Origin of the sequence: Fictibacillus sp. Mic-4, from assembly GCF_049843615.1 — a bacterium.
In the GTDB taxonomy this organism is placed as follows: Bacteria; Bacillota; Bacilli; order Bacillales; family Fictibacillaceae; genus Fictibacillus_A; species Fictibacillus_A gelatini.
In genome coordinates this window covers 1-55,886 of the sequence record NZ_JBBHZM010000024.1, presented here as the reverse complement: position 1 = coordinate 55,886, position 55,886 = coordinate 1, and the positions used below count along the sequence as shown (strand labels likewise).

Below are 55,886 nucleotides of genomic sequence, written 5' to 3'. Positions count from 1 at the left end.
AAAAGCGCTTGACCTTGTCCATACTACACAGATGCAAAATGAAATGAAAAAAGTAATGCTTGAGACTTTTAAAAGCCCTCTCATTAAAGCCCAAATTTCCGATATGGTGACAAAGGCCGCCCATGAAGAAATTGCCCAAACTGGTGAAAAAGAAAAAGGCGAAAAAAAACAGGGCGGTAAATAAGCTGCAACCCCTCTTATAAAGAAGAGGGGTTGCTTTGTTTTATTTTTTTAACTGGTCGATAATCTTTTCCGCGATTTCAGTGTAAATGGCGCCAATACGGTGTTCAGGCCCGTAAATGCTCGGCGCAAAATCATTCTCGTCAATTTCCGGTTGCCCAAGCGGCAGCTGTCCTAATAGAGGGGTGTTCAATTCTTCAGCCAGGCGATTGCCCCCGCCTTTGCCAAATACATATTCTTTTTCTTTTGTTAGTTGACTTTCGAAATAGGACATGTTTTCAATAACGCCAAGAATCTCATGGTCAGTCTTTAACGCCATCGATCCCGCCCTGGCAGCTACAAATGCTGCTGTTGCATGTGGCGTCGTGACAATGATTTCTTTGCATTTCGGGAGCATTTTATGCACATCAAGGGCAACGTCGCCTGTACCTGGCGGCAGGTCGAGCAGCATATAATCTAACTCTCCCCATTCTACTTCACTAAAGAAATTCATTAGCATTTTGCCGAGCATCGGCCCTCTCCATATAACAGGCGTATTTTCTTCCACAAAAAATGCCATTGAAATGACTTTGACACCAAATCGCTCAACTGGATATATCGTTTCACCGACAACACGTGGCCGTTCTGTAATGCCCATCATATCTGGTACGCTAAATCCATAAATATCCGCATCAATTAATCCGACTTTTTTTCCAAGCCGGGCAAGAGTAGTGGCCAAATTCACGGAAACTGTCGATTTCCCAACGCCGCCTTTCCCGCTGGCAATCGCAATAAATTCCGTTTTGCTATTTGGCGATAGTAATGGAGGAACGCTTACATTTGCTTGTCCCTGATTGGATTTCATTTCCTCAAAGCGCAGCCCGACGGATTCTACACCTGCATTTTTTAAAGTGGCAACAATTTCTTGTTGAAGTCTCATTTGTTCCGGGGTGCCTTCTTTGGCGACCATAATCTTAAGGCTTACATAGCCTTCTTTTACTTTAATTTCGCGAATTGCGCCTGTTTCTGTAAGGCTTTTATGTAAAAACGGGTCTTGAATGCCTGCTAATAATTCAATAACTTTTTCTTCAGTTAACAATGAAGCCACTCCTTCTTTATGAATTCATATATATTTAGTATAGCACAAAAAAACCTTGTCCCTAATGTTTCGGAACAGGTTCATTTGTATAGTATCGAAGGATGCCCTGGTATATACATGCGGCAACTTGCATTTGATAATGCTCCGTTTTCAAAAGCTCCCGTTCGGTTGGATTGGATAAAAAGCCAACTTCAACCAATGTTCCAGGTATTTTTGCTGTTCGAAGCAAGTAGATACCATCAATTGATTTTGCAAGCCGATCCGTATTTTCGAGGTTGCGTTTTATTTCATCCTGTATAAATTTTGACACTTCTTCCCCTTCTTTGCCTGTTGGATGGTAAAAGACTTGAGCTCCCCTCCATCGCGGGGAAGGAATAGCATTCAAATGAATACTTACAAATAAATCCCCATTGGACCCATTTATAATTTCTTTCCTCTTTCGGAGATCTTCCGTTTTTCTGGCACTAATTCGCTTCGTATCATCATCCGCCAGATCTCTATCTGTTTCGCGCGTCATAATGACAAGCGCTCCTGCTTCCTGCAAGTAATCGCGAAGCTTTAAGGCAATATTAAGCGAAATATCCTTTTCAATAACACCACCATCACCGACGGTGCCTCCATCCATTCCCCCATGGCCCGGGTCAATAATAATGATTTTTCCCGTTAATGGTAAATTCCATGATTTCCAGGAATGATTTTCGGAAAATTCGTAAGTTAAAATAAAGATAAGTGCCGCAACACCTAAAGCAAAGGCCGTAAGCTTTGCCCATTTCTTCATCCTCGTTCCTCCCATATTCCCATATAGTACGCGTTTGCCTATATGGTTATATATATGGGACAAGACAAAATTTATGAAGAAACAGGCAGTGTGTCTTATCAAATTTTAGTGAAGGCGCATTTTGTAACGTTTTTCTCCGTTTTGATATCCTTCCATCCACCAGCGGTCGACATAGCTCACGCAGCAGCGATGAAGAGACTCCATCATTAAATCGGTCCCCCAGCACCAGAACTGCCAATAGTCATATAATCCTTCCACAATTTCTTTCTGTGCGCTTTCGCTTCTTTTTTTTATGGAATGAAGCGGTTCACCATAATAAGCAAATCGGCTATATGCCGCTCCTAATAAATAAGCGTCAATGGCGATATCGATGCATGCATCTTCAATATCTTGCTGATACAAAAGGGAATACTGGAAAAAGGGCTGGAAAAGCTCCTGAAATTCCTTTTTTATTTTTGCAAGCGAAAGGTCTCGAAGCACCCTTCGTTCATATTCAACTTTTTTACATCGCTGTTTTTCTTTAAATGTCGTAATTACGATTGCCATGTTTTTTCCTCTTCCTCTTATATAATTTCTCTTTCTTATTTAAATGGTTTGCTAAAGAAGAGGCGGTCATCCTATATAAAAGATGGCAATTAAAAAAGCGAAAGCGGCTTAATTGCATTATAAAAAACCCCGGTTCGAAATAGAACCGGGGTTTTGCGTATAGAATAAAATTAACGTTTTGAGAATTGTGGAGCACGACGAGCGCCTTTAAGACCGTATTTCTTACGTTCTTTCATGCGAGCGTCACGAGTTAGGAATCCTGCAGCCTTTAGGGAACCGCGGAATTCTGGGTCTGCTTGCAATAGCGCACGGGAAATTCCATGACGGATTGCACCCGCTTGTCCTGTAAATCCACCGCCGTTTACGTTAACAAGAACATCGTATTTACCTTCTGTTTCCGTTTCGTTAAGCGGTTGTTTTACGATAAGTTTTAATGTATCTAATCCGAAATATTCGTCAATGTCACGTCCGTTAATCACGATACGTCCATCACCAGGAACTAAACGTACGCGAGCAACGGAGTGCTTACGACGTCCAGTACCATAATATTGTACTTGTGCCACGTGAATACCCTCCTTTTAAATTATCCGCGTAATTCGTAGTTTTCTGGTTGTTGTGCTTGATGTGGATGCTCAGCACCAGCATATACGTGAAGCTTTTTAAACATTTGACGTCCCAGGCTGTTCTTTGGAAGCATGCCTTTAACTGCTAATTCAAGCATTTGTACTGGACGAGTTGTACGCATTTCAAGCGCTGTTCTTGTACGAAGTCCACCCGGGTGGCCAGTGTGGCGGTAATAAATTTTGTCTGTTAATTTCTTACCTGTTAAATGAATTTTTTCAGCGTTAATGATGATCACATGGTCACCAGTATCAACGTGCGGTGTGAACGTTGGTTTATGTTTACCGCGAAGGATGGATGCAACTTCACTTGCAAGACGACCTAACGTCTTTCCTTCTGCGTCGATCACATACCATTTACGTTCTACATCTTGAGGCTTAGCCATAAATGTCGTACGCATGAAATTTCCCTCCTATATTTTCAGTCGCTATATCGCTCATTAATTTTATAATTCATCAGATTTCTGAATAATATCTTCCGGGGCAGGGCAGATACTTTTAGAAATACCAACTAATATAATAAAACAGTATAACAACGATGTCAAGCGTGTCATGAATAAAATTGCTAAATGGAGTTTTTTACTTTTCGTATGTTACTTTGTACAAATAAAGGCCGTGGGCGGGCGCCGTTTTTCCCGCTAAACTCCGGTTTTGCGCAAGCAGCATGGCTTTTACATCGTCTGCCGTTGCTTTCCCCTGGCCAACATCGAGCAACGTTCCGACAATTATTCGAACCATATTGTATAGAAAACCATTGCCGACAATGCGGAAAATCCATTCGTCTTTTTCTTCAAGCAGCTCTAATTCATAAATGGTCCGCACCCGGTCTTCCACTGTTGATTTTGCCGATGAAAAAGAAGTGAAGTCATGTGTTCCAAGAAAGGCCTTCATTGCTTCCTTTATCTTTTCGGCGCAAAGGAAGTGCGGGTAATGATAGGCATAATGCCGGCGGAATACATCCTTCTCCTTTGATCGTAAAAGACGATAACGGTATTCTTTCTTTATGGCGTCAAAACGGGCATGAAAACCTGGAGAAGCTTCGTTGACCTCTTTTACATAAATATCCTCAGGCAATTGGGCGTTCAATGCATTTTTCCAATTCTCCGGATCTAAAAGCAGGGGGCTGTCAAAATGAAATACTTGTCCAACCGCATGAACGCCTGCATCTGTTCTGCCTGAAGCAGCGATCCGAATGTCCTTTCCTTTATGAATCCTTTTTAAAATGGACTCAATTTCTCCTTGTACCGTTCGTCTGGCAGGCTGAACTTGATATCCGCTAAACCCGGAACCGTCATAAGAAATAGTCGCTTTAAAGCGTTTCATTCACAATCCCTCACGATCGTAACAGGAATAAAGCAATGGTCAATATAAGGAGAACAGCGATTAATATCGAATCCTCTATTCCCCACTTTAAAATACGGAGCTTTGTCCGTCCCTCTCCGCCTCTATAGCCACGGGCTTCCATCGCCAATGCCAACTCTTCCGCCCGTTTAAAGGAAGAGATGAACAATGGAACGAGGAGAGGAATAAAGGCTTTAATCCGCTCTTTAATCGGGCCGCTCGTAAACTCAACCCCGCGGGCCATTTGCGCCTTCATAATTTTTTCCGTTTCTTTTAATAATGTCGGAATAAAACGAAGAGCGATGGACATCATTAAAGCAAATTCATGGACAGGGAGCTTAATCCGCTTTAACGGGCCAAGCAATTGCTCAAGACCGTCCGTTATATCAATTGGTGTTGTCGTCAACGTCAATAAAGATGTGACAAGAACGAGAAAGATTAAACGAAAAGAAATAAAAGCCCCTTGAACTACACCTTGTTCATAAATTTTAAGCCAGCCAAATTGAAAGAGTAACGCTCCGCCTTTCGTCATGAAAATATGGAGGGCGAATGTAAATAAAACGATGATCAAAATTGGCCTCAAGCCTTTATATAAAAAGCGAAGCGGCACTTGTGAAACGACAATCGCAACTGCCGTAAACAATCCTAGCAATCCATATGTCACCCAATTATTTGCTAAAAAAACAATAAACACAAATAAAAACACACTGATTAGCTTTGAACGGGGGTCAAGCCGATGGAGAATTGATCGTCCGGGAACGTATTGGCCAATAATCACATTCTCTAGCATGAGGAGCCTCCCTTCTTCAACTGCTTACATAAAGCTGTTGCCACTTCATCAAGTGTAAAGGAAGAAAGGTCGATTGCCTCACCTGTTCGATTTTGCCATTTTAAAAGAAACTGAACGGTTTCAGGTACATCAAGGCCCACTGCCTGAAGCTTATTTCTTTCGGAAAAAATTTGCTTCGGACTGCCTTCCATATAAACCTTTCCTTTTTCCATTACGACGATTTTGTCGGCGTAAGTTGCCGCGTCTTCCATACTATGTGTAACAAGAACGGTCGTTAAGTTTTTCTTCTGATGGAGCTGGTAAAATAACTCCATAATCTCAACCCGTCCTTTAGGATCAAGCCCGGCTGTCGGTTCATCTAAAATTAACACTTCGGGGTCCATGGCAAGAACACCTGCTATCGCTACACGGCGCATTTGGCCGCCGCTTAGTTCAAATGGTGAACGGCTAAGTATACCAAGTGGCAAACCGACCAGTTCAAGCATTTCTTTTGCTTTCTCTTTCGCTTCCGCTTCCGAAGCACCAAAGTTTAAAGGGCCGAACATAATATCTTTTTCAACCGTCTCATCAAAGAGTTGATGTTCTGGATATTGAAAAACAATACCGACGCGCTTTCTTAAGCTTTTAAGCTGTTTGTTATTCTTACCGGCTGATATTATCTGGTCCCCAATAGCAATCGTGCCGCTCGTCGGTTTTAACAGACCGTTTAAATGTTGAATCAATGTTGATTTCCCTGATCCTGTATGCCCAATGACAGCCAGAAATGTACCGGAAGCAATTTGAAGATTGATATCCTCAAGGGCAACTCTCTCAAACGGTGTGCCAATCATATAACGATGTGTAAGTTGTTTTATGACAATGTCCATAATGCTTCCACCAGTTCTTCTTGTGTTAAGTACGCTTTCGGTAATGGAATACCTTTTTTCTGCAAAGACAAGCTCAGTTTTACGGAAAAAGGCAAGTCCAGCCCTGCTCCGATCAACATCTCACCATCCTGAAAAACCTCTTCCGGACCTCCTTGCATGATGGCTTTACCTTGTTTCATGACGATAACCCGGTCTGCCCGTATCGCTTCTTCTAAATCATGGGTAATTGAAATGACGGTAATTCCTTGTTGTTCATTTAGCGCTTTCACGGTTTCAGTGACTTCCTTGCGTCCCATTGGGTCAAGCATCGATGTGGCTTCATCAAGGATGATAATGGATGGCTTTTGCGCGAGTATACCCGCGATTGCGACCCGCTGTTTTTGTCCGCCTGATAAATGATGCGGCTCGGCATCTAAAAACTTCTCCATTTTCACTTTCCGAACCGCCTCATCAATCCGCGTTATCATTTCTTCACGCACAACGCCGAAATTTTCAAGACCAAAGGCGACATCGTCTCTGACGCTCGTCCCAACAAACTGGTTGTCCGGATTTTGAAAGACAATACCGACCCGTTTGCGTATTTCCCATAACTCGTCCGCTCTGGCCGTATCATATCCTTCAACGATAACCCTGCCTGCCGTTGGGATGAGCAGGCCATTGAGCAATTTTGCAAGTGTTGATTTTCCTGAACCGTTATGGCCTACAATCGCCAGCCACTCACCAGCGTAAACGGTCAGATTCACATCTTTCAAAATAGCCGGCTCATCTTCACGATACGCGAACGAAACGTCGTTAATGCTAATTAACTCCTTCACTGCTTGATCCCCCTCAGCTAGAACTCTATCTCATCTCTAAACAATCGCTTTACCTCTAATTATTTTACATAAATGAAAGAAATAAAAAAAGGGCAGACACCCGTCCCACCCTTTACGATTATTAAACTAACTCAATGATAACCATTGGAGCTCCGTCACCACGGCGAGGCCCAATTTTTGCGATACGCGTATAACCACCATTACGCTCTGCATAGCGAGGTGCAATATCGTTAAATAGCTTTTGCAAAGCCATTTCTTTCACTTCTTTTTTCTTTCCGGTTTCCTCGTTCTTTACGATTTCTACTTTCGCAGCTTCGTTACGAACAAAAGCAGCCGCTTGACGACGTGCATGAAGATCACCACGTTTTCCAAGCGTAATCATCTTCTCAACAAACTTACGTACTTCTTTCGCGCGAGCTTCAGTCGTTTCAATACGCTCGTTGATGATTAAGTCAGTCGCTAAGTCACGAAGCATTGCCATACGAACCGCAGACACACGACCTAATTTTTGGTATGCCATTATCCTTTTCCCTCCTTCTCACGCTTTTTAAAGCTACTTATGTCTCTATTCTTCAGAACGTAATGAAAGTCCAAGCTCAGCCAGCTTCTCTTGAACTTCTTCAAGAGACTTTTTACCAAGGTTGCGCACTTTCATCATATCTTCTTCCGATTTATTCGCAAGTTCTTGAACGGTATTAATGCCTGCTCTTTTTAAGCAGTTATAAGAGCGCACAGAAAGGTCAAGCTCTTCAATTGTCATTTCAAGAACTTTTTCTTTTTGGTCTTCTTCTTTTTCAACCATGATTTCTGCTTTTTGCGCTTGATCCGTTAACCCAACAAAAATATTTAAATGTTCGGTAATGATCTTCGCTCCAAGAGAAACTGCCTCTTCCGGACGGATGCTGCCATCTGTCCATACATCAAGTGTTAACTTGTCATAGTTTGTCACTTGTCCTACGCGGGTATTTTCAACCTGGTAGTTTACACGAGAGATAGGTGTATAAATCGAATCGATTGGAATTACGCCAATCGGCAAATCTTCACGTTTGTTACCTTCCGCTTGGACGTACCCGCGGCCGCGCTTAGCCGTCATTTTCATATTGAAATGAGCACCTTCTGCTAAAGTCGCAATGTGAAGATCCGGATTTAAAATTTCAACATCACTATCATGTGTAATATCCCCAGCCGTTACGACTCCTTCACCCTGTACATCTATTTCAAGAGTCTTTTCCTCATCAGAATAAATTTTCATTGCCAGTTTCTTTAAGTTTAAGATGATCGTTGTCACATCTTCAACGACACCTTCCACTGTTGAAAACTCATGCAATACGCCATTTATCTGAATCGTAGTAATAGCTGCACCAGGAAGTGAGGATAGTAGGATACGACGCAAGGAGTTGCCTAATGTAGTCCCATATCCACGCTCAAGTGGTTCAACAACAAACTTTCCATATGTGGCATCGTCGCTGATTTCAACCGTTTCAATTCTTGGCTTTTCGATTTCGATCATTCAACAAAACCCTCCTTCAAACGTCGAACCTCGGTTGGACATAAAGTCCAACCGAAATTCCTCAGTAGGCATTCCCGACCAACAACTTAATTAATGTTTGTCACCAAAACTTTTTTTATACATGTCCATTATAGACAACATTTAAAAAATATATACCAACGCTTTTAAAATTATACGCGGCGGCGTTTTGGCGGACGGCATCCATTATGAGGAACAGGAGTAACGTCACGAATGGCTGTTACTTCTAAGCCTACCGCTTGAAGGGCACGAATAGCAGCTTCACGTCCGGCACCAGGACCTTTAACGGAAACTTCTACAGTTTTCATTCCGTGTTCCATTGCTGTTTTACCAGCTGTTTCAGCAGCCATTTGAGCAGCAAATGGAGTGGATTTACGAGAACCTTTGAATCCTAAGTGGCCAGCAGTCGCCCAGGAAACAGCATTCCCATGAGTGTCAGTAATCGTAACGATCGTGTTGTTGAACGTAGAACGGATATGTGCTACGCCACTTTCAATATTCTTTTTGACACGACGTTTACGTGTATTGGTTTTACGTTGTTTTGCCATTTAGTATTTACCTCCTTTGCTTACTTTTTCTTGTTCGCTACTGTACGACGAGGTCCTTTACGAGTACGTGAATTGTTCTTCGTATTTTGACCACGAACTGGAAGACCGCGACGATGGCGGATTCCACGGTAACTGCCGATTTCAATCAATCGTTTAATGTTGAGGGATACTTCACGACGAAGATCACCTTCTACTTTATGGCTGTCAATTACTTCACGAATTTTGTTCAGTTCATCTTCCGTTAAATCACGAACGCGAGTATCTTCGGAAACACCAGCTTGAGCAAGAATTTGTTGTGCTTTCGCTTTACCGATTCCGTAAATGTAAGTTAATGAAATAACCACTCGTTTATCGCGCGGAATGTCGACTCCTGCAACACGTGCCATTATTTAAGCACCTCCTTAGGTTTAACCTTGTTTTTGCTTGTGTTTTGGATTTTCGCAGATAACCATTACAGTTCCTCTACGACGTATAACTTTACATTTTTCACAAATAGGTTTGACTGATGGTCTTACCTTCATTTCTACTACCTCCTTATGTCACGGAGTACGATTTTTATTTAAAACGATACGTTATACGACCACGTGATAAGTCATATGGAGACAATTCTACGGTTACTTTATCTCCTGGTAAAATGCGAATGTAGTGCATTCGGATTTTTCCAGAAACGTGAGCTAGAATCTTATGGCCATTTTCAAGCTCTACGCGAAACATGGCGTTAGGCAGTGGTTCAATAACCGTACCCTCTACCTCAATTACGTCTTCTTTAGCCATCGACTTGTTCTCCCTTCTTCAGAGCAATGACTTTCTCGTCGGAAAACTTCGCTACTGCATAACGTAGTTTGCCATTTGTTACACGGCCCGTTTCAAGAATACTTCTTGCAACCTCCGGAGAAATAAAATCAAGTAATTCTAAGTGGTTCAGGTTTTTGCGTTTGGCCCGATCGAATTTTCTTTTGTCACCGTCAGCAATAAGGACGTAACGATCATCAAGGATGTTAACAATTACGCTCAAACTTTCGGCATCTCTTCCTTTTTTAATTCGAACGATCTGACCAACTTTCGGTACCGAATCAGCCTCACTCACTGTTTCCTCACCCTTCACTTAGATCGTTGTTAAGATTTCGTAGCCTTCCTCACAAATTGCAATTGTATGTTCAAAGTGAGCACACCACTTGCCATCCGTTGTGACAACCGTCCAGTTATCGGATAATGTTCGAACGTAACGAGATCCACTATTGATCATTGGCTCAATGGCCAGTACCATTCCCTTCTTAAGGATGGGCCCCTTGCCGGGCGGTCCGTAGTGGGGAATTTGCGGATCTTCATGTAAGTCTTGACCAACACCATGCCCTACATACTCTCTGACCACAGAAAACCCATGGCTTTCCGCATAAGTTTGAATGGCATGGGAAATGTCAGTCAATCTTGCACCTGGTTTCGCTTTTTCTAAGCCTTTGTAAAGCGACTCTTCTGTTACATCAAGAAGTTTTTGAGCTTCTTCGCTAATTTCACCGACTCCGTACGTCCACGCCGAATCTCCATGATAGCCGTTGTATTTTGCCCCAATATCAATTGAGATAATATCGCCATGATTCAATACTCGGCTACCGGGAATCCCGTGTACAAGCTCTTCATTTACGGAAGTACAAATGCTTCCTTTAAACCCATTATAGTTTTTAAATGAAGGAATTGCACCGTGTTTACGGATAAAGTTTTCAGCGATTCGGTCAAGTTCCTTTGTTGTAACTCCAGGTTTAATATACTTTTTTAGTTCTTGATGAGTGAGGGCAACAATTCTACCCGCTTCCCGCATGATGTCAATTTCGCGCGGCGTTTTGCAGATAATCATTTTGCCAACGCTCCAATGTAGTCATTAATATCTGAGAAAACCTTATTAATTTCTTGATCACCATCAATGGTTTTTAAATAACCTTTTTCCATATAGTAATCAAGTAATGGTTTTGCTTGCTTCATGTTCACTTCTAACCGAGTACGAACGGTTTCTTCGTTATCATCTTTGCGCTGGATAAGGTCTCCACCGTCCTTATCACATATACCTTCAACCTTAGGCGGGTTAAAGATCACATGGTAGGTAGCTCCACAAACTTGACAAACCCTGCGGCCTGTTAATCTTTGCATAAGATGCTCGGTATCTACTGAAATGTTTAGCACATAATCAATCTGGCGACCCAGCTCGTGCAGAATTTCTTCAAGCGCTTCTGCTTGTGCGACTGTACGAGGGAAACCGTCAAGTAAGAATCCTTTTGCGCAATCATCTTTTGCCAGTCGTTCACGAACAATCCCAATCGTTACATCATCAGGTACCAGGTTGCCTGAATCCATATACGATTTGGCTTTTAGCCCAAGAGGGGTTCCCTCTTTAATGGCTGCTCGGAACATATCTCCTGTAGATATATGCGGGATTCCATACTGATCGACTATTTTTTCCGCCTGTGTTCCTTTACCGGCTCCAGGCAGACCCATTAATACAAGATTCATCTAATCCCTCCATACCTCACTACACTAGACTTGAGAGGGGAAGAAGGTTCTTCCCAAATCTCATTACTTGATGAAGCCTTTGTAATGCCGTTTAATCAACTGGCTTTCAATTTGCTTCATTGTGTCTAACGCTACACCGGTAACAATCAAAAGGCTTGTTCCGCCAATTCGTATCGATTGCGGTAAATTAAGCCCCGGAATGTCAATAAATAGCACCGGCAGGACAGCGACTGCCGCAAGGAAGATAGAACCTACAAACGTTAATCGGTATAAAATTCTCGTAATATATTTCTGGGTATTTGCACCCGGACGAATACCAGGAATGTACCCGCCTTGTTTTTTCAAGTTGTCAGCCATTTGTTCAGGATTCACTTGAATAAACGTATAGAAATAGGAGAACCCGATAATTAAAAGCGCATATATAATCATTCCGACTGGTTTGGTGTAGTCAAACGTATTAATAATCCATTGTGTTACATCATTTTGTTTAAAAAACCCGGCAATCGTTCTTGGCGTAACGATTAAGGAAATCGCAAAGATAACCGGTATAACTCCCGCCGCGTTCACTTTAATTGGCAAGTGTGTGGATTGGCCTCCAACTGGCTTGTGTCCGACGACTCGTTTTGCATACTGAATCGGAATTTTACGTGTACCTTGTTGTACATAGATAACACCGGTAATAATCAAAATTACAGCGATCAGCAATATGAGCAATTTTACAATAGCCATAAACATTTGCGTGTTTTCGCCGCTAAATTGCGTTTGAACCAATTGGGTAACCCCAGTAGGAATAGCTGCGGCAATCCCCGCGAAAATTATAATGGAAATTCCGTTTCCGATTCCCTTTTGAGTAATCTGCTCGCCTAACCACATAAGGAAGGAAGTACCCGCTGTTAAAACTAACGCGATAAATAAATACGTTGTAACGCTCGGGTCTTCAATTAAGCCAGGAAAAATATTATTAAATCCTATCGACATCCCAATGGCCTGGATAAAACCGAGAACAATCGTTCCGTACCGGGTGACCTGGGCAAGCTTTTTCCGTCCAACTTCCCCTTGTTTGCTCCACTCCGTAAATTTCGGAACAACATCCATTTGCAAAAGTTGAACAATAATGGATGCAGTGATGTACGGCATAATCCCCATCGCAAAAATAGAAAAGTTCTTTAATGCTCCACCACCGAATGTGTTCAAGAAACCAAAAATACTTGAATCTCCAGCATTAAATTGCAACGCATCTCGGTTAACACCTGGTACCGGTATAAATGTTCCAATACGGAACACGACCAGCATGGCGAGTGTGAATAAAATTTTATTTCTAAGATCACCCACACGCATCATATTGGAGATTGCCTTGAACATTAGATCACCTCAGTTTTTCCGCCAGCAGCGATGATTGCATCTTTTGCAGAGGCAGAGAACTTGTGCGCCTTAACTGTCAGCTTAACTCCTAACTTGCCATTACCTAAAATTTTGATTCCGTCTTTCTCTTTGCTTACTAAACCTGTTTCAATTAGAAGTTCTGGAGTTACCTCTGTTCCTTCTTCGAAACGAGCAAGCTTCTCTAAATTAACAATCGCATACTCTTTGCGAGTTGGGTTTGTAAATCCACGTTTAGGCAGACGGCGTGCTAATGGGTTTTGTCCACCTTCAAATCCCGGGCGAACTCCACCGCCTGAACGAGCATTTTGACCTTTGTGCCCACGTCCGGCAGTTTTACCATTTCCAGAACCGATACCACGACCTACACGTTTACGGTTTTTACGGGAACCTTCTGCTGGTTTCAACTCATGAAGTTTCATTTGAGCACCTCCTCATTTTTAAATTCTATAGCTTATGCTTCAATTTCTTTAACTGTAACAAGGTGAGATACCTTGTTAATCATTCCGCGAATCGCCTCATTGTCCTCGTGTACGACGGTTTGGTGTAATTTACGTAAACCAAGCGTCTTAACAGTTACGCGTTGTTTTTCAGGACGACCGATAACACTACGAGTGAGGGTGATTTCTAATTTCTTAGCCATCTAAGATTCCCTCCTTAACCTAGTAGTTCTTCTACTGATTTGCCGCGAAGTTTCGCAACATCCTCAGCACGCTTAAGATTCTTTAAACCTTCAACAGTAGCGCGAACCATGTTGATCGGGTTGTTTGATCCAAGGGACTTGGAAAGGATGTCACCTACTCCTGCAAGCTCTAATACCGCACGAACAGGTCCACCTGCGATAACTCCAGTACCCTCACTAGCAGGCTTTAAGAATACTTTTCCTGCGCCAAATTGTCCTGTAATTTGGTGAGGGATCGTTGTCCGAACGATTGGTACTGTAATTAAGTTTTTCTTAGCATCTTCAATGGCCTTGCGGATCGCATCCGGTACTTCTTGCGCTTTACCAGTTCCGAAGCCAACATGACCATTTTTGTCACCAACGACAACTACTGCAGCAAAGCGGAAACGACGTCCACCTTTAACAACCTTTGCTACACGGTTGACCGTTACGACACGTTCTTCAAGTTCAAGTTTATTAGGGTCGATACGCATCAGTTTCCCTCCTTCTATTAAAATTCTAATCCAGCTTCGCGAGCTGCATCTGCTAATGCTTTTACTCGTCCATGATATAGATAACCGCCGCGGTCGAAAATTACAGCTTTAATTCCTTTTTCAGCCGCACGCTTGGCGATTGCTTCTCCAATTTGTTTCGCAGCTTCTACATTTCCGCCGTTTGGAACATCCAACGTTTTATCTAATGTAGAGGCAGACGCGATTGTCACTCCGTTTTGATCATCAATAATTTGCGCATAAATATGCTTTGATGAACGGAATACATTTAAACGAGGGCGCTCAGCTGTTCCAACAACAGAGCGGCGAACGCGAGCATGTCTTTTCTTACGAGCGACATTTTTATCCGCTTTCGTGATCATCCTATGCACTCCTTTCTAGCTTACGGCCTTATTTACCAGTTTTACCTTCTTTACGGCGTACAAACTCACCTTCGTAGCGAATTCCTTTGCCTTTGTATGGCTCAGGAGCACGAACTGAACGGATGTTAGCGGCAATTTCACCAACACGTTGTTTGTCGATTCCTTTAACTACGATTTTTGTGTTCGAAGGTACATCGATTTCAATTCCTTTTTCAGGAACAATTTCAACCGGGTGAGAGTAACCAACGTTCAATACAAGCTTATTGCCGGACTTGGAAGCACGATATCCAACCCCGATCAATTCTAGCGCTTTTTCATAACCATTTGTTACACCGATTACCATGTTGTTAAGTACACTACGAGTTGTTCCGTGTAATGCACGGTGGTTCTTGTTATCGCTTGGACGCTCAACAAGAATGTTGTTATCTTCCACTTTGATTACAATATCGTTGTGGAATTGACGAGTTAATTCACCCTTAGGTCCTTTTACAGTAACAACGTTGTTTTCTTTCACGTCTACTGATACACCATTTGGGATTTCAACAGGTTTGTTACCTACACGAGACATATTGACACCTCCATTCTTAACGATATTACCAAACGTATGCTAAAACTTCGCCGCCCACTTGTTGTTGACGCGCTTCTTTATCCGTCAAAATGCCTTTAGATGTGGATACGATTGCGATTCCGAGTCCTCCAAGCACGCGTGGAAGCTCATTTGATTTTGCATAAACACGTAATCCAGGCTTACTAATACGTTTTAAACCAGTAATTACACGCTCATTGTTGGCACCGTACTTAAGGAAGATGCGAATCATTCCTTGTTTGTTATCCTCAATGTATTCTACATCGCGTACAAAGCCTTCACGCTTTAAGATTTCTGCGATCTCTTTTTTAATCTTTGATCCAGGTAGTTCTAATTTATCGTGACGAACTGTGTTCGCGTTGCGAATACGAGTAAGCATGTCTGCAATTGGATCTGTCATGACCATTATGATTTACCTCCTTCCCATTGTTTCAGGGTTTTACCAGCTGGCTTTTTTCACGCCAGGAATTTGACCTTTATAAGCAAGTTCTCTAAAGCAGATACGACACAATTTGAATTTGCGTATAACTGAATGAGGACGTCCGCAACGTTCGCAGCGAGTGTACTCTTGCACTTTGAACTTTTGCTTGCGTTGTTGCTTAGCAATCATTGATTTCTTTGCCACGAGCTCTCCTCCTTTGGCTTTAAAGTTTATTTTTGAAACGGCATTCCGACTTGAGTTAGTAGTTCACGAGCTTCTTCGTCAGTTTTAGCTGTAGTAACAATAACGATATCCATACCGCGAACTTTGTTTACTTTATCATAGTCGATCTCTGGGAAAATCAATTGCTCTTTAATACCAAGCGTGTAGTTGCCGCGACCATCAAAAGCCTTTTTAGAAACTCCGCGGAAGTCACGAACACGTGGAAGCGCGACAGTAATTAGCTTGTCAAGGAACTCATACATACGTTCACCACGAAGGGTTACTTTTGTTCCGATCGGCATTCCTTCACGAAGCTTAAAGCCTGCGATTGATTTTTTTGCGCGAGTGATTACCGGCTTTTGGCCAGCAATTTGCGTTAGTTCTTCGACAGCTGTATCTAGCACTTTAGAGTTGCTTACAGCATCACCAACACCCATGTTAACTACGATTTTTTCGATTTTTGGTACTTCCATTACAGAAGAATAGTTAAACTTCTCAACGAGAGAAGGAACAATCTCATTTTTATAACGATCTTGAAGACGGCTCATCTATAATGCCCTCCTTTCTACTTGCCAATTATTTATCTAAAACTTCACCGGATTTTTTCGCAACACGTACCTTTTTACCGTCAACTTCTTTATATCCTACTCGGGTAGGAGTACCAGTCTTCGGATCAAGAGGCATTACGTTAGAAACATGAATCGGTGCTTCTTGGCTGACGATTCCACCCTGTGGATTAGCCTGAGAAGGTTTCGCGTGTTTTTTAACAATGTTTACACCTTCGACAAGGACACGGTTTTGTTTTGGAAAGCTTTCAAGGATAACGCCTTGTTTGCCTTTATCCTTACCGGAAATCACTTGTACTTTATCGCCTTTTTTGACATGCATTGCCATGTATTGCACCTCCTTACAAGACAATCAATTAGTCTTGCGTTCTTTTAAAAATTAAAGTACTTCTGGAGCAAGGGAAACAATTTTCATAAATTGTTTTTCACGAAGCTCACGTGCTACAGGCCCGAAGATACGAGTTCCACGAGGACTCTTATCATCTCTTACGATGACTGCAGCATTTTCGTCGAAACGAATGTAAGATCCATCGTTACGGCGAACACCGCGTTTAGAACGAACAACTACTGCTTTAACAACGTCACCTTTCTTAACAACGCCGCCTGGTGTAGCGGATTTGACAGAACATACGATAACGTCACCGATATTTGCGTACTTGCGGCCAGAACCCCCAAGAACTTTAATGCAAAGTAACTCTCTCGCACCGGAGTTGTCTGCTACTTTCAAACGAGTTTCTTGTTGAATCATGCAAATTGACCTCCTTTCGGATATGGGTATGATCCGAACATTTGTTAGATAATAACTGCTTCTTCAACGACTTCAACTAGACGGAAACGTTTATCTTTTGATAACGGACGAGTTTCCATAATTTTAACGATGTCGCCGATTTTTGCTGTGTTGTTTTCATCATGTGCTTTGAACTTTTTCGAATACTTAACGCGCTTATTGTAAAGCGGGTGTTCTTTGTAAGTTTCTACAAGCACTGTGATCGTTTTATCCATCTTGTCAGAAACAACACGGCCAACGTAGACCTTGCGTTGGTTGCGTTCACTCATTTTAGCGAACCTCCTTATCCAGAATTAACCGTTAGTAATCCCTAGCTCTCTTTCACGTAAAACCGTTTTTGCACGGGCAATTGCTTTACGAACTTCACGAATGCGGGCCGGGTTTTCCAATTGACCTGTAGCTAGTTGAAAACGAAGGTTGAAAAGCTCTTCTTTTAAGGATTTTGCTTTTTGTTCGATTTCAGCAGTGGTCATGTTACGAATTTCATTAGCCTTCATTTGTGTCACCACCCACTTCTTCGCGTTTTACAAACTTACATTTTACTGGAAGCTTGTGTGATGCCAGACGTAATGCTTCGCGAGCGATTTCTTCAGAAACTCCCGCAACTTCGAACATTACTTTTCCTGGTTTAACAACTGCTACCCATCCTTCAGGAGCACCTTTACCGGAACCCATTCGAACTTCAAGAGGCTTAGCTGTATAAGGCTTGGATGGGAAGATTTTAATCCATACTTTACCGCCACGTTTCATGTAACGAGTCATCGCAATACGAGCAGCTTCGATTTGGCGGTTTGTGATCCATGAAGCTTCAAGTGCTTGCAAGCCGTATTCTCCAAATGCTACTTCTGTACCGCCTTTTGCACGTCCACGCATTTTTCCGCGGTGTTCACGACGGTATTTCACACGTTTTGGCATTAACATAATTATTTGCCTCCTTCCTCTTTTTTCGTTCCTTTTGTTGGAAGGACTTCTCCACGATAGATCCAGATTTTTACACCAAGTTTTCCGTACGTGGTATCTGCTTCTGCAGTTCCATAATCGATGTCTGCACGAAGAGTGTGAAGAGGAACAGTTCCTTCACTATAAGATTCAGAACGAGCAATATCAGCGCCGCCTAGACGACCAGATACTTCTGTTTTAATTCCTTTTGCACCAGCACGCATTGAACGTTGGATCGCTTGTTTCATTGCCCGACGGAATGATACGCGGTTTTCCAATTGGCGAGCAATATTTTCAGCAACTAATTTCGCATCAACGTCTGCTTGCTTAATTTCAAAAATATTAACGTGAACGCGTTTGCCTGTAAGGTCGTTAAGTGCTTTACGAAGCGCTTCAACTTCAGTACCACCCTTACCGATTACCATACCAGGTTTCGCTGTTTTAATTGTAATGTTCACGCGGTTTGCCGCACGTTCGATTTCCACACCGGAGATCGCCGCGTCTTTTAAACGTTTTTCAATATACGCACGAATTTTTAAGTCTTCGTGTAATAGATCAGCATAGTCTTTATCAGCGTACCACTTTGACTCCCAGTCACGGATAACGCCAATACGTAGTCCTACCGGATTAACTTTTTGACCCACGATTTATCCCTCCTTCTTTTCAGAAACAACGATAGTGATGTGGCTGGTACGCTTGTTAATACGGCTTGCACGTCCCATAGCGCGTGGACGGAATCGTTTTAACGTAATACCTTCATCAACAAAAGCTGATGAAATCACAAGGTTGTTTGGTTCCATTTCATAGTTGTGTTCCGCATTTGCAATAGCAGACTTAAGCACCTTTTCAATAATAGGAGAAGCTGCTTTTGGTGTTAGACGTAAAATCGCAAGTGCTTCGCCTACTTGCTTGCCTCGAATGAGATCGATCACGATTCTTGCTTTACGAGGAGCAATGCGCACTTGTTTAGCTACAGCTTTAGCTTGCATTTTGTATACCTCCCCTCAAATTAGCGTCTTGTTTTCTTATCATCGGCAGCATGACCTTTGTAAGTACGAGTTGGCGCGAACTCACCCAACTTATGTCCGACCATGTCTTCAGTTACATAAACCGGTACGTGCTTACGGCCATCATAGACAGCTAAAGTGTGTCCGATGAATTCAGGGAAAATTGTTGAACGACGAGACCAAGTTTTGATAACTTTTTTGTCGTTTGCTTCGTTAAGCGCAACAATCTTCTTCATTAAGTGGTCATCTACAAAAGGTCCTTTTTTCAAACTACGACCCATACGTGAACCTCCCTTCGCGTATGTACTACGGTTCTACCCGAACCGTAGAACAAACACGTTATTTTTTACGACGACGTACGATGTACTTGTCAGATGGATTATTTTTCTTACGCGTTTTGTATCCAAGTGTAGGTTTGCCCCATGGAGACATTGGTGATTTACGACCGATTGGCGCGCGTCCTTCACCACCACCGTGTGGGTGATCGTTAGGGTTCATTACAGATCCACGAACAGTTGGGCGAATGCCTAACCAACGAGAACGACCTGCTTTACCAATGTTCACTAGTTCATGTTCAAGGTTACCTACTTGACCGATCGTTGCACGACAAGTCAAAAGAATCATGCGAACCTCACCTGATCCAAGACGAACAAGAGCATACTTGTCTTCTTTACCTAGAAGTTGAGCTTCTGCACCTGCTGAACGAGCGAGTTGTCCGCCTTTTCCTGGTTTAAGTTCGATGTTGTGAATGGTAGAACCTACAGGAATATTAGCTAACGGAAGAGCGTTCCCTACTTTAATGTCTGCTTCTGGGCCAGACATGATTTCTTGACCGACTTTAATCCCTTTCGGAGCAAGAATGTAACGTTTTTCCCCGTCAGCATAGTGAATTAAAGCGATATTAGCCGTACGGTTTGGATCGTATTCGATTGTAGCAACGCGGCCTGGTATTCCATCTTTGTTGCGTTTAAAATCGATGATACGGTATTTGCGTTTATGTCCACCACCCTGGTGACGAACAGTTAGTTTACCCTGGTTGTTGCGTCCTGCTTTTTTACTAAGCGGAGCAAGCAATGATTTTTCCGGTTTGTCTGTCGTGATTTCAGCAAAGTCTAATTGTGACATTCCACGACGACCGTTAGTAATCGGTTTAAACTTTTTAATAGCCATCTTGATTTCCCTCCTTTACCTTTGGCTTTTAAACTCCTTCAAAGAAGTCCAATTCTTTGCTTTCCGGAGTTAAAGTTACAATTGCTCTTTTACGTTTTGAAGTATATCCAGCATGACGACCTACACGCTTAAATTTCCCTTTGCGGTTTTGCGTGTTGACGGATGCAACTTTCACACCAAAGATTTCTTCGAGTGCGTTTTTGATTTGTGTTTTGTTTGCACGCGTATCTACTTCAAAAGTGTATTTTTTCTCACCCATGATTTCAGTAGAACGCTCGGTGATTACAGGGCGCTTAATAACGTCTCTTGCGTCCATTATGCAAGCACCTCCTCTACTTTTTCCACAGCATCTTTCGTCATAACCAGTTTGTCGTGGTTTAACACATCAAGCACATTTACACCACTTGCTGTAACAACTTTTACTCCTGGAATGTTGCGAGCAGATAATGCTACATACTCATTGAAGTCACCTGTTACAATTAGTGCTTTTCTGTCTGCGGATAGATTTGTTAACACTTGCTTCATTTCTTTTGTTTTCGGAGCGTCAAAAGAAAGAGCATCTAAAACAACTAATGCATTGTCGATTACCTTAGAAGAAAGAGCAGATTTAATCGCTAAACGGCGAACTTTCTTTGGCAATTTGTAAGCATAGCTTCTTGGGGTAGGACCAAATACTGTTCCACCGCCAACCCATTGTGGAGAACGGATTGACCCTTGACGAGCACGTCCTGTTCCTTTTTGTCTCCATGGCTTACGTCCGCCACCAGATACTTCAGAGCGGTTTTTTACGTCATGTGTCCCTTGGCGTTGAGACGCTTGCTGCATAATAACAGCATCAAATAGTACGGCTTCATTTGGTTCAATACCAAATACAGATTCGTTTAATTCGATATCGCCTGCTTGAGAACCGTCTTGTTTGTATAGAACTACTTTAGGCATCGATGCATCCTCCCTTCTTATTTAGCTTCTTTTGCTTTTACAGCTGTATGAATTGTAACGTAGCTCTTTTTCGCACCAGGCACGTTACCTTTAATTAATAGTAAGTTGCGTTCTGCATCTACCTTAACTACTTCAAGGTTTTGCACAGTAACAACATCTCCGCCAGTACGTCCAGGAAGTTTCTTCCCTTTGAATACACGGTTAGGGTCAACTGCACCCATAGAACCAGGACGACGGTGGTAACGAGAACCGTGGCTCATTGGCCCGCGGGATTGTCCGTGGCGTTTAATAACACCCTGGAATCCTTTCCCTTTTGATGTTCCAGTTACATCAATGATGTCACCTTCTGCAAAAATATCAACTTTGACTTCCTGACCAACTTCATAATCCGCGACAGATACATTGCGGAATTCTTTCACGAAGCGCTTAGGGCTTGTATTTGCTTTTGCAGCGTGACCTTTTTCAGGTTTGTTTGAACGAACTTCCTTTTTATCGTCAAATCCAAGTTGGATCGCTTCATAACCGTCGTTTTCAATAGTTTTCTTTTGAAGAACAACGTTTGGAGTAACTTCAACGACAGTAACAGGAATTAAATCACCGTTTTCTGCAAAAACTTGAGTCATCCCAATTTTTTTACCTAAGATTCCTTTGGCCATTTGTCACACCTCCTAATAAGATTTAAACCATATTTAAACGTTTTTATCTATTCAATCGTACAATTATAGCTTGATTTCAATGTCTACACCTGACGGAAGATCTAAACGCATTAATGAATCAACCGTTTGTGGCGTAGGTTCGATGATGTCAATCAAACGCTTGTGAGTACGCATTTCGAACTGTTCACGGGAATCCTTATATTTGTGCACCGCACGTAGGATCGTGTAAACAGCTTTTTCTGTTGGAAGCGGAATTGGTCCAGATACTTTCGCACCAGAACGTTTTGCCGTTTCAACAATTTTTTCAGCAGATTGATCAAGAATTCTGTGATCATATGCTTTTAATCGAATACGAATCTTTTGCTTTGCCATTATTTTCCCTCCTTTATTCGTCCATTTTGTAAAATAGACTTACTCCCACGGAAATTTACCTGACGGCACTCGCCATGGCAATGGGGCCGGGTGTGTCAGCAACCTTCCGGATCATCGCAATTGAATGACCAACATTACTCATTATAGTAAAAATGAGCGCTCAGTGCAAGCTTTTCTAGCACTATTTTTGTCTGTCAAACACTTTTTCTATTATAAAAGGTTTAAAGGCGAAAAGCAACTTCCTATTTTTTCTTGGCAAAAAAGCGAAAGCGCCCCGCTTACTCCCGACAAACGGCTCAAGGATCACAGTCTTATTTCGCAAAAAGAAAAAACGAGGCGAAATCACGCCTCGTTTTTTGTTGAGATTATTCAGTGATTGCTGTAACAACACCAGAACCTACAGTACGTCCACCTTCACGAATAGAGAAACGAGTTCCTTCTTCGATCGCGATTGGCGCAATAAGTTCTACAGACATTTCGATGTTGTCACCAGGCATTACCATTTCAGTTCCTTCTGGAAGTTGGATGATACCTGTTACGTCAGTTGTACGGAAGTAGAACTGAGGACGGTAGTTAGAGAAGAATGGAGTGTGACGTCCACCTTCTTCTTTAGAAAGAACGTAAACTTCAGCTTTGAATTTTGTGTGAGCTTTTACAGTTCCTGGCTTAATTAAAACTTGTCCACGCTCAACTTCATCACGGGAAATACCACGAAGAAGTGCACCGATGTTGTCACCAGCTTCAGCATAGTCAAGAAGCTTACGGAACATTTCAACACCTGTTACAGTTGTTTTCTTAGGCTCTTCAGTTAAACCAAGGATTTCTACTTCATCCCCAACTTTAACTTGTCCACGCTCAACACGTCCTGTAGCAACTGTACCACGACCAGTGATTGAGAATACGTCCTCAACTGGCATCATGAATGGTTTGTCAGTGTCACGTGGAGGTGTTGGGATGTACTCGTCAACAGCGTTCATAAGCTCGATGATTTTTTCTTCCCACTCTGCTTCTCCTTCAAGAGCTTTAAGAGCAGAACCTTTAATTACAGGAATGTCATCTCCTGGGAAGTCATATTCAGAAAGAAGGTCACGTACTTCCATTTCTACAAGCTCAAGAAGCTCTTCATCGTCAACCATGTCACATTTGTTTAAGAATACAACGATGTAAGGAACACCTACGTTACGGGAAAGTAGGATGTGCTCACGAGTTTGTGGCATTGGGCCGTCAGCAGCAGATACTACTAGGATAGCTCCGTCCATTTGTGCAGCACCAGTGATCATGTTCTTTACATAGTCAGCGTGTCCTGGGCAGTCAACGTGAGCATAGTGACGAGTGTCAGTTTCATACTCAACGTGTGCAGTTGAGATTGTGATCCCACGTTCGCGCTCTTCTGGAGCACCGTCGATTTGGTCGTAAGCACGAGCTTGTGCTTTACCTTGTTTCGCTAATACAGTTGTAATAGCAGCTGTAAGAGTTGTTTTTCCGTGGTCAACGTGACCGATTGTACCAACGTTACAGTGTGTTTTGGAACGATCAAATTTCTCTTTAGCCATGAGAAAGATTCCTCCTTAATATGTGGAAAATAATTATTTTTTATATAAAATAGGCGAAACTCTTCATCCCACCTATTTTAGATTACATGAAAAGCACTTTTCTGACAACAGAGATTATTGTCCTGTCGCTTTTTTAATAATTTCTTCAGCAATTGACTTAGGTACTTCTTCATAATGATCGAAATGCATTGAATATGTTCCGCGACCTTGTGTACGAGAACGTAAAGATGTCGCATAACCAAACATTTCAGCAAGCGGAACCATTGCACGAACAACTTGAGAGTTACCACGAGCTTCCATACCTTCAACGCGTCCACGACGGGAAGTTACGTCACCCATAATATCACCCATGTATTCTTCAGGAACAACGACTTCGACTTTCATGATCGGCTCTAAAATTGCAGGGTCGCAGTATGCTTTCGCATTTTTCAACGCCATCGATCCGGCAATTTTGAACGCCATTTCGTTCGAGTCAACATCATGGTAAGACCCGTCAACGATTGTAGCCTTCATATCTAAAAGCGGGAATCCGGCTAACATACCGTTTTTCATTGCTTCTTCAATACCGGCTTGTACAGCTGGAATGTATTCGCGAGGTACTACCCCACCAACAATTTTGTTTTCAAATGTAAAGCCGCTTCCCTCTTCAGCTGGTTCGAACTCGATCCATACGTGTCCGTATTGACCACGTCCACCGGATTGACGAACGAACTTACCTTCAACTTTAGCCGCTTTACGGATCGTTTCACGATACGCAACTTGAGGAGCACCAACGTTTGCTTCAACTTTGAATTCACGGCGCATACGGTCAACGATGATATCGAGGTGAAGCTCACCCATACCAGAGATGATCGTTTGTCCAGTTTCTTCGTCAGTTTTTGTACGGAACGTTGGATCTTCTTCTGCAAGTTTCGCTAAAGCCATACCCATTTTATCCTGGTCAGCTTTTGATTTAGGCTCGATGGATAAGTGGATAACAGGCTCTGGGAATTCCATTGATTCCAAAATAACCGGCGCTTTTTCATCACAAAGTGTGTCACCAGTTGTTGTATCTTTAAGACCAACAGCCGCGGCAATGTCTCCAGCGTATACAACTGAGATTTCTTCACGGTGGTTAGCGTGCATTTGCAGGATACGTCCTAAACGTTCACGCTTACCTTTCGTTGAGTTTAATACGTAGGAGCCTGCATTAACTGTTCCGGAATATACACGGAAGAACGTTAACTTACCGACATATGGGTCAGTCATTACTTTAAACGCAAGGGCAGCGAACGGACCTTCATCTGCTGATTCACGCGTTACTTCTTCTCCTGAATCAGGGAGAGTACCTTTAATTGCCGGTACATCAACCGGTGAAGGCAAGTAGTCAAGAACTGCATCTAACATAAGTTGAACGCCTTTGTTTTTGAATGCAGATCCACAAATTACAGGATAAAACTCAACATTAACAGTACCCTTACGGATGGCCGCTTTCAGCTCTTCAACTGTAAGCTCTTCGCCTTCTAAGTATTTTTCCATTAATTCTTCGTCAAGCTCAGCAACTGCTTCAATTAACTTGTTACGGTATTCTTCAGCTTGATCCTTATATTCTTCAGGAATCTCGCGTTCTTGAATATCTGTACCAAGATCATTTGTATAGAAGTATGCTTTTTGCTCAACTAGATCAATAATGCCTTCGAATTGATCCTCAGCACCGATAGGCAATTGAATCGCATGAGCGTTCGCTCCTAAACGGTCATGTAGAGTGCTAACTGAATATAAGAAGTCAGCGCCGATTTTATCCATTTTGTTAACGAAAACAACACGTGGTACCCCATATGTTGTTGCTTGACGCCATACGGTTTCAGTTTGCGGTTCTACACCTGATTGAGCATCAAGTACTGCAACGGCTCCATCTAATACACGCAATGAACGTTCTACTTCTACTGTAAAGTCTACGTGTCCTGGTGTATCAATAATGTTGATACGGTGACCTTTCCATTGAGCAGTAGTCGCTGCGGAAGTAATTGTGATTCCGCGCTCTTGTTCCTGCTCCATCCAGTCCATTTGGGAAGCTCCTTCGTGAGTTTCACCAATTTTATGGATGCGTCCAGTATAGTAAAGTACACGTTCTGTTGTTGTCGTTTTACCAGCATCAATATGAGCCATGATCCCGATATTACGTGTATTTTTTAAGGAGAATTCTCTTGCCATGAATTTCTCTCCTTCCTATGAATAGGAATTATATAGTATAGGGCGAGACAGCCAGAAAGCTGTCTCTAATATGAACTTACCAGCGGTAGTGAGCAAACGCTTTGTTTGCTTCTGCCATTTTGTGCATATCTTCGCGTTTTTTCACAGATGCTCCAGTATTGTTAGCAGCATCCATGATTTCATTCGCTAAACGCTCTTCCATTGTTTTTTCCCCGCGAAGTCTTGCGTAGTTTACTAACCAACGAAGTCCTAAAGTCGTACGACGCTCCGGACGAACTTCAACAGGAACCTGGTAGTTAGCACCACCTACACGGCGTGCTCGTACTTCAAGTACAGGCATGATGTTTTTCAACGCTTGTTCGAAAACTTCCATCGGATCTTGGTTTGTGCGCTCTTTTACAATATCAAATGCATTGTAAAGAATAGATTGTGCTACCCCTCTTTTCCCGTCAATCATAATTTTGTTGATTAAACGAGTAACAAGTTTAGACTTGTAAATTGGATCAGGTAACACATCGCGACGAGGTACAGGTCCTTTACGTGGCATGGTGTTCCCTCCTTTCTCCTTTTCTAATAACCATTTCTATTTTAATTGTGTTTATTTTTTAGCGGCTTTTGGGCGTTTTGTTCCGTATTTGGAACGACCTTGCATACGGTTGTTTACTCCTGCCGTATCAAGAGCGCCACGAACGATATGGTAACGAACCCCTGGTAAGTCTTTTACACGACCTCCACGGATAAGCACAACGCTGTGTTCTTGAAGGTTGTGTCCGATACCCGGGATGTATGCAGTTACCTCAATGCCGTTTGTTAAACGAACACGCGCGTATTTACGAAGTGCAGAGTTCGGTTTCTTCGGCGTCAAGGTACCTACACGAGTACAAACTCCACGTTTTTGAGGTGAAGAAACGTTCGTTTGCGCTTTTTTAAAGCTGTTGTAGCCTTTGTTTAGTGCTGGAGAGTCAGATTTTTTAACTTTAGACTGACGTCCTTTTCTTACTAATTGGTTAATTGTAGGCATTTTGTTTTTCCTCCTTTCCTTTATCGGATTTCAAGACCACCGATCCAGGTGGTTCATCATTGGACAAAAGAAAGTTTTTGCGCGTGATACGCAAAAACAAGTTTTTTATCCTTTTATAGCAACAGTTGCAGCTCCAACGTCGATTCCGCAAGCTTTACCAAGCTTTTTCATCGAATCAACCATCGTAACAGGGACGTTCATTTCTCTTGCGACTGTTAACACTTTTCCCGTCACGCGGGAATCAGCATCTTCAGCTACGACAAGCGCTTTAACTTCCCCATTTTGCAAAGCTTTAATCGTTTGTTTTGTACCTACGATTATTTCTTGAGCTTGTGTTACTTTTTCATAAGACATCCGTTTGTATCCTCCAAAGCAACATTTCTTTAGGAGCACTAGGATATAATATCACTTCAGTGCTCCTATTGTCAATACAAGAACATTTAAAAATTAACCAGATCTCATTTTTATTCTTGAGATACTAACTCCGTGGATTCTTCTTGTTCTGTCTCAGTTTCTTCAGAAGAAAGCGGAGAATCAACGGCAATGTTTCGGTAACGGGCCATACCTGTACCCGCAGGAATCAATTTACCGATAATAACGTTCTCTTTAAGACCAAGAAGTTCATCGCGTTTTCCTTTAATTGCAGCATCTGTAAGAACTCTTGTTGTTTCTTGGAAAGAAGCTGCGGACAAGAAGGATTCCGTTTCAAGGGATGCTTTTGTAATACCAAGCAATACCGGTCTTCCTGTTGCCGGGATGCCGCCTTCTAGCAATACTTTTCTATTGACATCAGTGAAGGAATGGACATCCATTAGCGCACCAGGTAGTACGTTAGTATCACCGGCATCAATAATACGAACTTTTCGAAGCATTTGGCGAACCATAACTTCAACGTGTTTGTCGCCAATTTCTACCCCTTGCATACGGTATACTTTTTGAACTTCACGCAAGAGATACTCTTGAACGCCTTCTGCACCTTTTACTTTAATTAACTCTTTTGGATCGATAGAACCTTCCGTCAACACCTGGCCGGCTTCTACATTATCTCCGACAGCCACTTTAATTCGAGCGCCATACGGTACGGTATACGTTCTTGTTTCAATTTCACCCTGAACAAGAATTTCCCGTTTGTCTTTTGCTTCATTAACGTTAATGACTTTGCCGTCAAGCTCGGAAATAACCGCTTGACCTTTCGGGTTACGCGCTTCGAACAACTCTTGAATACGCGGCAAACCTTGAGTGATATCGTCCCCTGCTACACCGCCTGTATGGAAGGTACGCATCGTAAGCTGTGTACCTGGCTCACCGATCGATTGTGCAGCGATAATCCCAACAGCTTCCCCAACCTCAACATCTGTTCCGGTTGCAAGGTTGCGGCCATAACATTTTTTACAAACGCCATGACGGGTATCACATGTGAATACCGAACGAATCGTAACTGCTTCGATTCCGGCTTCATCAATACGGGTAGCCGTATCTTCCGTAATTAGCTCGTTTTTCGCAACGATGACTTCTTTCGTTTCCGGATGGTAAACGGTTTTAAACGCCGTTCGCCCAACGAGGCGCTCATGCAGCGTTTCAATCACTTCATTGCCTTCTTTAATGGCACTGACAAGAAGGCCGCGATCTGTTCCGCAGTCATTTTCGCGTACGATAACATCTTGAGCAACGTCAACAAGACGTCGAGTGAGATAACCTGAGTCTGCTGTTTTTAGAGCTGTATCAGCAAGACCTTTCCGTGCTCCGTGGGTTGAGATAAAGTATTCGAGTACGGTGAGACCTTCACGGAAGCTCGATTTAATCGGCAACTCGATAATTTTACCTGCCGGGTTGGCCATCAATCCGCGCATACCTGCAAGCTGCGTAAAGTTTGAGGCGTTACCACGGGCACCGGAGTCACTCATCATGAAAATCGGGTTACGCTTATCTAATGTAAGCATCAACTTCTTCTGAATTTCATCCTTTGCCGAACTCCAAATGTTAATGACACGTTCATATCGCTCATCTTCCGTAATAAGACCGCGGCGGAATTGTTTCGTTACTGTTGCAACTTTTTGCTCGGCTTTTTCTAATATTTCTTGTTTTTCCGGCAGGACGACGATGTCAGATACACCGATCGTAATACCCGCTCTCGTTGAGTACTTAAATCCAAGGTTTTTCATGCGGTCAAGCATTTTTGACGTTTCCGTAATTTTGAAACGTTTAAAGATTTCCGCGATGATTTTCCCTAAGAATTTTTTCGTAAATGGAGCGACTTCTTCCCGCTTCTCAATTTCTTCTTTAACATTTACTCCTTTAGGAATAAAGTATTTTTCTGGTGTTTCAACCTGCAAGTTTTCTGTAGTTGATTCGTTAATATACGGGAACGAGTTTGGCAAAATTTCATTAAATAGCAACTTACCGACTGTTGTAATTAACAGTTTATCAAGCTGATCTTCTTTAAACGACGGCTTATTCAAGCTTGCTACTGGAACAGCTACACGAGTGTGCAAATGCACATAACCGTTTTCATAAGCAATAATCGCTTCATTGGCATCTTTAAAGACAGATCCCTCACCGATCGCGCCCTTTCGTTCCATCGTTAAGTAGTAATTTCCGAGTACCATATCCTGCGATGGTGTAACAACTGGTTTTCCATCTTTCGGGTTCAGGATGTTTTGCGCCGCTAACATTAAGAGACGTGCTTCAGCCTGCGCTTCAGCGGATAGCGGGACGTGAACCGCCATTTGGTCACCATCAAAGTCCGCGTTATAAGCTGTACATACGAGTGGGTGAAGGCGGATTGCACGCCCTTCCACAAGCGTTGGCTCGAATGCTTGAATACCTAGACGGTGAAGAGTTGGCGCCCGGTTTAGCAACACCGGGTGTTCTTTAATCACATCTTCTAAAACATCCCAGACTTCAGGTTGAACGCGTTCAACTTTCCGTTTCGCGCTTTTTATATTATGCGCAAGGCCTTTGGCGACAAGTTCTTTCATAACGAACGGCTTGAAAAGCTCAAGCGCCATTTCTTTCGGTAGGCCGCATTGATACATTTGCAAGTGCGGACCGACAACGATTACGGAACGGCCAGAGTAGTCAACACGTTTACCGAGAAGGTTTTGACGGAAACGGCCTTGTTTCCCTTTCAACATATGGGAAAGGGATTTGAGCGGACGGTTTCCTGGGCCAGTTACCGGACGACCACGTCTACCGTTATCAATTAACGCATCGACCGCTTCTTGCAGCATCCGTTTTTCGTTTTGTACGATAATGTTCGGTGCCCCAAGATCCAACAAACGTTTTAAGCGATTGTTACGATTGATAACACGTCGGTATAAATCGTTAAGGTCAGATGTTGCAAAACGGCCGCCGTCCAACTGAACCATTGGCCTGAGTTCTGGCGGAATAACCGGAAGAACATCCAAAATCATCCAGGAAGGTTCATTTCCGGAATGCCGGAATGCTTCCAATACTTCCAATCGCTTAATTGCACGTGTGCGGCGTTGCCCTTGTGCTGTTTTTAATTCTTCTTTTAACTGACCGACCTCTTTTTCAAGATCGATGTCTTCAAGCAATCGCTTGATCGCTTCAGCACCCATTTGAGCTGTAAAGCCCTGACCGTATTTTTCACGGTAAGAACGGTACTCTTTTTCAGAAAGCAACTGCTTCTTCTCAAGCGGAGTTTCTCCCGGCTCAGTAACAACATAAGAAGCGAAATAAATGACTTCTTCAAGCGCCCGCGGAGACATATCAAGCACAAGCCCCATCCGGCTCGGAATGCCTTTAAAGTACCAAATATGGGATACTGGTGCTGCAAGTTCGATGTGACCCATCCGGTCACGTCGAACTTTAGCACGCGTTACTTCAACACCACAACGATCACAAACAACGCCTTTATAACGAACCCGCTTATACTTTCCACAGTGACATTCCCAGTCCTTCGTCGGTCCAAAAATGCGTTCACAGAATAAGCCATCCTTTTCAGGCTTTAATGTACGATAGTTGATCGTCTCCGGCTTTTTTACTTCACCTCTTGACCACGAGCGGATTTTTATCGGTGAAGCTAACCCAATTTTCATATACTCAAAATTGTTTACGTCTATCAAGGAGCGTACCTCCCTTTTGATATCCTGATTTATTCACTCACAGTGTAAGACTCAAGGTTTAAATTTAACTTTTCGTTGGCTTGATCATCTTCATCATCAAGCTCGCGCATTTCAATTTCTTCATCGTCACTTGATAAAATTTTCACATCCATGCCAAGTGATTGAAGTTCCTTAATTAATACTTTAAACGACTCAGGAACGCCCGGTTCAGGAACGTTTTCGCCTTTGACAATAGCTTCGTATGTTTTTACACGGCCAACCACGTCATCTGATTTAACCGTTAAAATTTCTTGTAGCGTATAAGCGGCACCATATGCTTCCAGCGCCCATACTTCCATCTCACCGAAGCGTTGTCCGCCAAATTGAGCCTTACCTCCAAGCGGTTGCTGGGTAACGAGCGAGTACGGACCTGTTGAACGCGCATGCAGTTTGTCGTCAACCATGTGCGCCAGTTTGATCATGTACATAATCCCAACCGATACACGGTTATCAAATGGGGCACCCGTCCTTCCATCGTAAAGCACCGTTTTTCCGTCACGGGCCATTCCCGCTTCTTCGAGGGTCGACCACACATCTTCTTCACGCGCACCGTCAAATACCGGCGTTGCTACATGAATGCCAAGTTGCCTTGCTGCCATTCCAAGGTGGAGTTCAAGCACTTGACCGATATTCATACGTGAAGGTACCCCGAGCGGGTTTAACATGATGTCGATTGGCGTACCGTCTGGCAAGAACGGCATATCCTCTTCCGGCATAATGCGGGAGATAACCCCTTTGTTTCCATGGCGTCCTGCCATTTTATCCCCTTCGTGGATTTTACGCTTCTGTACAATATAAACCCGTACAAGCTGGTTCACGCCAGGAGGAAGTTCATCTCCATCTTCCCGATTGAACACTTTCACATCAAGGATAATTCCATCCCCGCCATGCGGCACTCTAAGAGAAGTATCACGAACTTCACGTGCTTTTTCACCAAAGATCGCATGTAACAATCGTTCTTCAGCCGTCAGTTCCGTTACCCCTTTTGGCGTAACCTTACCAACAAGGATATCTCCATCTTTCACTTCCGCACCAATACGGATGATTCCTCTGTCATCTAAATTACGAAGGGCGTCTTCGCCGACATTCGGAATATCGCGCGTAATTTCCTCTGGTCCAAGCTTTGTATCGCGTGCTTCGGATTCATATTCTTCGATATGAATTGAAGTATATACATCGTCTTTGACGAGACGCTCGCTCATAATAACGGCGTCCTCATAGTTGTAACCTTCCCATGTCATGAAACCTACAAGAACGTTACGTCCCAGTGCTAACTCACCTTTTTCCATTGAAGGGCCATCAGCAAGGATTTCTCCTTTTACTACACGGTCGCCTTTCTTAACAATTGGACGTTGGTTGTAGCATGTTCCCTGGTTGGAACGAATAAATTTCAAACAGTTATATTTATCTAGTTCGCCATGAACTTCTTTACCATCAATTACTTCAATACGTCGAACTTGAATTTGTTTCGCTGTTACCCGCTCAACAATTCCATCATGTTTACAAATAACTGCTGCTCCCGAGTCTTTAGCGGATACGTGTTCCATACCCGTACCGACAATCGGCGCTTCCGGAACCATGAGTGGAACCGCTTGACGTTGCATGTTTGCGCCCATTAGCGCCCTGTTGGAATCGTCATTTTCCAAAAACGGGATACACGCAGTCGCGGCGGACACTACTTGTTTTGGAGATACGTCCATATAATCGATTCGATCTCGTTTGAAAACGGTATTATCTCCACGGAAACGCGCAATAACGTTCTCTTCCAGGAATTCCCCGTTTTCACCGAGGGCAGAGTTAGCCTGTGCAACGACATAATTGTCCTCTTCGTCAGCCGTTAAGTAATCGATCCGACCGGTTACACGGCCAGTTTCTGGATCAACATAACGGTATGGCGTTTCAATAAAGCCATACTCATTGACTTTAGCATAGCTGGATAGCGAGTTAATCAAACCAATGTTCGGACCTTCAGGCGTTTCAATCGGACACATGCGCCCGTAATGGGAATAGTGAACGTCACGAACTTCCATTCCCGCACGTTCACGGGTCAAACCACCTGGCCCGAGTGCCGAAAGACGCCGTTTATGGGTCAATTCCGCCAGCGGGTTCGTTTGATCCATGAACTGAGAAAGCTGAGAGCTTCCGAAGAACTCTTTAATCGCCGCAATCACCGGACGGATGTTAATTAAGGCTTGCGGAGTAATATTGTTTGTATCCTGGATAGACATTCTCTCCCGAACGACACGTTCCATCCGTGATAAACCGATTCTAAATTGGTTTTGGAGAAGTTCTCCAACAGAACGCAGGCGGCGGTTTCCAAGGTGGTCAATATCATCCGTGTTTCCGACATTATGAAGAAGGTTGAAGAAATAGTTAATGGATGCAATAATGTCTGAAATCGTTATATTTTTAACCGTTTTGTCAACATTGCCGTTTCCGATGACTTTAATAATTCTCTCACCTTCAATATCATCCGGAGAATAGATATTAATCGATTGCAGAGTAATTTCTTCATCCTCTGTCACACCGCCAATTGGTGTTACTTTACGGAATCCAACGCCGTTTTCTAAGTACGGGAGGATTTTATCCAATGTGCGGCGGTCAAGCAATGTCCCGGCTTCAGCAATGATTTCACCTGTTTCCGGATCCACTAACGTTTCCGCTAGTTTCTGGTTGAACAGCCGGTTCTTAATATGAAGTTTTTTATTAATTTTATATCGGCCAACACTGGCGAGGTCATAACGCTTCGGATCAAAGAAACGAGACTCTAATAAACTCTTGGCGTTGTCTACCGTCGGCGGTTCACCAGGACGAAGACGCTCATAGATTTCTAGAAGTGCCTTTTCCGTTCCTTCTGTATTATCCTTTTCAAGCGTGTTACGTAAATACTCATCTTCTCCTAACAGATCGATGATTTCTTGATCAGATCCAAACCCTAATGCGCGCAGCAATACGGTTATCGGAATTTTTCGCGTACGGTCTATACGAACGTAGACGATATCCTTTGCATCGGTTTCAAACTCAAGCCAGGCGCCGCGGTTTGGAATAACAGTTGCAGTGAATCCTTTTTTACCGTTTTTATCCATTTTTTCACTGTAATAGACACTCGGCGAACGAACAAGCTGGGATACGATAACACGTTCCGCACCGTTGATCACGAATGTGCCTGTATCTGTCATTAACGGGAAATCTCCCATAAATACTTCCTGCTCTTTTACTTCGCCTGTCTCTTTATTAATGAGACGCACCTTGACGCGAAGCGGCGCAGCATATGTGACATCACGCTCTTTCGACTCTTCTACAGGATATTTAGGTTCACCGAGACTGTAGTCGATAAACTCTAAAACAAGGTTTCCTGTAAAATCTTCGATCGGGGAAATGTCTTGGAACATTTCTCTTAGTCCCTCATCAAGAAACCATTGATAGGAAGCCGTTTGAATTTCAATTAAATTTGGCAATTCAAGTACTTCACTAATCCTTGCGTAACTTCTTCGTTGGCGGTGGCGTCCAAACTGAACTAGTTGACCTGTCAACTGATTCACCCCTCAAATCCAGCGTTTTTTTCGTGTTACTTGTATACTCTAACATTCTAGTATGGACGTTCAATAGGCGAGACCATCTGTTTCCCGGACTTTTTGAACTTTCCCTTATGAATGTCAGAAAGACAAAAAAGAAAAAGGGTTTTTTTAGTTTAAAAACCACATTTTTCATTGGAGCAACCGATTATATTATTTTTCCCAACTCTTTCATCTGATATACCTTGAGCAGAAGTTGATATGTATAAAATGGCTATACAATAAGTTAGCCTCATCAACTTTCTCAAAACAAAACGTTTTGAAATGGGTATTGTTCAGGTATATTATCAACATCCACATGACTTTAAAGCACAGTTATGGGAGTATGAATTCATTGGCATTTTATAATATTATCATATACCCTATACTACGTCAATTTTTTTTGCGCGAATAATATAATATCCTTTTTTCTTTTCTACAACGTCTACTTGCCGAAAAAGCTCTTTTAGCTTCTCCGTCGCGGAAGGAGCTCCTTGCTTTTTTTGAATAACAACCCACAGTTCTCCACCATCCGCTAATTTTTCTTCAGCTTGTTCAAAAATTTGGTGGACTATTTTTTTACCTGCACGAATAGGAGGATTGGTTATTATCGCAGCAAACCCTTCTTCATTCACATCATGTAACAGATTGCTTTTTTTAACAGACGTATTGGCGATCTCGTTTGCGTCCAGGTTTTTTTTCGCCAGGTCAAGCGCACGTTCATTAATGTCAACCATGATCACATGACGGTCAGGTTCTGCTTTGGCAAGCGCCATGCCAATTGGACCATAACCACAGCCCACATCGCAGTAATCTCCTTTTACATCAACCGGCTGAAAAGCTTCTATTAACAAGCGGCTTCCAAAATCAACTTCATGTTTCGAAAAAACCCCGGCATCTGAAGTAAATGTGAATTCGTGGCCCTTCAGGCGAAATTTCCACGTTTTCGGCTTGCTGGGTATCTCAGGCCGTTCAGTATAATAATGGTCACTCATCTTCTCACCCCTTATTATCTAGTATGGACGAACCTTGTTCAAAATAAAAAGATTCGCCTCGTAATAGGCGAATCTTTTCGATTAGCATGCATTATTTTACTTCTACAGAAGCTCCAACTTCTTCAAGTTTCGCTTTGATTTCTTCAGCTTCTTCTTTAGATACGCCTTCCTTAACAGGATTAGGAGCACCGTCTACTAATTCTTTCGCTTCTTTTAGTCCTAGACCAGTTAGTTCACGAACTACTTTAATAACTTTGATCTTAGAAGCTCCACCGTTTGCAAGAATTACATCGAATTCAGTTTTTTCTGCAGCAGCTTCTCCACCAGCAGCACCACCAGCTACAGCTACAGGAGCAGCAGCAGTTACACCAAATTCTTCTTCAATTGCTTTTACAAGATCGTTTAATTCTAAAACTGTCATTGTTTTTAAGCTTTCAATGATTTGCTCTTTTGACATTTTGTTTTCCTCCTCAAGTATAATTAAAAATTAATAAATGGTTGCTTAAAAGGTTACGCACTTGTGTTTTCTTTTTGTTCAGCAACGGCTTTAGTAACCAACGCAAAGTTGCGGATAGGCGCTTGAAGCACGCTGAGTACCATAGAAAGAAGTCCTTCGCGGGATGGAAGTTCAGCAAGAGCTTTCACTTCTGCAGTTGTCGCAATACGGCCTTCAATTACACCAGCTTTAAGTTCTAAAGCCTCGTGTTTTTTCGCAAAATCGTTAAGGATTTTTGCCGGAGCTACTACATCTTCTTTACTGAATGCAATCGCAGTAGGCCCAACAAGATGTTCGTTAAGCTCAGATAGACCAAGCTCATCTGCCGCACGGCGAGTCATCGTATTTTTGTAAACTTTGAATTCCACACCAGCTTCGCGAAGTTGCTTACGAAGTTCTGTTACTTCGGCAACGTTTAATCCGCGGTAATCAACAAGAATCGTTGATTGGCTTTCGCGCATTTGCTCAGTAATCGTCTGCACCAATTGCTTTTTTGATTCAAGAATGCTGCTCATCCTTACACCTCCTGTAAAAATTAGTGAAAAATCATACCGTAGCTATAAGAAAAGCCTTCATGATAGACATGAAGGCGTAGTTTCAGAACATAGATCAGTATAGAATGATCGTTTCCGTGCTACACACCTCGGCAGGATAATTAAGCGAATTTCGCCCCTGAGTCTACGGTATGAGAATCTATTTAATTCACAACATCATCTACTATAACAGGTTTGATGATGGAAGTCAACTATCGTTTTAATGCAAAGTTAGAAGGGTTAACTTTAATTCCAGGTCCCATCGTAGAAGAAATCGCAACGTTTTTAATGTACGTTCCTTTCGCAGCTGCCGGTTTTACTTTAAGCAATGTTTCAACGATCGTCGCTAAGTTTTCAGCAAGCTTTTCGTTATCGAAAGATACTTTACCGATTGGAACATGTACGTTACTGTCTCTGTCTACACGGTATTCTACTTTACCTGCTTTAATATCTTTAACTGCTTTTTCAACTTCGAACGTTACAGTGCCTGTTTTAGGGTTTGGCATTAAGCCTTTTGGTCCTAAAACACGGCCAAGCTTACCAACTTCAGCCATCATATCAGGCGTTGCAACGATGACATCAAAGTCGAACCATCCTTGTTGGATTTTGTTAATGTAATCTGTATCTCCAACGAAGTCTGCCCCTGCAGCTTCAGCTTCTTTCGCTTTTTCACCTTTCGCAAATACTAGCACGCGTTGTGTTTTACCAGTTCCGTGCGGAAGAACAACAGCACCACGCACTTGTTGATCTGCTTTTTTAGGGTCAACCCCAAGACGAACAGCTACTTCAACAGACTCATCAAATTTCGCTGTTGCCGTTTTCTTAACAAGCTCAATCGCCTCGGCTGGATCATATGCTTTTTGGCGGTCGACTAATTTTGCCGCCTCCAAGTACTTTTTGCTTTTTTTAGCCATTTTAAAATTTCCTCCCTTATGTGGTATAGCGGATATTCCTCCCACTTGTATGGAGAAAAGGCTTTTGCTTCTCTCCATCTAACCAATAAACGGCCGCAAAGAGGCACATTTATTCAGCAATAAAGGTTGCGAACCGATATCGGCAGGATGTAATCCTTTGCTCGCAACCCCCTTAGAATCCATGAGATTAGTCTTCAATAACAATACCCATGCTACGCGCTGTACCTTCAACCATGCGCATCGCAGCTTCGACGCTGGCAGCGTTCAGGTCAGGCATTTTTGTTTCTGCAATTTCGCGAACTTTATCACGCTTTACAGTCGCAACTTTTGTACGGTTCGGTTCACCAGAACCAGACTCGATTCCCGCAGCTTTCTTAAGAAGAACAGCAGCTGGAGGAGTTTTCGTAATAAATGTAAATGAACGGTCTTCAAAAACCGTGATTTCAACCGGAATAATTAAACCAGCTTGATCAGCAGTTCGAGCGTTAAACTCTTTACAGAATCCCATGATATTAACACCAGCTTGCCCTAATGCAGGTCCAACTGGTGGAGCCGGGTTAGCTTTTCCAGCAGGGATTTGCAATTTTACCATTTTAATAACCTTTTTAGCCACGCGACACACCTCCTTAAGTCCGTGATGTGGTATATGGGTTTACACCCTCCCACTCAAATATGCATTCTCTTTAACAAGAGAAAGGCTTTGTTTTTAAAAATACCAAACAAAATAAAGTCTAACATTTTTCAAAGACTATTTCAAGTCTTTTTCAATTAGATCTTTACCACCTGGTTGAAATCCAGTTCAACAGGGGTTTCACGACCAAACATATTCACATGGACTTTCAACTTGCGTTTGGTAGGGTCAATTTCTTCAATCGTTCCAACGAAATCAGCAAACGGCCCTTCTTTTACTTTCACCGCTTCCTTAATTTCAAAATCAACCTCGATGCGAGGCTCTTCCATCCCCATACCTTTTAGAATATGATTCACTTCTTCAGGCAGGAGCGGTGTCGGCTTTGAACCGGCTCCAGCCGAGCCGACAAATCCTGTAACACCCGGGGTATTGCGCACCACATACCATGAATCGTCCGTCATAATCATTTCTGTTAGCACATACCCAGGGAATACTTTTTTCATTGTCGTTTTTGTTTTGCCGTTTTTTTCTTCCGTCGCTTCCTCTACAGGAACGAGCACACGGAAGATTTTATCCGACATCCCCATTGACTCGACACGTTTTTCCAGGTTTGTTTTCACTTTGTTTTCATACCCTGAATACGTATGAACAACATACCAGTTCTTTTCCATAGTTACTTTAGGACTTGTGAACGTCCTTTCCCTCCTAAACGGATATACTCTAGCATTTTATCCAGGAAAACTAATATCTTATACATCATTTATCCCAGGATTAATTCAATGAGTTTTGAGATCCCAAGATCAACCAGCCAAAAAAATACGGCCATGAAAAATACTGTCCCTATCGTAACAGCCGTATAGCGAAACAGTTCATGACGCGTTGGCCAGGAGACCTTTTTCATTTCTTTACCCACATCAGACAAAAATTTCGCAGGCGACTTTTTTGTTTTTTCAGCAATGTCTGCCATTCTTTTACCCCCATTCCTTTTTGTCAATGTATACAAACTTTCGATGCATCGATCGATGAATTAATAGGGTTACTTCGTTTCTTTGTGGGTAGTATGTGCATTACAAAGCTTACAAAACTTTTTAACCTCGATTCGTTTGGGATTCGCTGTCTGATTTTTCATTGTAGTATAATTACGACCATGACAAATACTGCAGGCTAAAATGACTTTTTTACGCATGTATAACACCTTCCGTGTTTAAAAAACCCACTTATTAACGATATAGTGCTACTTTTACCACATTATCACAGGCCAAATAGCTTGTCAATAAAGGCTAGAGTGTGAAAAAGAGCAGGATTACCCTGCTCTTTCTATAGGCTTACTTCACGCAGCTCTAAATATTTTTCTAATTTCCGTTTCACCCGTTGAAGGGCGTTGTCAATGGACTTGACATGCCTATCCAAATCTACAGAAATCTCCTGATAAGACCGTCCGTCCAAATAAAGCATCAACACTTTCCGTTCAAGGTCGCTTAGGATTTCACCCATTTTGACTTCAATATCGTCAAATTCTTCCTGGTTAATAATTAGTTCTTCGGGATCTGTGACTTTTGTTCCTGAAATGACATCTAAAAGCGTACGATCAGATTCTTCATCGTAAATTGGCTTGTCCAAAGAAACATAAGAGTTTAGCGGTATATGCTTCTGTCTTGTTGCTGTCTTAATCGCTGTAATCATTTGCCTTGTTATGCAAAGTTCAGCAAATGCTTTAAAAGAAGATAGCTTGTCTTCTTTAAAGTCGCGAATAGCTTTATATAGGCCAATCATTCCTTCTTGAATGATGTCTTCTCGATCAGCACCAATCAAAAAATAGGATCTTGCTTTGGCACGCACGAAATTCTTATATTTATTAATTAAAAATTCAAGCGCGGCACTGTCGCCATCATGGACGTGTTCTACTAAATTCTCATCATCAAGTTGTTCATACTTAAGAACAGTCATTTCTTTGAGGTTAATGCTCACGACAATCCCCCCGACCTAATGAAAACCAACACATATAGTAATATTATACAGCAAGCTTTAAAAATGCGTCAACATTTCTTATGTTTTCCCTCTTCTCCATTTTTCGAATATTTCCACAAGCTCGTCCGGGATCGGTATGGAAGCAAGGCTTTTTTTCTTTTTTGTGTCCTTTACTTTCACTTGAATCTTTTTTTCAACCTGGTTTACTTCCGTTTTCAATTCCCGTGACGACTTTCTGAGGGCTCCGCTTCCAAAGATTGCTCTTTGCTCGGCATAGTCTGAGGTTGCGACATAAATCCGGGTATTGATATTTTTCAGCTCCAGCGTTAATTTTTCAATCCGTTCATCCGCCGTTTCATTCTCCCTCGTAAAAATAACTTCAACGCGGTAGTCTTTTGACTTTTTTTCTATTCCCGGCATCATGTGCGCATCAAATACGACAATGACACGATATCCAGTATATGCCTGGTATTCCGCCATTTTGTCTATTAATACATCTCTCGCTTTTGCAAAATCAATTTCTTTTAAGTGTCTGAGTTCTTCCCAGGCTCCAATTACGTTATAACCATCAACAATTAAAACAGTGTTCATGATGATAGCGGATGACGTTTTCGATACACTTCATACAGCAATAAACCTGCTGCTACAGAAGCGTTTAAAGAAGTAACCTTCCCCCTCATCGGAAGACGGATAAGAAAGTCACACGTATCTTTTACTAGCCGTCCGATGCCCTTTCCTTCACTGCCGATAACAAGACCGAGCGGCATGTTAAAATTCGCTTCACGATAATCTTCGTTACCTTTCATATCCGCTCCAACGAACCAGAGTCCGCGTTCTTTTAATTCTTTCATCGTTTGCACCATATTGGTGACACGAACAACCGGGACGTATTCGATTGCACCTGTTGAAGCTTTGGCAACGGCTGCCGTTAATCCGACTGCCCGCCTTTTTGGAATAATAATACCGTGGGCACCGACTGCATCTGCCGTCCGCAAAATGGAGCCAAGATTATGAGGATCCTCGATTTCATCAAGTAAAATAAAAAACGGTTCTTCGCCTCTTTCTTCCGCCTTTTTAAACAGATCTTCCATATCGGCATATTCATAAGAAGCGACAAACGCCATAACCCCTTGATGATTGGCCCCGTCGCTTAATTGGTCAAGCTTTTGCTTCGGCACGTGCTGAACGAGTACATTTTTCTCCTTTGCAAGCTTGATTACCTGATGAATCGGCCCTTTTTGGGAGCCTTCGCCGATCATGATTTTATTAATATCCCGTCCTGAACGAAGCACTTCTAAAACGGGATTTCTTCCTGCTACCCATTCGTGGCTCATGTTGATTCACTCCCCTCTTCTTCAATAATTTGACACGTTTTTTGTAAAATTTCCGTTAACCGTTCGTTATTTTCCAATAAAAAATGATAGCCCAATAAAGCTTCATAGCCTGTCCCATAACGATAGGTTTGAATGTCCGTATTTTTAGGGACGGTTCCTTGTTTCGCGTTTCTTCCGCGCATAATAATGCCTGCCTCTTCCTCGGTAAAATAATTTTCGGCAAGTAATTGCGTCACGACTTTCGCCTGGGCTTTTGCTGAAACATAGTTCGTTGCCAATTGATGCAGCTTATTTGGCTTGACTTGTCCAGCATGTATCAGGTGATGCCGAACGAATGATTCAAGAACGGCATCACCCATATAAGCCAATGTCACACCATTTAATTGTTTAATATCCGCTAATTTCATGATTGTCTTTTCCAACGGACGCCCTGCGGTGTATCCTCAAGGATGATATTCTTCGCACGGAGTTCATCGCGTATTTCATCCGCCCGGGCAAAGTTCCGTTCTTTTCGCGCCTCATTTCGTTCTTGAATTAATGCCTCGATCTCCTCATCTAACAGTTCTTCTTCCTTTGTTAATGTTAAGCCGAGAACGCCTGTTAATTCTTCAAATAACCCGATAAATGCAGAAAGGACGGTTGTCGATGTGTTTTCTTCTTGCAAATAAAGGTTCGCTTCCTTCGCTGCTTCAAACAAAACAGCAATTGCATTTGCCGTATTGAAGTCGTCGTCCATTTCACGAATAAAATCTTGACGAAGTTCTTCGATTTTTTTTGTCCACTTTTCCTCGTTTTGCGCCAGGTTGGCACTGATGGACAGGCGATGCTTCACATTTTCGTAAGCCGTGCGAATACGATTTAACCCGGTTTTTGCGCTTTCTAACAGTTCATTGCTAAAATTAATCGGGTTTCGATAGTGAACGGCAAGCATAAAGAAACGGATAACCTGTGGATCATGCTCTTTAATCATGTCGTGGACAAGAACAAAGTTGCCGAGTGATTTGGACATTTTCTCATTATTAATATTAATATACCCGTTATGCATCCAATATCTCGCCATCGGTGCCTCATTTAAGCATTCGGATTGGGCGATTTCATTTTCATGATGCGGAAAGGCTAAATCTTGGCCGCCGCCGTGAATATCAATCGTATCTCCTAAAAATTTCCTTGCCATTGCCGAGCATTCAATATGCCAGCCTGGCCGCCCTTTCCCCCATGGACTTTCCCAGGAGATTTCTCCTTTCTTCGCTGCTTTCCAGAGCGCAAAATCAAGCGGATCGTGCTTTTTTTCACCGATTTCGATGCGGGCGCCTGAGCGAAGGTCATTGATGGATTGATGAGAAAGTTTGCCATAGTCCTCGAATGCTCTCGTTTTAAAATAAACGTCTCCTTCGGCTTCATAGGCATAGCCCTTGGCAATCAATTGATCAATAAAATCAATGATTTCCGGCATCGTTTCTGTCACGCGTGGATGGCAATCCGCTTTCCGTACCCCAAGCGCGCTCACATCTTCATGGTAAGCATGAATAAACCGTTCAGCAATTGTTGGAACATCTTCTCCAAGTTCGTTTGCAGCTTTTATTAACTTATCATCGACATCTGTAAAATTGGATACAAATTGGACATCAAACCCGCGATATTCAAAATAGCGCCTGACCGTATCAAAAACGATCGCCGGCCTGGCATTGCCAATATGAATATAGTTGTAAACGGTCGGTCCGCACACATAAATTTTTACCTTTCCTTCTTCCAGCGGTTGAAACGTTTCTTTTTCCCGGGTCAGCGTATTATAAATAACAATACTCATCGTACTCCACTTCCTTTTTGTAAATGTTCGATTTCTGTTCGCAACTTTTCAATTTCATCTTGAAGCTCGCGAAATCGATCAGCCACCGGATCCGGCAGGTCGCAATGATCCAATTCTTTTCCTACTTTTACGCCATCCTGAATAACGACACGCCCCGGGATACCGACTACCGTGGCATTTGGAGGAACGTTTTGAAGGACGACAGATCCTGCCCCTACCTTTGAATTTTTTCCAATTGTAATCGATCCTAACACCTTTGCCCCGGTTGCAATCAGGGCATGATCCTCAATTGTCGGGTGGCGCTTTCCTTTTTCCTTCCCCGTTCCGCCGAGCGTAACTCCTTGATAAACGGTGACATCATCCCCGATAATACATGTTTCCCCAATGACAACACCCATTCCATGGTCGATAAAAAACCGCCTGCCAATTTGCGCCCCGGGATGAATTTCGATTCCGGTAAAAAAACGGCTTACTTGTGAAATAACCCGGGCAAGGAACCGAAACTTTCTTTGAAAAAGCCAATGAGCGACCCGGTGTGCCCAGATGGCATGAAGACCAGAGTACGTAAGCACAACTTCCAGCGTGCTGCGCGCTGCAGGATCTTTTTCAAATACAACTTGGATATCTTCACGGAGTTTCCCCCACATCATTCTAACCCCCTATTTTGTCATCATGAATTGTGTAGATGCTTTTAGCAAAAAACAAAGCCAGGCGGCACTTTGCCTATAAAGAAAAGCGCCCCTGTGCGTTTTAGCACAGAGACGCTTAATGTTGCGCGGTTCCACTCTGTTTAACGGCAAATTTCCACCGTTCCCTTTTCTCCGTAACGGGGAGTTTCCGCCTTTGTCTATTCTAGAAGTGGGAAGTGGGGACTGACTCTTCCTTCTGTACCCAACTGCTTCTATTTCGACAAAGGGCTCCGAGGTGCACTTCGACTTATTCTTTCTTAAACCACTTTCAGCCAATGATGGTTCTCTCTTTCAAGAAAGGCGATAAAGTCTACTCTCCTCTTCCTTGCTTTACATCCATTTTAATTTTCTTATACTATATTACAAATAAAGCAAAATGTTAACTAATTTCTTTTAAAACTTTTTCTAATCTAGCAATAACAACATCTTTCCCAAGCAATGATAAAGAGTCTGGAAGTTCAGGCCCGTGGGTTTGCCCTGTTGTTGCGACACGAATCGGCATGAATAAGTTTTTCCCTTTTTGACCCGTTTCTTTTTGTGTCGCTTTAATGAGCGCTTTTACATCGGGCGGCTCAAAGCTTTCACTTTCTTTTACGTGGTTTAAAAATGATTCCATTACTTGCGGGACCGTATCCCCTTTTAAAACGTTAAGTGCTTCCTCGTCATATTCAATCATTTCTTTAAAGAACATTTCCGATAGCTCAACGATTTCCGCTCCATAGCTCATTTGATCTTTGTAAAGGGCAACCAGCTTCGTGATCCAATCCCGTTCTTTTTCTGTTACATGTTCACTTACACGCCCCGCTTTAATAAGATGCGGCAGCGCAAGGTTCACAACCGTTTCTAAGTCTTGCTTTTTCATATATTGATTGTTCACCCACGTCAATTTCTGATTATCAAATACAGCCGGTGATTTGGATAAACGGGCCGGATCGAAAATCTCAATGAGCTCCTTCATGCTGAAAATCTCTTCTTCTCCTACCGGCGACCACCCTAACAGTGCAATAAAGTTAACCATCGCTTCCGGCAAGTAGCCTAATTGCTCATATTGCTCAATAAACTGGATCACCGATTCATCTCGCTTGCTTAGTTTCTTGCGATTTTCATTCAATATCAACGTCATATGGCCGAAAATTGGCGGCTCCCAGCCAAATGCATCATACACCATCAATTGTTTCGGTGTGTTGGAAATATGCTCATCACCACGAAGGACATGGGAAATCTTCATATCATGGTCATCAGCCGCAACGGCAAAGTTATAAGTCGGAATGCCATCTTTTTTCACAATGACAAAGTCGCCAATGTCATTGGACTCAAACGATACATTGCCTTTAACGATATCGTCAAATGCAAACGTTCGATCAGCGGGCACGGCAAAACGGATGCTTGGCCTGCGTCCTTCTTTTTCATAAGCTTCTTGCTCGTCCCTTGTCAAGTGACGGCATTTCCCGGAATAACGAGGAGTCTCCCCTTTTGCCATTTGCTCCTCGCGCGCTTGTTCCAATTCCTCTTCCGTACAGTAACATTTATAAGCAAGACCTCGCTCTAACAGGTCTTCATAAAGCTCTTTATAACGATCCAGTCGTTCCATTTGGCGATAAGGGCCATATTCCCCGCCGACATCGACACTTTCGTCCCATTCTATGCCTAACCATTTCAAATATTTGAACTGGCTTTCTTCTCCGCCTTCTTTATTGCGCTTCTGGTCCGTATCTTCAATTCGAACAATGAACTTCCCGCCCATATGGCGCGCAAATAAATAATTAAACAACGCCGTTCTCGTATTTCCGATATGTAAATTCCCTGTTGGGCTCGGTGCATAGCGGACCCTTACTTCTTTCGACATTCTTTTTCACTCCAATAATCGTTTGTTTTATATTTTATTACGATCTTGTAATTAAAACAATAGCTTGAGCGGCAATACCTTCCCCACGGCCCGGAAATCCAAGTTTCTCGGTTGTTGTTGCCTTCACATTCACTTGATCGATTTCCACTTGGAAAATAGAGGCAATCACCTGACGCATTTGTTCAATGTATGGCGCCATTTTTGGTTGTTGCGCAATAATGGTACAGTCAACGTTGCCGAAAGAATATCCTTTCTCTTTCACAAGCTTCCATGCATCAAGAAGCAATTTTTTTGAATCCGCATCCTTAAACGCAATGTCTGTATCCGGAAAATGCTTGCCGATATCCCCGAGACCAGCCGCCCCTAGAAGGGCATCGGTAATGGCATGAAGCAATACGTCTGCATCCGAATGACCGAGTAAACCTTTTTCATACGGTATCGTCACACCGCCAATGATTAATGGACGATTGTCAGTTAATTGATGAACGTCAAACCCTTGTCCAACACGAATCATTATATTCTTCCCCTACTTTCTGAAAGTATCGCTTTTGCAATCACTAAATCCTCGACTGTCGTTAATTTAATGTTAAAGTAATCTCCTTCAACAATGGATACGGTCTGCCCATACCGCTCAACCAGGCTTGCGTCATCGGTGCCGATGTAATTTTCCTGGGCAGCCTGTTTGTGGGCGTCAAATACGATAGACAGACGAAAAGCTTGTGGTGTTTGGACAGCCCACAAGCTTGAGCGATCGATCGTTGTAACCACTTGATGATCCATCACTTTTTTTACTGTATCTTTAATGGGAACGGCGATAACTGCCGCTCCCGTCTTTTCCGTTAACTGAACCAATTGATGAATGCTATCTTGCCCGATAAAAGGGCGAGCCCCGTCATGAATGAGCACGATGGAGTCGTCTCCAGTTAAACGTTTCAAACCTTCAAACACGCTCTGTTGGCGTTCTTCGCCACCCGGGACAATCTGGGTGACTTTACAAAACTGATAGCTGGCTTTAAGATGCTTCAATTGATCAAGTTCGCTTGTATTGCCGACAAGTATAACTTCCCGGCACCATGGATCGTTTTCAAATACTTGTATCGTATGAGAAAGGATAGGCTTGCCCGCAAGCTCGATCCATAGTTTGTTTTTTCCCGCTTTCATTCGCTTCCCTTGCCCGGCGGCGGGAATGACTACGCTATACATTGACATTCAATATACCCCGCTATTTAGTAAAGTTGTCCACCTTTACATATTTAACAAATATTACAATGCTTTCTCAAGCAGCTTTGGCTTGGCGAATATCATTCTCCCTGCTGATGTCTGAAGGACACTTGTCACAAGGACATCAATTGTCTTTCCGATATAATTACGCCCTTCTTCAACGACGATCATCGTGCCGTCATCCAAATAGCCAACACCCTGGTTGTGCTCTTTTCCATCCTTAATGACTTGAACGACTAATTCTTCTCCAGGAAGTACAACGGGCTTTACTGCATTAGCCAGATCATTTATATTTAATACTAACACATTTTGAAGCTCGCAAACTTTATTTAAATTAAAATCGTTCGTCACGACGATACCGGATAAAAGCTGCGCGAGTTTCACTAGTTTGCTGTCGACTTCGGATACTTCCTCGAAATCTCCCTCATAGATTTCAACCTTAATAGATAGCTCCTTTTGAATCCGGTTTAAAATATCAAGCCCTCTTCTTCCGCGATTCCTTTTTAATACATCCGAGGAATCAGCGATATGCTGCAGCTCTTCCAATACAAACCGGGGAATAATAAGCGGACCTTCCAAAAACCCGGTCTGGCAAATATCCGCTATTCGTCCGTCAATGATAACGCTCGTATCAAGGATCTTGTATTTATTCCGTTTCTTTTCTTCTTCCGCTTCTTTTTTCCGTTCTTTTCCTGCGCGATTAAGCGAAAATAACGAGCCGAGTTCCTCTCGTTTCTTAAAACCGACCTGGAATCCAAGGTAACCTAATAAAAATGTAATAAAGAATGGCAAAACCGAACTCACAACTGGAATGCTTACATGATTTAATTGTATTGAACCAAAATAGGCAACAATAAGTCCAATAATTAATCCTAACGTTCCAAATAATACTTCCGCAACCGGGGCTTTGACAAGGGTTTCCTCTACCCAGCGAATCAATCCGACAATATAGTCAGAGATCCAAAATGTTAATAAAAAGAAAATAAGTGCACCAATGACAGCTCCGGCATATGCAGACGTTAATTGTGACGGCACATTCCCTATATTTAATATCCGGATAAGGTCAGGTACAAATAAAAAACCGAGCATGCCGCCGACAACAACGAAAAACAGTTGAACAAATCTTTTTAGCATGCGTTTTCACCTCCCCTAATCATTATTTACAGAATGCCGTATTTGAAAACATCGGATCATTATTTTCATAAAAATTTATATATGCCTGTCTACAAAAAGCTGTTCTTGAATTCTTTTTAGGCCATCCTTTATTTTTTTCGCACGGATTTCCCCGATTCCTTCCACTTCATCCAAATCTTTGATCGATGCCCGAAGAATATGAGGCAAATTTTCAAAAGTATCCGTTAAATTTTCAACGATCAATGAAGGCAATCTCGGGATTTTCGATAGAATCCGGTACCCTCTTGGGTAAATCGGCTCCTCCTGATGGCTTATCGACTGAGAATAACCAAGCAGTTTGGCAATGACATTTTCATCAAATAGTTCCTCACTTGAAATCTTTTTTAATTGGCGAAGAATATGATGGGGATCCTGCTTCTTATCTTTCATATAGTCTTTAATTAAAAGAACCGCCTCATCTTCAATCTCACCGACCAATTCTTCCATTTGCATGCGAATTAGCCGCCCTTCGACACCAAGTTCATTTAAATATTTTATGATTTCATTTTTTATCCTTAGAACCATTTCAATGCGATGAATGACTTGAGAGACTTCCTGGAACGTCACAAGCTCCTCAAATTCAAGCGCGCCGAGATTCGTTACGCTCTGATCATAGACGACTTTATATTTTTCAAGTGTTTGGATGGCCTGATTGGCCTTCGTTAAAATAACGCCAATGTCTTTTAAAGAATATCGTATTAACCCTTGATATAATGTAATGACGTTACGCCTCTGGGAAATGGAAATGACCAGATTCCCCGTTTGCCTGGCTACCCGTTCAGCTGTCCGATGGCGAATACCCGTTTCACTTGAAGGAATCGACGTATCGGGCACAAGTTGTGTGTTTGCATATAAAATTCGACCTGCATCTTCATTTAAAATAATTGCACCGTCCATCTTCGCCAATTCATAAAGGGCTGCAGGAGAGTATTTGCAGTTAATGGAAAAACCGCCTTCTACAAGCTGCGTCACTTTATCATTATATCCAACAACAATTAGTCCACCCGTATTCGCACGAAGGACATTGTCTATTCCTTCCCGAAGCGGTGTTCCCGGCGCAACAAACTTAAGCATTTCGCTTATGATCGTTTCTTTTACCGTATGATCCATTGCTTAACCCTTCTTTCACTTCAGTGGCTGCAATTTAAGCCCCTTCGTTCTTTCGCTCAAATGAGATTAATGATTATCGGTCTAAAGCGCAAACTGCAGAGCTTCTTCTACAGTAGACACTCCGATTACTTTGATTCCTTTTGGTACTGTCCATCCACCAAGGTTTTTATCGGGGATAATGGCCCGCTCAAACCCCAATTTTGCCGCTTCATGGATCCGCTGTTCAATACGGGAAACGCGACGAACCTCCCCTGTTAACCCTACTTCACCTATTATACAATCCGTCGGGCGTGTGGGAACATCTCTAAAACTTGAAGCGACGCTTACCGTAATGGCTAAATCAATCGCGGGCTCATCCAAACGAACGCCTCCAGCCACATTTAAATAGGCATCCTGGTTTTGCAGTAGCAGACCGACCCTTTTTTCAAGAACAGCCATAAGCAGCGAAACTCGATTGTGGTCTATCCCGGTTGCCATCCTTCTTGGATTTCCAAAGCTAGTCGGCGTGATTAAAGCCTGAATTTCAACAAGCATCGGTCTCGTTCCTTCCAACGAGGCAACAACCGTTGAACCTGCCATCCCTTTCGACCGTTCTTCAAGAAAGATTTCAGAAGGATTTAACACTTCGGTTAGACCCATTTCTTTCATTTCAAATACTCCGATTTCATTCGTTGACCCGAAACGGTTCTTTACCGCCCGTAAAATTCGAAACGTATGATGACGCTCCCCTTCAAAATAAAGGACGGCATCAACCATATGTTCTAAAAGCCGCGGACCGGCGATTGATCCTTCTTTCGTCACATGTCCGACAATAAAAATGGCGATTCCTTTCGTTTTCGCAATCCGCATAAAATGACCTGTACATTCCCTCACCTGCGAAACACTTCCTGGTGCGGATGTCACTTCAGAACGGTAAACGGTTTGGATAGAGTCGATGATGACGACCGCAGGCTGGAGTTCATCTACCGCCTTTTCGATTAACGCAAGGTCGGTTTCCGCAAGAACAAATAAATCTTCTACTGCAATATTTAAACGGTCGGCACGCAATTTCGTTTGCTTCACCGATTCCTCACCTGATATATAAAGGACTTTCAATTTTAAGTCGGCCAGTTGCGCTGATGTTTGCAGCAGAAGCGTTGATTTTCCAATCCCGGGGTCTCCTCCGACTAAAATTAAAGAACCCGGAACAATTCCACCGCCAAGCACACGGTTTAATTCTGAATAATGAGTATGAATGCGCGCTTCCGCCTCGCTTTTCACTTCAATGATGGATTGCGGCTTTTGAGCGGACTTCGTTTCAGAAGTCAATCCGCGAGTCGGTCCGGCAGGCTTTAGTACTTCTTCGACCATTTTATTCCACTCGCCGCATCCGGGGCATCTGCCCATCCATTTAGGCGATTCGTATCCGCATTCCTGGCACATAAATATCGATTTCGCTTTGGCCATTTTTTCTCCTCTACTAATAATGATCTATACATTTCGTTTTTATATATCCTATTTATTTTATATTAACAAAAACCTAACAGCCCTTTCCAATTCGAGATAATAAAAATGCATAATAATTTTCTATTAAGATTCGACAAAAACCCGGAAGATACTCTCTTCCGGGTCTGGCCAGTTTATGAATTTACGCCAACAGCTTCAACAACAAAATCGTTATCCGTTACATCTATTTTTACCTTCTGCCCTTTGGAAATCGTACCTTTTAGTAATTCTTCGGACAGGCGGTCTTCAATTTTACGTTGCAGTGCCCGGCGAAGCGGTCGTGCACCGTATTCCGGATCGTATCCTTCCTCTGTAATTTTATCAAGCGCAGCATCTGTGATTTCAATATCAATGCCCTGATCTTTTAGCCGCTTAGAGAGCGACTCGGACATTAGTGTAATAATTTTCTTTAAATGCTCTTTTTCAAGTGCATGGAAGACGATAATCTCGTCGATCCGGTTTAAAAACTCCGGTCTAAAGGAACGTTTTAGCTCATCCATCACTTTTGATTTCATGTCGTTATATTTTTGGTCTTCACTGTGAACCGTAAATCCGAGTGAACGATTGCGTTTGAGCGTGCTTGCGCCGACATTGGATGTCATAATAACAACAGTATTTCTAAAATCGACAGTTCTTCCTTTTGAATCCGTTAATCGGCCATCTTCAAGAACTTGAAGTAAAATATTGAACACTTCAGGGTGAGCTTTTTCAATTTCATCCAACAAGATAACCGAATAAGGCTTGCGGCGAACTTTTTCAGTCAATTGTCCGCCTTCTTCATGGCCGACATACCCCGGAGGCGAACCAACGAGACGAGATGTTGTATGTTTCTCCATGTACTCAGACATGTCAATACGAATAATTGCATCTTCATCCCCAAAGAGCGCTTCGGCTACAGCTCTTGCAAGCTCCGTTTTCCCTACGCCTGTTGGCCCGAGGAAAATGAAAGAACCGATCGGCCGTTTTGGATCTTTTAAGCCGGCCCGCGCCCTGCGAATGGCTTTGGAAATCGACTGTACGGCTTCTTCCTGGCCAATGACGCGGCTATGAAGAATTTCCTCTAATTTTAACAGACGTTCTGTTTCTTCCTCCGCCAGCTTCGACACCGGAACCCCCGTCCAGCTAGAAACGACCTGGGCAATGTCTTCTGGTGTTACTTCCGTATTTTCTTTACCCTGTTTTTCTTTCCATAAATTTTTGGTTTGTTCTACTTCTTCACGCAAACGCTGCTCCGTATCGCGCAGGGAAGCTGCTTTTTCAAACTCCTGGCTTTGAACGGCTGCATCTTTTTCTTTCCTGACCTCTTCAAGCTTTTGCTCTAATTCTTTTAAATTCGGCGGTGCCGTATACGAACGCAGCCTTACTTTTGATGCTGCTTCATCAATTAAATCAATCGCTTTATCCGGTAAGAAACGATCGGAAATGTAACGATCGGATAATGTAACCGCCGCTTCAATCGCTTCATCTGTAATTGTTACGCGATGGTGAGCTTCATAGCGGTCACGTAATCCTTCAAGAATTTGAATGCTTTCCTCTTTTGTCGGCTCATCCACCGTAATCGGCTGAAAGCGCCGTTCAAGCGCCGCATCTTTTTCAATATATTTACGGTATTCATCTAACGTCGTTGCACCGATACATTGCAGTTCCCCGCGGGCAAGGGCCGGTTTTAAAATATTCGAAGCATCGATAGCGCCTTCTGCCCCTCCTGCACCGATCAAAGTATGGAGTTCGTCGATGAATAAAATAATATTTCCGGCCTGGCGAATTTCGTCCATTACTTTTTTCAAACGATCCTCAAATTCGCCGCGGTATTTTGTTCCGGCAACAACTGTCCCCATGTCTAACGTCATAACCCGCTTGTCGCGAAGTGTTTCTGGCACTTCATTATTAATGATTTGTTGGGCGAGACCTTCGGCAATTGCCGTTTTCCCTACTCCAGGCTCCCCAATTAAAACCGGGTTATTTTTCGTCCGACGGCTTAACACTTCAATCACGCGTTGAATTTCTTTTGCCCGGCCGATGACAGGATCAAGGCTGCCATCCTTTGCAATTGCCGTTAAGTCTCGGGCGAGGCTGTCTAATGTCGGAGTGTTTGCACTTGCAGATGAACCCCGGTGTCCGGAAGAAGCTTCATTGCTTCCGAGAAGTTGAAGCACTTGCTGCCTGGCTTTGTTTAAGCTTACCCCAAGGTTATTCAATACACGGGCAGCGACCCCTTCTCCTTCACGGATCAATCCTAGTAGAATATGCTCGGTGCCAACATATGAATGGCCGAGTTTTCGCGCCTCATCCATTGATAACTCAATGACTTTTTTAGCACGTGGAGTGTAATGAATGGTTTGAACGTTTTCCTGCCCGCGTCCAATTAAAGCTTCTACTTCCTTTTGAATTTTCTCAGGCCCGAGGCCCAATACGTGCAATGCCTTAGCTGCAATCCCTTCCCCTTCGCGGATGAGACCAAGTAACACATGCTCGGTGCCAACATTGTTGTGGCCTAAACGAATGGCTTCTTCTTGCGCAAGCGCCAATACTTTTTGTGCTCGTTCAGTAAATCGCCCAAACATCATATTCAATCACTCTCCTAAGTTTTTAGTTACTTTCAAAATTGCGAACAAAAACGTTAAGCGTTGTTTTCTAATTTTAATCGTTCACGAATGAGGGCGGCCCTTTTTATGTCCCGCTCATCCGGATCGAGTGATTCACCCGAATATTGCTGCAAAAACCCGGGCTGTGTAAGTATCATAAGTTCATTTAAAATCGATTGCGACAATCCTTTTATGAGGCCTAAATCAATACCTAAACGAACATCGGACAAGCATTTGGCAGCTTCTTTTGACGAAATGATACGGCTATTGGCTAGAACTCCATAGGATCGAAAAATACGGTCTTCCAATTGAACTTTTAAGCTGTCATATAACGTCTTCCGGGCAACTCTTTCTTGCTGAATCAATTGCATGACAACACTGTGCAAATCCTCGATAATATCTTCTTCTGATTTTCCTAATGTCATCTGGTTAGAGATTTGAAAGATATTGCCTTGCGCTTCTGTTCCTTCCCCGTAAATGCCTCTCACCACTAACCCAAGTTGATTGATGGCCGGAATAATGCGGCTCATTTGCTTTGTTAATACAAGAGCGGGAAGATGCATCATGACGGAAGCCCGCAGGCCCGTACCGACATTGGTCGGACAACTTGTCAAGTAACCCCGGTGTTCATCAAAAGCATAATCGACCCTTTGTTCAATCCAATCATCAATTCCATTTGCAAGTGTTAATGCTTCCCTCAGTTGGAACCCGGGGAAAAGGCATTGAATGCGAATATGGTCTTCCTCGTTAATCATAATGCTTACCGATTCGTCATTATTTAATAAAACTGCCCCATACCGGGATTGTTCAGCCAAATGTGGGCTAATTAAATGTTTTTCTACAAATACTCTTTTTTCATTTGGCTTTAACGCATCCATGTATAACAATTCAAAATTCCCGATGGTGCTATACGTTTGATCTTTTATACCCTTTTCGATCGTTTGAATAACACTCTCTGCTTCATTTTTTGAAGCAAGTGTAGGAAAAATATAATCTTTTAAGTTTCGTGCTAAACGGATTCGGCTGCTTAAAACAATATCTGAATCCGGACCTTCTTTTTTCATCCAGGGACAAATGGCTTCACTTATAAAACGTTCAAGTGACATAGAGTATTACTCCCCCTTCCCTTTCTGAATACGTTTTTCTATGTTCCGAATTTGATCCCGAATTTCGGCCGCTTTTTCAAACTCTTCTTGCATCACATACTGTTGCATCTCTTGCTTCAAAGTTTCCAATCGCCTTTTTTCTTGAAGATGATTGCCGATTCGAAGTGGGATTTTGCCCGCATGCCTTGTATTTCCGCCATGAACCCGTTTTAATATTGGATCAAGTTTTGGATCAAATACATCATAACAGTTGCTGCAGCCAAAGCGCCCAACTTTGGCAAACTGGTAATACGTCATTCCGCATCGCTCACATTTAAGCGATGGCTGAATAAATTCTGAAGACGTATTGTCTGAAAAGTAAGGATCCCCATGAAGCAAACCGGATAATAATTGGTGGATAGAAAAAGTATTCGACCCCGGAATAAATTCTCCTTTTTCTTTTGCACAATGTTCACAGATATGAAACTCCATTTTTTTGCCGTTTAGAATTTTTGTAAAATGAAGTGTCGCGGGGCGTTCATGACATTCCTGACAATACATGATTTCTCCCTCCCTAATTAGTAAATGTGAACCGAACTTATCTGGTTCTATATTTTAATGTGTGGATCATCGCTTTTAAAAGTTCAGCCCTTAGCTGATCGCGTTTCGGAAGGTCGATCGTGAGCACAGAACGGTTTATCACGCTTAACATAATCCGTGCTTCCCTTTCAGAAATAACTTGTTCTTCGTGCAGCCTGACAATAACATTTTCGGCATTCGCTTGTGAAATATGATCTCCGATGAGAACAAGCAATTGGTCAATAAGATCGACATAATCCTCAGTTTGGACTTTCATTATTCGAATGTAACCGCCACCGCCTCTTTTGCTTTCAACTAAGAAGCCTTTCTCAACCGTAAATCTTGTATTAATGACATAATTAATTTGGGAAGGGACACATTGGAATTTTTCCGCAATATCGGTTCGTTTAATTTCTATCGCTCGTTCCTTTGCATTGGCTAAAATTTGTTTTAGATACTCTTCAATAATATCCGATATGTTTTTCATCCTCTCCCCCCTTCCGTTTAGCAGTAATCAAAGAATTTAACAGGAATGTTACTCACAAATTGACTTTGACTATCTTTGACTTTGTACTTTTATTATATCGAGTGACCGGTTCTTTTTGCAACTTTCTAGCTAAACATTATTGCCGATTCCCTGCCCATTTAACCGCCAAAATACTTCAAATTCTTTAAAGAATGCCTTAAACAATTAAGGTTTGTCCTTTTGGAACAACAAAAAGACTCCGCTGGAAAATCCAACGGAGTCTCAATTGGCCTGGCAACGTCCTACTCTCACAGGGGGAAGCCCCCAATTACCATCGGCGCTGAAGAGC

At 42.6% G+C, this 55,886-nt stretch carries 72 protein-coding genes and 2 other annotated features (1 of these 74 running past the window's edge); of the genes, 1 reads left to right on the top strand and 71 read right to left on the bottom strand.

The annotated features are described in order from the left end of the window. Positions 1–184, top strand: partial view of a spore germination lipoprotein GerD gene (gene gerD / locus WD019_RS15060; protein ID WP_425711989.1) — the 3' portion only. 419 nt of this gene lie to the left of the window's left edge; the window shows 184 of its 603 coding nt (coding positions 420–603); the start codon falls outside the window, past its left edge; the stop codon is at positions 182–184. 39 nt (positions 185–223) lie between these two features. Here gerD and WD019_RS15055 read toward each other — a convergent pair whose 3' ends face one another. The 71 genes from WD019_RS15055 to WD019_RS14705 form a co-directional block, all read right to left on the bottom strand. Then, positions 224–1,258: a P-loop NTPase gene (locus WD019_RS15055; RefSeq protein WP_425711988.1), complete on the bottom strand. Its 1,035-nt coding sequence runs from the start codon at positions 1,256–1,258 to the stop codon at positions 224–226. A 61-nt stretch (positions 1,259–1,319) separates the two neighbouring features. Beyond that, complete coding sequence (cwlD, locus tag WD019_RS15050) at positions 1,320–2,036, bottom strand: N-acetylmuramoyl-L-alanine amidase CwlD (RefSeq protein WP_425711987.1); 717 nt, start codon at positions 2,034–2,036, stop codon at positions 1,320–1,322. Positions 2,037–2,141: 105 nt separating this feature from the next. Beyond that, positions 2,142–2,582, bottom strand: a complete 441-nt coding sequence (locus WD019_RS15045; protein WP_026678074.1) for a DUF2521 family protein — start codon at positions 2,580–2,582, stop codon at positions 2,142–2,144. A 170-nt stretch (positions 2,583–2,752) separates the two neighbouring features. After that, positions 2,753–3,145, bottom strand: a complete 393-nt coding sequence (gene rpsI, locus WD019_RS15040; protein ID WP_026678073.1) for a 30S ribosomal protein S9 — start codon at positions 3,143–3,145, stop codon at positions 2,753–2,755. A gap of 20 nt (positions 3,146–3,165) precedes the next feature. Continuing rightward, positions 3,166–3,603: a 50S ribosomal protein L13 gene (rplM, locus tag WD019_RS15035; protein ID WP_026678072.1), complete on the bottom strand. Its 438-nt coding sequence runs from the start codon at positions 3,601–3,603 to the stop codon at positions 3,166–3,168. A 178-nt stretch (positions 3,604–3,781) separates the two neighbouring features. After that, entirely contained in the window at positions 3,782–4,525 is a 744-nt protein-coding gene (gene truA, locus WD019_RS15030) for a tRNA pseudouridine(38-40) synthase TruA (RefSeq protein WP_425711986.1), read from the bottom strand. 10 nt (positions 4,526–4,535) lie between these two features. Next, positions 4,536–5,333: an energy-coupling factor transporter transmembrane component T family protein gene (locus tag WD019_RS15025; RefSeq protein WP_425711985.1), complete on the bottom strand. Its 798-nt coding sequence runs from the start codon at positions 5,331–5,333 to the stop codon at positions 4,536–4,538. Continuing rightward, positions 5,327–6,199 (bottom strand): energy-coupling factor ABC transporter ATP-binding protein, encoded by an 873-nt coding sequence (locus WD019_RS15020; protein WP_425711984.1) that lies wholly within the window; start codon positions 6,197–6,199, stop codon positions 5,327–5,329. The genes WD019_RS15025 and WD019_RS15020 overlap by 7 nt, the downstream gene beginning before the upstream one ends. Further along, positions 6,184–7,014 carry an energy-coupling factor ABC transporter ATP-binding protein gene (locus tag WD019_RS15015; RefSeq protein ID WP_425711983.1) on the bottom strand — a complete coding sequence of 277 codons (831 nt, stop codon included), beginning with the start codon at positions 7,012–7,014 and terminating at the stop codon, positions 6,184–6,186. Before WD019_RS15015 ends, WD019_RS15020 begins: the two co-directional genes overlap by 16 nt. A 121-nt stretch (positions 7,015–7,135) precedes the next feature. After that, the gene (gene rplQ, locus WD019_RS15010; protein ID WP_026678067.1) at positions 7,136–7,534 is read right to left on the bottom strand and encodes a 50S ribosomal protein L17; all 399 of its coding nucleotides are present in this window, start codon (positions 7,532–7,534) and stop codon (positions 7,136–7,138) included. Positions 7,535–7,579: 45 nt separating this feature from the next. Next, positions 7,580–8,524: a DNA-directed RNA polymerase subunit alpha gene (locus tag WD019_RS15005; RefSeq protein ID WP_425711982.1), complete on the bottom strand. Its 945-nt coding sequence runs from the start codon at positions 8,522–8,524 to the stop codon at positions 7,580–7,582. A 170-nt stretch (positions 8,525–8,694) separates the two neighbouring features. Beyond that, positions 8,695–9,090: a 30S ribosomal protein S11 gene (gene rpsK / locus WD019_RS15000; protein WP_026678065.1), complete on the bottom strand. Its 396-nt coding sequence runs from the start codon at positions 9,088–9,090 to the stop codon at positions 8,695–8,697. Positions 9,091–9,110: 20 nt separating this feature from the next. Next, a complete protein-coding gene (rpsM, locus tag WD019_RS14995) occupies positions 9,111–9,476 on the bottom strand; it encodes a 30S ribosomal protein S13 (RefSeq protein ID WP_026678064.1) in 366 nt (121 codons plus the stop codon). A 21-nt stretch (positions 9,477–9,497) separates the two neighbouring features. Beyond that, on the bottom strand, positions 9,498–9,611 hold the full coding sequence (gene rpmJ / locus WD019_RS14990) for a 50S ribosomal protein L36 (RefSeq protein WP_007203526.1): 114 nt from the start codon (positions 9,609–9,611) through the stop codon (positions 9,498–9,500). 34 nt (positions 9,612–9,645) lie between these two features. Beyond that, positions 9,646–9,864 carry a translation initiation factor IF-1 gene (gene infA, locus WD019_RS14985; RefSeq protein ID WP_026678063.1) on the bottom strand — a complete coding sequence of 73 codons (219 nt, stop codon included), beginning with the start codon at positions 9,862–9,864 and terminating at the stop codon, positions 9,646–9,648. After that, a complete protein-coding gene (locus WD019_RS14980) occupies positions 9,857–10,177 on the bottom strand; it encodes a KOW domain-containing RNA-binding protein (RefSeq protein WP_026678062.1) in 321 nt (106 codons plus the stop codon). The genes infA and WD019_RS14980 overlap by 8 nt, the downstream gene beginning before the upstream one ends. Positions 10,178–10,195: 18 nt before the next feature. Then, positions 10,196–10,942: a type I methionyl aminopeptidase gene (map, locus tag WD019_RS14975; RefSeq protein ID WP_026678061.1), complete on the bottom strand. Its 747-nt coding sequence runs from the start codon at positions 10,940–10,942 to the stop codon at positions 10,196–10,198. Further along, positions 10,939–11,592 carry an adenylate kinase gene (locus tag WD019_RS14970; RefSeq protein ID WP_026678060.1) on the bottom strand — a complete coding sequence of 218 codons (654 nt, stop codon included), beginning with the start codon at positions 11,590–11,592 and terminating at the stop codon, positions 10,939–10,941. The genes map and WD019_RS14970 overlap by 4 nt, the downstream gene beginning before the upstream one ends. A gap of 63 nt (positions 11,593–11,655) precedes the next feature. Further along, positions 11,656–12,954, bottom strand: a complete 1,299-nt coding sequence (secY, locus tag WD019_RS14965; RefSeq protein WP_026678059.1) for a preprotein translocase subunit SecY — start codon at positions 12,952–12,954, stop codon at positions 11,656–11,658. Continuing rightward, positions 12,954–13,394: a 50S ribosomal protein L15 gene (gene rplO, locus WD019_RS14960; RefSeq protein ID WP_026678058.1), complete on the bottom strand. Its 441-nt coding sequence runs from the start codon at positions 13,392–13,394 to the stop codon at positions 12,954–12,956. Before rplO ends, secY begins: the two co-directional genes overlap by 1 nt. 32 nt (positions 13,395–13,426) lie before the next feature. Continuing rightward, positions 13,427–13,615, bottom strand: coding sequence for a 50S ribosomal protein L30 (rpmD, locus tag WD019_RS14955; protein ID WP_026678057.1), 189 nt, complete (start codon positions 13,613–13,615; stop codon positions 13,427–13,429). Between the two features lie 14 nt (positions 13,616–13,629). Continuing rightward, positions 13,630–14,130: a 30S ribosomal protein S5 gene (gene rpsE / locus WD019_RS14950; RefSeq protein ID WP_035350884.1), complete on the bottom strand. Its 501-nt coding sequence runs from the start codon at positions 14,128–14,130 to the stop codon at positions 13,630–13,632. Between the two features lie 14 nt (positions 14,131–14,144). After that, positions 14,145–14,507, bottom strand: a complete 363-nt coding sequence (gene rplR, locus WD019_RS14945) for a 50S ribosomal protein L18 (RefSeq protein ID WP_026678055.1) — start codon at positions 14,505–14,507, stop codon at positions 14,145–14,147. Positions 14,508–14,535: 28 nt separating this feature from the next. Beyond that, complete coding sequence (rplF, locus tag WD019_RS14940) at positions 14,536–15,075, bottom strand: 50S ribosomal protein L6 (protein ID WP_026678054.1); 540 nt, start codon at positions 15,073–15,075, stop codon at positions 14,536–14,538. A 25-nt stretch (positions 15,076–15,100) separates the two neighbouring features. Next, positions 15,101–15,499: a 30S ribosomal protein S8 gene (gene rpsH, locus WD019_RS14935; protein ID WP_026678053.1), complete on the bottom strand. Its 399-nt coding sequence runs from the start codon at positions 15,497–15,499 to the stop codon at positions 15,101–15,103. Positions 15,500–15,532: 33 nt separating this feature from the next. Continuing rightward, positions 15,533–15,718, bottom strand: coding sequence for a 30S ribosomal protein S14 (gene rpsN, locus WD019_RS14930; RefSeq protein ID WP_008356542.1), 186 nt, complete (start codon positions 15,716–15,718; stop codon positions 15,533–15,535). A gap of 26 nt (positions 15,719–15,744) precedes the next feature. Beyond that, a complete protein-coding gene (gene rplE / locus WD019_RS14925; protein WP_026678052.1) occupies positions 15,745–16,284 on the bottom strand; it encodes a 50S ribosomal protein L5 in 540 nt (179 codons plus the stop codon). Between the two features lie 28 nt (positions 16,285–16,312). Then, positions 16,313–16,624 (bottom strand): 50S ribosomal protein L24, encoded by a 312-nt coding sequence (gene rplX, locus WD019_RS14920; protein WP_026678051.1) that lies wholly within the window; start codon positions 16,622–16,624, stop codon positions 16,313–16,315. Between the two features lie 57 nt (positions 16,625–16,681). Further along, entirely contained in the window at positions 16,682–17,050 is a 369-nt protein-coding gene (gene rplN, locus WD019_RS14915) for a 50S ribosomal protein L14 (protein ID WP_026678050.1), read from the bottom strand. A gap of 44 nt (positions 17,051–17,094) precedes the next feature. After that, positions 17,095–17,358, bottom strand: coding sequence for a 30S ribosomal protein S17 (rpsQ, locus tag WD019_RS14910; protein ID WP_026678049.1), 264 nt, complete (start codon positions 17,356–17,358; stop codon positions 17,095–17,097). 24 nt (positions 17,359–17,382) lie between these two features. Further along, positions 17,383–17,586: a 50S ribosomal protein L29 gene (gene rpmC / locus WD019_RS14905; protein WP_026678048.1), complete on the bottom strand. Its 204-nt coding sequence runs from the start codon at positions 17,584–17,586 to the stop codon at positions 17,383–17,385. Continuing rightward, a complete protein-coding gene (rplP, locus tag WD019_RS14900) occupies positions 17,576–18,010 on the bottom strand; it encodes a 50S ribosomal protein L16 (RefSeq protein ID WP_026678047.1) in 435 nt (144 codons plus the stop codon). The genes rpmC and rplP overlap by 11 nt, the downstream gene beginning before the upstream one ends. Positions 18,011–18,012: 2 nt before the next feature. Then, positions 18,013–18,672 (bottom strand): 30S ribosomal protein S3, encoded by a 660-nt coding sequence (gene rpsC, locus WD019_RS14895; RefSeq protein WP_026678046.1) that lies wholly within the window; start codon positions 18,670–18,672, stop codon positions 18,013–18,015. Positions 18,673–18,675: 3 nt separating this feature from the next. Further along, a complete protein-coding gene (rplV, locus tag WD019_RS14890; RefSeq protein WP_026678045.1) occupies positions 18,676–19,017 on the bottom strand; it encodes a 50S ribosomal protein L22 in 342 nt (113 codons plus the stop codon). 20 nt (positions 19,018–19,037) lie between these two features. Next, positions 19,038–19,316, bottom strand: coding sequence for a 30S ribosomal protein S19 (rpsS, locus tag WD019_RS14885; protein ID WP_026678044.1), 279 nt, complete (start codon positions 19,314–19,316; stop codon positions 19,038–19,040). A 58-nt stretch (positions 19,317–19,374) separates the two neighbouring features. Next, positions 19,375–20,205, bottom strand: a complete 831-nt coding sequence (rplB, locus tag WD019_RS14880) for a 50S ribosomal protein L2 (protein ID WP_026678043.1) — start codon at positions 20,203–20,205, stop codon at positions 19,375–19,377. A gap of 28 nt (positions 20,206–20,233) precedes the next feature. Then, positions 20,234–20,521, bottom strand: coding sequence for a 50S ribosomal protein L23 (rplW, locus tag WD019_RS14875; RefSeq protein WP_026678042.1), 288 nt, complete (start codon positions 20,519–20,521; stop codon positions 20,234–20,236). Then, positions 20,521–21,144 carry a 50S ribosomal protein L4 gene (gene rplD / locus WD019_RS14870; RefSeq protein ID WP_026678041.1) on the bottom strand — a complete coding sequence of 208 codons (624 nt, stop codon included), beginning with the start codon at positions 21,142–21,144 and terminating at the stop codon, positions 20,521–20,523. The genes rplW and rplD overlap by 1 nt, the downstream gene beginning before the upstream one ends. A 17-nt stretch (positions 21,145–21,161) precedes the next feature. After that, a complete protein-coding gene (gene rplC / locus WD019_RS14865) occupies positions 21,162–21,800 on the bottom strand; it encodes a 50S ribosomal protein L3 (RefSeq protein WP_026678040.1) in 639 nt (212 codons plus the stop codon). 63 nt (positions 21,801–21,863) lie between these two features. After that, a complete protein-coding gene (rpsJ, locus tag WD019_RS14860; RefSeq protein WP_007203552.1) occupies positions 21,864–22,172 on the bottom strand; it encodes a 30S ribosomal protein S10 in 309 nt (102 codons plus the stop codon). Positions 22,173–22,537: 365 nt separating this feature from the next. Then, positions 22,538–23,725: an elongation factor Tu gene (gene tuf / locus WD019_RS14855; RefSeq protein ID WP_026678038.1), complete on the bottom strand. Its 1,188-nt coding sequence runs from the start codon at positions 23,723–23,725 to the stop codon at positions 22,538–22,540. Between the two features lie 114 nt (positions 23,726–23,839). Continuing rightward, positions 23,840–25,918 (bottom strand): elongation factor G, encoded by a 2,079-nt coding sequence (gene fusA / locus WD019_RS14850; RefSeq protein WP_026678037.1) that lies wholly within the window; start codon positions 25,916–25,918, stop codon positions 23,840–23,842. 76 nt (positions 25,919–25,994) lie between these two features. Next, positions 25,995–26,465 carry a 30S ribosomal protein S7 gene (gene rpsG / locus WD019_RS14845; RefSeq protein WP_026678036.1) on the bottom strand — a complete coding sequence of 157 codons (471 nt, stop codon included), beginning with the start codon at positions 26,463–26,465 and terminating at the stop codon, positions 25,995–25,997. A gap of 51 nt (positions 26,466–26,516) precedes the next feature. After that, entirely contained in the window at positions 26,517–26,939 is a 423-nt protein-coding gene (gene rpsL, locus WD019_RS14840) for a 30S ribosomal protein S12 (protein ID WP_026678035.1), read from the bottom strand. Positions 26,940–27,044: 105 nt separating this feature from the next. After that, the gene (locus tag WD019_RS14835; RefSeq protein ID WP_026678034.1) at positions 27,045–27,293 is read right to left on the bottom strand and encodes a 50S ribosomal protein L7ae-like protein; all 249 of its coding nucleotides are present in this window, start codon (positions 27,291–27,293) and stop codon (positions 27,045–27,047) included. Positions 27,294–27,403: 110 nt separating this feature from the next. Further along, a complete protein-coding gene (rpoC, locus tag WD019_RS14830; RefSeq protein WP_425711981.1) occupies positions 27,404–31,027 on the bottom strand; it encodes a DNA-directed RNA polymerase subunit beta' in 3,624 nt (1,207 codons plus the stop codon). 29 nt (positions 31,028–31,056) lie between these two features. After that, positions 31,057–34,599, bottom strand: coding sequence for a DNA-directed RNA polymerase subunit beta (rpoB, locus tag WD019_RS14825; protein WP_425711980.1), 3,543 nt, complete (start codon positions 34,597–34,599; stop codon positions 31,057–31,059). 404 nt (positions 34,600–35,003) lie between these two features. Further along, a complete protein-coding gene (locus tag WD019_RS14820; RefSeq protein WP_026678031.1) occupies positions 35,004–35,615 on the bottom strand; it encodes a class I SAM-dependent methyltransferase in 612 nt (203 codons plus the stop codon). A 91-nt stretch (positions 35,616–35,706) separates the two neighbouring features. Further along, positions 35,707–36,072 carry a 50S ribosomal protein L7/L12 gene (gene rplL, locus WD019_RS14815; RefSeq protein WP_026678030.1) on the bottom strand — a complete coding sequence of 122 codons (366 nt, stop codon included), beginning with the start codon at positions 36,070–36,072 and terminating at the stop codon, positions 35,707–35,709. A gap of 53 nt (positions 36,073–36,125) precedes the next feature. Next, the gene (gene rplJ, locus WD019_RS14810; RefSeq protein WP_026678029.1) at positions 36,126–36,626 is read right to left on the bottom strand and encodes a 50S ribosomal protein L10; all 501 of its coding nucleotides are present in this window, start codon (positions 36,624–36,626) and stop codon (positions 36,126–36,128) included. A gap of 38 nt (positions 36,627–36,664) precedes the next feature. After that, positions 36,665–36,813, bottom strand: a sequence feature (ribosomal protein L10 leader region). Positions 36,814–36,856: 43 nt separating this feature from the next. After that, complete coding sequence (gene rplA, locus WD019_RS14805; protein WP_026678028.1) at positions 36,857–37,558, bottom strand: 50S ribosomal protein L1; 702 nt, start codon at positions 37,556–37,558, stop codon at positions 36,857–36,859. Positions 37,559–37,745: 187 nt separating this feature from the next. Then, on the bottom strand, positions 37,746–38,171 hold the full coding sequence (gene rplK / locus WD019_RS14800; RefSeq protein ID WP_026678027.1) for a 50S ribosomal protein L11: 426 nt from the start codon (positions 38,169–38,171) through the stop codon (positions 37,746–37,748). 155 nt (positions 38,172–38,326) lie between these two features. Then, positions 38,327–38,860, bottom strand: a complete 534-nt coding sequence (gene nusG, locus WD019_RS14795) for a transcription termination/antitermination protein NusG (RefSeq protein WP_026678026.1) — start codon at positions 38,858–38,860, stop codon at positions 38,327–38,329. An 89-nt stretch (positions 38,861–38,949) separates the two neighbouring features. Then, positions 38,950–39,156, bottom strand: coding sequence for a preprotein translocase subunit SecE (gene secE, locus WD019_RS14790; RefSeq protein ID WP_051291482.1), 207 nt, complete (start codon positions 39,154–39,156; stop codon positions 38,950–38,952). 69 nt (positions 39,157–39,225) lie between these two features. Next, a complete protein-coding gene (gene rpmG / locus WD019_RS14785; RefSeq protein ID WP_425711979.1) occupies positions 39,226–39,375 on the bottom strand; it encodes a 50S ribosomal protein L33 in 150 nt (49 codons plus the stop codon). Positions 39,376–39,506: 131 nt separating this feature from the next. Beyond that, positions 39,507–40,136 (bottom strand): RNA polymerase sporulation sigma factor SigH, encoded by a 630-nt coding sequence (sigH, locus tag WD019_RS14780; protein ID WP_245595239.1) that lies wholly within the window; start codon positions 40,134–40,136, stop codon positions 39,507–39,509. 99 nt (positions 40,137–40,235) lie between these two features. Then, on the bottom strand, positions 40,236–40,748 hold the full coding sequence (locus WD019_RS14775; RefSeq protein WP_026678023.1) for an NYN domain-containing protein: 513 nt from the start codon (positions 40,746–40,748) through the stop codon (positions 40,236–40,238). Further along, positions 40,745–41,491, bottom strand: a complete 747-nt coding sequence (rlmB, locus tag WD019_RS14770; protein WP_425711978.1) for a 23S rRNA (guanosine(2251)-2'-O)-methyltransferase RlmB — start codon at positions 41,489–41,491, stop codon at positions 40,745–40,747. Before rlmB ends, WD019_RS14775 begins: the two co-directional genes overlap by 4 nt. After that, positions 41,488–41,898: a Mini-ribonuclease 3 gene (locus WD019_RS14765; RefSeq protein WP_035350877.1), complete on the bottom strand. Its 411-nt coding sequence runs from the start codon at positions 41,896–41,898 to the stop codon at positions 41,488–41,490. The genes rlmB and WD019_RS14765 overlap by 4 nt, the downstream gene beginning before the upstream one ends. Beyond that, positions 41,895–43,298, bottom strand: a complete 1,404-nt coding sequence (gene cysS, locus WD019_RS14760) for a cysteine--tRNA ligase (RefSeq protein ID WP_425711977.1) — start codon at positions 43,296–43,298, stop codon at positions 41,895–41,897. Before cysS ends, WD019_RS14765 begins: the two co-directional genes overlap by 4 nt. Further along, positions 43,295–43,945 (bottom strand): serine O-acetyltransferase, encoded by a 651-nt coding sequence (gene cysE, locus WD019_RS14755; RefSeq protein ID WP_026678019.1) that lies wholly within the window; start codon positions 43,943–43,945, stop codon positions 43,295–43,297. Before cysE ends, cysS begins: the two co-directional genes overlap by 4 nt. Positions 43,946–44,052: 107 nt before the next feature. Then, positions 44,053–44,322 (bottom strand) — a binding site (T-box leader). A 44-nt stretch (positions 44,323–44,366) separates the two neighbouring features. Beyond that, entirely contained in the window at positions 44,367–45,833 is a 1,467-nt protein-coding gene (gene gltX / locus WD019_RS14750) for a glutamate--tRNA ligase (protein WP_425711976.1), read from the bottom strand. A gap of 37 nt (positions 45,834–45,870) precedes the next feature. After that, the gene (gene ispF / locus WD019_RS14745; RefSeq protein WP_026678016.1) at positions 45,871–46,347 is read right to left on the bottom strand and encodes a 2-C-methyl-D-erythritol 2,4-cyclodiphosphate synthase; all 477 of its coding nucleotides are present in this window, start codon (positions 46,345–46,347) and stop codon (positions 45,871–45,873) included. Next, complete coding sequence (ispD, locus tag WD019_RS14740; protein ID WP_425711991.1) at positions 46,347–47,036, bottom strand: 2-C-methyl-D-erythritol 4-phosphate cytidylyltransferase; 690 nt, start codon at positions 47,034–47,036, stop codon at positions 46,347–46,349. Before ispD ends, ispF begins: the two co-directional genes overlap by 1 nt. A gap of 60 nt (positions 47,037–47,096) precedes the next feature. Further along, positions 47,097–48,188: a PIN/TRAM domain-containing protein gene (locus WD019_RS14735; RefSeq protein ID WP_026678014.1), complete on the bottom strand. Its 1,092-nt coding sequence runs from the start codon at positions 48,186–48,188 to the stop codon at positions 47,097–47,099. Between the two features lie 75 nt (positions 48,189–48,263). Next, positions 48,264–49,337, bottom strand: a complete 1,074-nt coding sequence (disA, locus tag WD019_RS14730; RefSeq protein WP_425711975.1) for a DNA integrity scanning diadenylate cyclase DisA — start codon at positions 49,335–49,337, stop codon at positions 48,264–48,266. 81 nt (positions 49,338–49,418) lie between these two features. Then, complete coding sequence (gene radA, locus WD019_RS14725) at positions 49,419–50,783, bottom strand: DNA repair protein RadA (RefSeq protein WP_425711974.1); 1,365 nt, start codon at positions 50,781–50,783, stop codon at positions 49,419–49,421. Positions 50,784–50,956: 173 nt separating this feature from the next. Next, on the bottom strand, positions 50,957–53,389 hold the full coding sequence (gene clpC, locus WD019_RS14720) for an ATP-dependent protease ATP-binding subunit ClpC (protein ID WP_425711973.1): 2,433 nt from the start codon (positions 53,387–53,389) through the stop codon (positions 50,957–50,959). 53 nt (positions 53,390–53,442) lie between these two features. Beyond that, entirely contained in the window at positions 53,443–54,513 is a 1,071-nt protein-coding gene (locus tag WD019_RS14715) for a protein arginine kinase (RefSeq protein WP_026678010.1), read from the bottom strand. A 6-nt stretch (positions 54,514–54,519) separates the two neighbouring features. After that, a complete protein-coding gene (locus tag WD019_RS14710; protein ID WP_026678009.1) occupies positions 54,520–55,053 on the bottom strand; it encodes a UvrB/UvrC motif-containing protein in 534 nt (177 codons plus the stop codon). 37 nt (positions 55,054–55,090) lie between these two features. After that, positions 55,091–55,558 (bottom strand): CtsR family transcriptional regulator, encoded by a 468-nt coding sequence (locus tag WD019_RS14705; RefSeq protein WP_026678008.1) that lies wholly within the window; start codon positions 55,556–55,558, stop codon positions 55,091–55,093. Positions 55,559–55,886 lie beyond the last annotated feature (328 nt).

Excerpts from the sequence above, each read along its gene's own strand:
- cwlD (WP_425711987.1), bottom strand. The coding sequence starts at position 2,036 with ATGAAGAAATGGGCAAAGCTTACGGCCTTTGCTTTAGGTGTTGCGGCA.
- WD019_RS15045 (WP_026678074.1), bottom strand. The coding sequence starts at position 2,582 with ATGGCAATCGTAATTACGACATTTAAAGAAAAACAGCGATGTAAAAAA.
- rplM (WP_026678072.1), bottom strand. The coding sequence starts at position 3,603 with ATGCGTACGACATTTATGGCTAAGCCTCAAGATGTAGAACGTAAATGG.
- truA (WP_425711986.1), bottom strand. The coding sequence starts at position 4,525 with ATGAAACGCTTTAAAGCGACTATTTCTTATGACGGTTCCGGGTTTAGC.
- WD019_RS15025 (WP_425711985.1), bottom strand. The coding sequence starts at position 5,333 with ATGCTAGAGAATGTGATTATTGGCCAATACGTTCCCGGACGATCAATT.
- WD019_RS15020 (WP_425711984.1), bottom strand. The coding sequence starts at position 6,199 with ATGGACATTGTCATAAAACAACTTACACATCGTTATATGATTGGCACA.
- rplQ (WP_026678067.1), bottom strand. The coding sequence starts at position 7,534 with ATGGCATACCAAAAATTAGGTCGTGTGTCTGCGGTTCGTATGGCAATG.
- WD019_RS15005 (WP_425711982.1), bottom strand. The coding sequence starts at position 8,524 with ATGATCGAAATCGAAAAGCCAAGAATTGAAACGGTTGAAATCAGCGAC.
- rpsK (WP_026678065.1), bottom strand. The coding sequence starts at position 9,090 with ATGGCAAAACAACGTAAAACCAATACACGTAAACGTCGTGTCAAAAAG.
- rpsM (WP_026678064.1), bottom strand. The coding sequence starts at position 9,476 with ATGGCACGTGTTGCAGGAGTCGACATTCCGCGCGATAAACGAGTGGTT.
- rpmJ (WP_007203526.1), bottom strand. The coding sequence starts at position 9,611 with ATGAAGGTAAGACCATCAGTCAAACCTATTTGTGAAAAATGTAAAGTT.
- infA (WP_026678063.1), bottom strand. The coding sequence starts at position 9,864 with ATGGCTAAAGAAGACGTAATTGAGGTAGAGGGTACGGTTATTGAACCA.
- map (WP_026678061.1), bottom strand. The coding sequence starts at position 10,942 with ATGATTATCTGCAAAACGCCGCGCGAAATTGACATCATGCGGGAAGCG.
- WD019_RS14970 (WP_026678060.1), bottom strand. The coding sequence starts at position 11,592 with ATGAATCTTGTATTAATGGGTCTGCCTGGAGCCGGTAAAGGAACACAG.
- secY (WP_026678059.1), bottom strand. The coding sequence starts at position 12,954 with ATGTTCAAGGCAATCTCCAATATGATGCGTGTGGGTGATCTTAGAAAT.
- rplO (WP_026678058.1), bottom strand. The coding sequence starts at position 13,394 with ATGAAACTTCATGAGTTGAAACCAGCAGAAGGTTCCCGTAAAAACCGT.
- rpmD (WP_026678057.1), bottom strand. The coding sequence starts at position 13,615 with ATGGCTAAGAAATTAGAAATCACCCTCACTCGTAGTGTTATCGGTCGT.
- rplR (WP_026678055.1), bottom strand. The coding sequence starts at position 14,507 with ATGATCACGAAAGCGGATAAAAATGTCGCTCGTAAGAAAAGACATGCT.
- rplF (WP_026678054.1), bottom strand. The coding sequence starts at position 15,075 with ATGTCTCGTGTAGGTAACAAACCTGTTGAAATCCCAAATGGTGTATCA.
- rpsH (WP_026678053.1), bottom strand. The coding sequence starts at position 15,499 with ATGGTCATGACAGATCCAATTGCAGACATGCTTACTCGTATTCGCAAC.
- rplE (WP_026678052.1), bottom strand. The coding sequence starts at position 16,284 with ATGAGCCGTCTTCAAGATCGTTATAAAAATGAGATTGTTCCTTCTCTC.
- rplX (WP_026678051.1), bottom strand. The coding sequence starts at position 16,624 with ATGCATGTCAAAAAAGGCGATAAAGTACAAGTGATTTCCGGTAAGGAT.
- rplN (WP_026678050.1), bottom strand. The coding sequence starts at position 17,050 with ATGATTCAACAAGAAACTCGTTTGAAAGTAGCAGACAACTCCGGTGCG.
- rpsQ (WP_026678049.1), bottom strand. The coding sequence starts at position 17,358 with ATGAGTGAACGCAACCAACGCAAGGTCTACGTTGGCCGTGTTGTTTCT.
- rpmC (WP_026678048.1), bottom strand. The coding sequence starts at position 17,586 with ATGAAGGCTAATGAAATTCGTAACATGACCACTGCTGAAATCGAACAA.
- rplP (WP_026678047.1), bottom strand. The coding sequence starts at position 18,010 with ATGTTAATGCCAAAACGTGTGAAATACCGTCGTGAACACCGCGGAAAA.
- rplV (WP_026678045.1), bottom strand. The coding sequence starts at position 19,017 with ATGCAAGCTAAAGCTGTAGCTAAACAAGTGCGCATTGCTCCTCGTAAA.
- rpsS (WP_026678044.1), bottom strand. The coding sequence starts at position 19,316 with ATGGGTCGTAGTTTGAAAAAAGGACCTTTTGTAGATGACCACTTAATG.
- rplB (WP_026678043.1), bottom strand. The coding sequence starts at position 20,205 with ATGGCTATTAAAAAGTTTAAACCGATTACTAACGGTCGTCGTGGAATG.
- rplW (WP_026678042.1), bottom strand. The coding sequence starts at position 20,521 with ATGGACGCAAGAGACGTTATTAAGCGCCCTGTAATCACCGAGCGTTCT.
- rplD (WP_026678041.1), bottom strand. The coding sequence starts at position 21,144 with ATGCCTAAAGTAGTTCTATACAAACAAGACGGTTCTCAAGCAGGCGAT.
- rplC (WP_026678040.1), bottom strand. The coding sequence starts at position 21,800 with ATGGCCAAAGGAATCTTAGGTAAAAAAATTGGGATGACTCAAGTTTTT.
- rpsJ (WP_007203552.1), bottom strand. The coding sequence starts at position 22,172 with ATGGCAAAGCAAAAGATTCGTATTCGATTAAAAGCATATGATCACAGA.
- tuf (WP_026678038.1), bottom strand. The coding sequence starts at position 23,725 with ATGGCTAAAGAGAAATTTGATCGTTCCAAAACACACTGTAACGTTGGT.
- fusA (WP_026678037.1), bottom strand. The coding sequence starts at position 25,918 with ATGGCAAGAGAATTCTCCTTAAAAAATACACGTAATATCGGGATCATG.
- rpsG (WP_026678036.1), bottom strand. The coding sequence starts at position 26,465 with ATGCCACGTAAAGGACCTGTACCTCGTCGCGATGTGTTACCTGATCCA.
- rpsL (WP_026678035.1), bottom strand. The coding sequence starts at position 26,939 with ATGCCTACAATTAACCAATTAGTAAGAAAAGGACGTCAGTCTAAAGTT.
- WD019_RS14835 (WP_026678034.1), bottom strand. The coding sequence starts at position 27,293 with ATGTCTTATGAAAAAGTAACACAAGCTCAAGAAATAATCGTAGGTACA.
- WD019_RS14820 (WP_026678031.1), bottom strand. The coding sequence starts at position 35,615 with ATGAGTGACCATTATTATACTGAACGGCCTGAGATACCCAGCAAGCCG.
- rplL (WP_026678030.1), bottom strand. The coding sequence starts at position 36,072 with ATGTCAAAAGAGCAAATCATTGAAAGCTTAAAAACAATGACAGTTTTA.
- rplJ (WP_026678029.1), bottom strand. The coding sequence starts at position 36,626 with ATGAGCAGCATTCTTGAATCAAAAAAGCAATTGGTGCAGACGATTACT.
- rplA (WP_026678028.1), bottom strand. The coding sequence starts at position 37,558 with ATGGCTAAAAAAAGCAAAAAGTACTTGGAGGCGGCAAAATTAGTCGAC.
- nusG (WP_026678026.1), bottom strand. The coding sequence starts at position 38,860 with ATGGAAAAGAACTGGTATGTTGTTCATACGTATTCAGGGTATGAAAAC.
- secE (WP_051291482.1), bottom strand. The coding sequence starts at position 39,156 with ATGGCAGACATTGCTGAAAAAACAAAAAAGTCGCCTGCGAAATTTTTG.
- rpmG (WP_425711979.1), bottom strand. The coding sequence starts at position 39,375 with ATGCGTAAAAAAGTCATTTTAGCCTGCAGTATTTGTCATGGTCGTAAT.
- sigH (WP_245595239.1), bottom strand. The coding sequence starts at position 40,136 with ATGACTGTTCTTAAGTATGAACAACTTGATGATGAGAATTTAGTAGAA.
- WD019_RS14775 (WP_026678023.1), bottom strand. The coding sequence starts at position 40,748 with ATGAACACTGTTTTAATTGTTGATGGTTATAACGTAATTGGAGCCTGG.
- rlmB (WP_425711978.1), bottom strand. The coding sequence starts at position 41,491 with ATGAGCCACGAATGGGTAGCAGGAAGAAATCCCGTTTTAGAAGTGCTT.
- WD019_RS14765 (WP_035350877.1), bottom strand. The coding sequence starts at position 41,898 with ATGAAATTAGCGGATATTAAACAATTAAATGGTGTGACATTGGCTTAT.
- cysS (WP_425711977.1), bottom strand. The coding sequence starts at position 43,298 with ATGAGTATTGTTATTTATAATACGCTGACCCGGGAAAAAGAAACGTTT.
- cysE (WP_026678019.1), bottom strand. The coding sequence starts at position 43,945 with ATGTGGGGGAAACTCCGTGAAGATATCCAAGTTGTATTTGAAAAAGAT.
- gltX (WP_425711976.1), bottom strand. The coding sequence starts at position 45,833 with ATGTCGAAAGAAGTAAGGGTCCGCTATGCACCGAGCCCAACAGGGAAT.
- ispF (WP_026678016.1), bottom strand. The coding sequence starts at position 46,347 with ATGATTCGTGTTGGACAAGGGTTTGACGTTCATCAATTAACTGACAAT.
- ispD (WP_425711991.1), bottom strand. The coding sequence starts at position 47,036 with ATGTATAGCGTAGTCATTCCCGCCGCCGGGCAAGGGAAGCGAATGAAA.
- WD019_RS14735 (WP_026678014.1), bottom strand. The coding sequence starts at position 48,188 with ATGCTAAAAAGATTTGTTCAACTGTTTTTCGTTGTTGTCGGCGGCATG.
- disA (WP_425711975.1), bottom strand. The coding sequence starts at position 49,337 with ATGGATCATACGGTAAAAGAAACGATCATAAGCGAAATGCTTAAGTTT.
- radA (WP_425711974.1), bottom strand. The coding sequence starts at position 50,783 with ATGGCCAAAGCGAAATCGATATTTATGTGCCAGGAATGCGGATACGAA.
- clpC (WP_425711973.1), bottom strand. The coding sequence starts at position 53,389 with ATGATGTTTGGGCGATTTACTGAACGAGCACAAAAAGTATTGGCGCTT.
- WD019_RS14715 (WP_026678010.1), bottom strand. The coding sequence starts at position 54,513 with ATGTCACTTGAACGTTTTATAAGTGAAGCCATTTGTCCCTGGATGAAA.
- WD019_RS14710 (WP_026678009.1), bottom strand. The coding sequence starts at position 55,053 with ATGTATTGTCAGGAATGTCATGAACGCCCCGCGACACTTCATTTTACA.
- WD019_RS14705 (WP_026678008.1), bottom strand. The coding sequence starts at position 55,558 with ATGAAAAACATATCGGATATTATTGAAGAGTATCTAAAACAAATTTTA.